The organism is Collinsella aerofaciens (assembly GCF_005845035.1).
GTDB classification, from domain to species: Bacteria; Actinomycetota; Coriobacteriia; order Coriobacteriales; family Coriobacteriaceae; genus Collinsella; species Collinsella aerofaciens_I.
Window position 1 is genome coordinate 1 of record NZ_SPFO01000008.1, and the last position, 57,671, is coordinate 57,671.

The 57,671-nt window shown below is 60.3% G+C and carries 41 protein-coding genes, 1 tRNA gene and 1 other RNA gene (1 of these 43 running past the window's edge); 28 read left to right on the forward strand and 15 right to left on the reverse strand.

Annotated features, from left to right (window positions below):
* Window positions 1-185 precede the first annotated feature (185 nt).
* Genes FGQ67_RS05275 through FGQ67_RS05285 form a run of 3 tightly spaced genes read left to right on the forward strand, consistent with a single transcriptional unit; the run spans window position 186 to window position 4,424 of the window.
* Complete coding sequence (locus FGQ67_RS05275; RefSeq protein WP_117648383.1) at window positions 186-686, forward strand: MarR family winged helix-turn-helix transcriptional regulator; 501 nt, start codon at window positions 186-188, stop codon at window positions 684-686.
* Window positions 686-2,410, forward strand: coding sequence for an ABC transporter ATP-binding protein (locus FGQ67_RS05280; RefSeq protein ID WP_138340472.1), 1,725 nt, complete (start codon window positions 686-688; stop codon window positions 2,408-2,410). The genes FGQ67_RS05275 and FGQ67_RS05280 overlap by 1 nt, the downstream gene beginning before the upstream one ends.
* Before the next feature lies 1 nt (window position 2,411).
* Window positions 2,412-4,424: an ABC transporter ATP-binding protein gene (locus FGQ67_RS05285; RefSeq protein WP_212746007.1), complete on the forward strand. Its 2,013-nt coding sequence runs from the start codon at window positions 2,412-2,414 to the stop codon at window positions 4,422-4,424.
* 112 nt (window positions 4,425-4,536) lie between these two features.
* Here FGQ67_RS05285 and cysE read toward each other — a convergent pair whose 3' ends face one another.
* Window positions 4,537-5,241: a serine O-acetyltransferase gene (gene cysE, locus FGQ67_RS05290; protein WP_138340473.1), complete on the reverse strand. Its 705-nt coding sequence runs from the start codon at window positions 5,239-5,241 to the stop codon at window positions 4,537-4,539.
* Between the two features lie 223 nt (window positions 5,242-5,464).
* On the opposite strand from cysE, the gene FGQ67_RS05295 reads away from it, so the two are divergent.
* On the forward strand, window positions 5,465-6,112 hold the full coding sequence (locus tag FGQ67_RS05295; RefSeq protein ID WP_138340474.1) for a DedA family protein: 648 nt from the start codon (window positions 5,465-5,467) through the stop codon (window positions 6,110-6,112).
* Between the two features lie 101 nt (window positions 6,113-6,213).
* On the opposite strand, the gene FGQ67_RS05300 is transcribed toward FGQ67_RS05295, so the two are convergent.
* A complete protein-coding gene (locus tag FGQ67_RS05300) occupies window positions 6,214-7,029 on the reverse strand; it encodes a DUF6591 domain-containing protein (RefSeq protein WP_138340475.1) in 816 nt (271 codons plus the stop codon).
* 168 nt (window positions 7,030-7,197) lie between these two features.
* Here FGQ67_RS05300 and FGQ67_RS05305 point away from each other — a divergent pair, with 168 nt between their 5' ends.
* Window positions 7,198-7,821 carry a hypothetical protein gene (locus FGQ67_RS05305; RefSeq protein ID WP_138340476.1) on the forward strand — a complete coding sequence of 208 codons (624 nt, stop codon included), beginning with the start codon at window positions 7,198-7,200 and terminating at the stop codon, window positions 7,819-7,821.
* 12 nt (window positions 7,822-7,833) lie between these two features.
* Window positions 7,834-9,030: an SPFH domain-containing protein gene (locus FGQ67_RS05310; protein WP_138340477.1), complete on the forward strand. Its 1,197-nt coding sequence runs from the start codon at window positions 7,834-7,836 to the stop codon at window positions 9,028-9,030.
* A 68-nt stretch (window positions 9,031-9,098) separates the two neighbouring features.
* On the opposite strand, the gene FGQ67_RS05315 is transcribed toward FGQ67_RS05310, so the two are convergent.
* Together FGQ67_RS05315 and FGQ67_RS05320 are read right to left on the reverse strand one after the other, a co-directional pair.
* Window positions 9,099-10,742 carry a serine/threonine-protein kinase gene (locus tag FGQ67_RS05315; protein WP_138340478.1) on the reverse strand — a complete coding sequence of 548 codons (1,644 nt, stop codon included), beginning with the start codon at window positions 10,740-10,742 and terminating at the stop codon, window positions 9,099-9,101.
* A gap of 132 nt (window positions 10,743-10,874) precedes the next feature.
* A complete protein-coding gene (locus tag FGQ67_RS05320) occupies window positions 10,875-11,327 on the reverse strand; it encodes a helix-turn-helix domain-containing protein (RefSeq protein WP_138340479.1) in 453 nt (150 codons plus the stop codon).
* 335 nt (window positions 11,328-11,662) lie between these two features.
* Here FGQ67_RS05320 and FGQ67_RS05325 point away from each other — a divergent pair, with 335 nt between their 5' ends.
* Window positions 11,663-12,715 carry a branched-chain amino acid aminotransferase gene (locus tag FGQ67_RS05325; protein ID WP_035138743.1) on the forward strand — a complete coding sequence of 351 codons (1,053 nt, stop codon included), beginning with the start codon at window positions 11,663-11,665 and terminating at the stop codon, window positions 12,713-12,715.
* Between the two features lie 479 nt (window positions 12,716-13,194).
* On the opposite strand, the gene FGQ67_RS05330 is transcribed toward FGQ67_RS05325, so the two are convergent.
* The gene (locus tag FGQ67_RS05330; protein WP_082421874.1) at window positions 13,195-13,746 is read right to left on the reverse strand and encodes a LemA family protein; all 552 of its coding nucleotides are present in this window, start codon (window positions 13,744-13,746) and stop codon (window positions 13,195-13,197) included.
* Window positions 13,747-13,957: 211 nt separating this feature from the next.
* Here FGQ67_RS05330 and FGQ67_RS05335 point away from each other — a divergent pair, with 211 nt between their 5' ends.
* Window positions 13,958-14,542 (forward strand): TetR/AcrR family transcriptional regulator, encoded by a 585-nt coding sequence (locus FGQ67_RS05335; RefSeq protein ID WP_158551589.1) that lies wholly within the window; start codon window positions 13,958-13,960, stop codon window positions 14,540-14,542.
* A 3-nt stretch (window positions 14,543-14,545) separates the two neighbouring features.
* Here FGQ67_RS05335 and FGQ67_RS05340 read toward each other — a convergent pair.
* A tRNA-Ser gene (locus FGQ67_RS05340) sits at window positions 14,546-14,635 on the reverse strand.
* A 51-nt stretch (window positions 14,636-14,686) separates the two neighbouring features.
* Here FGQ67_RS05340 and tadA point away from each other — a divergent pair.
* The 12 genes from tadA to FGQ67_RS05400 all read left to right on the forward strand — a co-directional run bounded on the left by tadA (window position 14,687) and on the right by FGQ67_RS05400 (window position 32,852).
* Window positions 14,687-16,468 (forward strand): tRNA adenosine(34) deaminase TadA, encoded by a 1,782-nt coding sequence (tadA, locus tag FGQ67_RS05345; RefSeq protein WP_138340481.1) that lies wholly within the window; start codon window positions 14,687-14,689, stop codon window positions 16,466-16,468.
* Between the two features lie 148 nt (window positions 16,469-16,616).
* Window positions 16,617-18,311, forward strand: coding sequence for a vWA domain-containing protein (locus FGQ67_RS05350; protein ID WP_212746008.1), 1,695 nt, complete (start codon window positions 16,617-16,619; stop codon window positions 18,309-18,311).
* 203 nt (window positions 18,312-18,514) lie between these two features.
* An RNA gene (gene ffs, locus FGQ67_RS05355) (signal recognition particle sRNA small type) lies at window positions 18,515-18,610 on the forward strand.
* 353 nt (window positions 18,611-18,963) lie between these two features.
* Window positions 18,964-20,838, forward strand: coding sequence for an ABC transporter ATP-binding protein (locus tag FGQ67_RS05360; protein ID WP_138340482.1), 1,875 nt, complete (start codon window positions 18,964-18,966; stop codon window positions 20,836-20,838).
* On the forward strand, window positions 20,839-22,698 hold the full coding sequence (locus tag FGQ67_RS05365) for an ABC transporter ATP-binding protein (RefSeq protein ID WP_138340483.1): 1,860 nt from the start codon (window positions 20,839-20,841) through the stop codon (window positions 22,696-22,698).
* Between the two features lie 110 nt (window positions 22,699-22,808).
* A complete protein-coding gene (bilS, locus tag FGQ67_RS05370) occupies window positions 22,809-23,360 on the forward strand; it encodes a flavodoxin family protein BilS (RefSeq protein WP_138340484.1) in 552 nt (183 codons plus the stop codon).
* A gap of 619 nt (window positions 23,361-23,979) precedes the next feature.
* Window positions 23,980-24,537 (forward strand): signal peptidase I, encoded by a 558-nt coding sequence (locus tag FGQ67_RS05375; RefSeq protein WP_138340485.1) that lies wholly within the window; start codon window positions 23,980-23,982, stop codon window positions 24,535-24,537.
* A 70-nt stretch (window positions 24,538-24,607) separates the two neighbouring features.
* Window positions 24,608-25,366 carry a SipW-dependent-type signal peptide-containing protein gene (locus FGQ67_RS05380; RefSeq protein WP_171025210.1) on the forward strand — a complete coding sequence of 253 codons (759 nt, stop codon included), beginning with the start codon at window positions 24,608-24,610 and terminating at the stop codon, window positions 25,364-25,366.
* Window positions 25,367-25,454: 88 nt separating this feature from the next.
* The gene (locus FGQ67_RS05385; protein WP_138340487.1) at window positions 25,455-26,102 is read left to right on the forward strand and encodes a hypothetical protein; all 648 of its coding nucleotides are present in this window, start codon (window positions 25,455-25,457) and stop codon (window positions 26,100-26,102) included.
* Between the two features lie 3 nt (window positions 26,103-26,105).
* On the forward strand, window positions 26,106-31,568 hold the full coding sequence (locus FGQ67_RS05390; protein WP_138340488.1) for a hypothetical protein: 5,463 nt from the start codon (window positions 26,106-26,108) through the stop codon (window positions 31,566-31,568).
* Window position 31,569: 1 nt separating this feature from the next.
* A complete protein-coding gene (locus FGQ67_RS05395) occupies window positions 31,570-32,151 on the forward strand; it encodes a hypothetical protein (RefSeq protein ID WP_138340489.1) in 582 nt (193 codons plus the stop codon).
* Window positions 32,152-32,153: 2 nt separating this feature from the next.
* Complete coding sequence (locus tag FGQ67_RS05400; RefSeq protein ID WP_171025211.1) at window positions 32,154-32,852, forward strand: hypothetical protein; 699 nt, start codon at window positions 32,154-32,156, stop codon at window positions 32,850-32,852.
* Between the two features lie 702 nt (window positions 32,853-33,554).
* On the opposite strand, the gene FGQ67_RS05405 is transcribed toward FGQ67_RS05400, so the two are convergent.
* The gene (locus FGQ67_RS05405) at window positions 33,555-35,855 is read right to left on the reverse strand and encodes an LTA synthase family protein (protein ID WP_138340491.1); all 2,301 of its coding nucleotides are present in this window, start codon (window positions 35,853-35,855) and stop codon (window positions 33,555-33,557) included.
* Between the two features lie 213 nt (window positions 35,856-36,068).
* Here FGQ67_RS05405 and FGQ67_RS05410 point away from each other — a divergent pair, with 213 nt between their 5' ends.
* From FGQ67_RS05410 to FGQ67_RS05430, 5 genes are all read left to right on the forward strand, one after another.
* Window positions 36,069-36,917 carry a nitroreductase family protein gene (locus FGQ67_RS05410; protein ID WP_138340492.1) on the forward strand — a complete coding sequence of 283 codons (849 nt, stop codon included), beginning with the start codon at window positions 36,069-36,071 and terminating at the stop codon, window positions 36,915-36,917.
* Window positions 36,918-37,075: 158 nt separating this feature from the next.
* Entirely contained in the window at window positions 37,076-39,103 is a 2,028-nt protein-coding gene (locus tag FGQ67_RS05415) for a KUP/HAK/KT family potassium transporter (protein ID WP_138340493.1), read from the forward strand.
* 61 nt (window positions 39,104-39,164) lie between these two features.
* Window positions 39,165-39,359: a hypothetical protein gene (locus FGQ67_RS05420; RefSeq protein ID WP_171025212.1), complete on the forward strand. Its 195-nt coding sequence runs from the start codon at window positions 39,165-39,167 to the stop codon at window positions 39,357-39,359.
* 111 nt (window positions 39,360-39,470) lie between these two features.
* Window positions 39,471-41,096 carry a sensor histidine kinase gene (locus FGQ67_RS05425; RefSeq protein ID WP_138340495.1) on the forward strand — a complete coding sequence of 542 codons (1,626 nt, stop codon included), beginning with the start codon at window positions 39,471-39,473 and terminating at the stop codon, window positions 41,094-41,096.
* A 4-nt stretch (window positions 41,097-41,100) separates the two neighbouring features.
* Window positions 41,101-41,814: a response regulator gene (locus tag FGQ67_RS05430; protein ID WP_138340496.1), complete on the forward strand. Its 714-nt coding sequence runs from the start codon at window positions 41,101-41,103 to the stop codon at window positions 41,812-41,814.
* Window positions 41,815-41,908: 94 nt separating this feature from the next.
* On the opposite strand, the gene rlmKL is transcribed toward FGQ67_RS05430, so the two are convergent.
* Window positions 41,909-44,467 carry a bifunctional 23S rRNA (guanine(2069)-N(7))-methyltransferase RlmK/23S rRNA (guanine(2445)-N(2))-methyltransferase RlmL gene (rlmKL, locus tag FGQ67_RS05435; protein ID WP_138340497.1) on the reverse strand — a complete coding sequence of 853 codons (2,559 nt, stop codon included), beginning with the start codon at window positions 44,465-44,467 and terminating at the stop codon, window positions 41,909-41,911.
* Between the two features lie 75 nt (window positions 44,468-44,542).
* Here rlmKL and FGQ67_RS05440 point away from each other — a divergent pair, with 75 nt between their 5' ends.
* On the forward strand, window positions 44,543-45,370 hold the full coding sequence (locus tag FGQ67_RS05440) for an HAD-IIB family hydrolase (RefSeq protein WP_171025213.1): 828 nt from the start codon (window positions 44,543-44,545) through the stop codon (window positions 45,368-45,370).
* 211 nt (window positions 45,371-45,581) lie between these two features.
* On the forward strand, window positions 45,582-46,286 hold the full coding sequence (locus FGQ67_RS05445) for a transaldolase (RefSeq protein ID WP_233543052.1): 705 nt from the start codon (window positions 45,582-45,584) through the stop codon (window positions 46,284-46,286).
* Window positions 46,287-46,511: 225 nt separating this feature from the next.
* On the opposite strand, the gene FGQ67_RS05450 is transcribed toward FGQ67_RS05445, so the two are convergent.
* The 4 genes from FGQ67_RS05450 to FGQ67_RS05465 all read right to left on the reverse strand — a co-directional run bounded on the left by FGQ67_RS05450 (window position 46,512) and on the right by FGQ67_RS05465 (window position 52,382).
* Window positions 46,512-48,659, reverse strand: a complete 2,148-nt coding sequence (locus FGQ67_RS05450) for a Tex family protein (protein WP_138340500.1) — start codon at window positions 48,657-48,659, stop codon at window positions 46,512-46,514.
* A gap of 409 nt (window positions 48,660-49,068) precedes the next feature.
* On the reverse strand, window positions 49,069-50,109 hold the full coding sequence (locus tag FGQ67_RS05455; RefSeq protein ID WP_138340501.1) for a Gfo/Idh/MocA family protein: 1,041 nt from the start codon (window positions 50,107-50,109) through the stop codon (window positions 49,069-49,071).
* A gap of 69 nt (window positions 50,110-50,178) precedes the next feature.
* Window positions 50,179-51,435 (reverse strand): MFS transporter, encoded by a 1,257-nt coding sequence (locus FGQ67_RS05460; RefSeq protein ID WP_117803937.1) that lies wholly within the window; start codon window positions 51,433-51,435, stop codon window positions 50,179-50,181.
* 65 nt (window positions 51,436-51,500) lie between these two features.
* The gene (locus FGQ67_RS05465; protein ID WP_138340502.1) at window positions 51,501-52,382 is read right to left on the reverse strand and encodes an SDR family NAD(P)-dependent oxidoreductase; all 882 of its coding nucleotides are present in this window, start codon (window positions 52,380-52,382) and stop codon (window positions 51,501-51,503) included.
* Between the two features lie 232 nt (window positions 52,383-52,614).
* Here FGQ67_RS05465 and FGQ67_RS05470 point away from each other — a divergent pair, with 232 nt between their 5' ends.
* Window positions 52,615-53,493, forward strand: a complete 879-nt coding sequence (locus FGQ67_RS05470; RefSeq protein WP_249934395.1) for a LysR family transcriptional regulator — start codon at window positions 52,615-52,617, stop codon at window positions 53,491-53,493.
* A gap of 43 nt (window positions 53,494-53,536) precedes the next feature.
* On the opposite strand, the gene FGQ67_RS05475 is transcribed toward FGQ67_RS05470, so the two are convergent.
* The 3 genes from FGQ67_RS05475 to FGQ67_RS05485 form a co-directional block, all read right to left on the reverse strand.
* Complete coding sequence (locus FGQ67_RS05475) at window positions 53,537-54,628, reverse strand: GGDEF domain-containing protein (RefSeq protein ID WP_212746009.1); 1,092 nt, start codon at window positions 54,626-54,628, stop codon at window positions 53,537-53,539.
* Window positions 54,629-55,161: 533 nt separating this feature from the next.
* A complete protein-coding gene (locus FGQ67_RS05480) occupies window positions 55,162-57,081 on the reverse strand; it encodes an ABC transporter ATP-binding protein (RefSeq protein WP_138340504.1) in 1,920 nt (639 codons plus the stop codon).
* A protein-coding gene (locus tag FGQ67_RS05485; protein WP_138340505.1) for an ABC transporter ATP-binding protein crosses the window boundary here: on the reverse strand, window positions 57,074-57,671 show its 3' end. 1,217 nt of this gene lie beyond the right edge of the window; 598 of the gene's 1,815 nt are visible here — the last part of the coding sequence; the start codon falls outside the window, past its right edge — the gene reads right to left on this strand; its stop codon occupies window positions 57,074-57,076. The genes FGQ67_RS05480 and FGQ67_RS05485 overlap by 8 nt, the downstream gene beginning before the upstream one ends.

Sequence of the window (57,671 nt, forward strand, 5' to 3'; positions counted from 1 at the left end):
TTGCCTACCCGGATTCGCGCCTCAGGACTCAGCGCAACGCGTTGCGCTGAGTCCTGAGGCTGTTGCAATGAAAATGATAATCAAGGTGCACGCGTTTGCGGAGAGCCTGTTGACGATAGTCAAAACTCGGACTAATCTAGAGATATAAAATTGGTCAAAAATCGGACAATCGAATGGTGGGATAGATGAATAGTGCGGTTACGCTGGTCGACTTCGACCGGTTGCTCAATGGACTCGACCATATCTATTCGGAGTTCTCGCGCGCCTGCGGCCTTTCGGACTGCGCTTACTGGATGCTCGTCGATACCAGCACGGCGGGCGGCAGTATTGCCGTAAGCCGTCTGACAAGCGAATGGTTCTACAGCAAGCAGACCATCAACTCGGCCATTAAAACCTTGACGGCGCGGGGCTTCGCAACGTTGGAGTTTGCCGAAGGCAGTCGTAAGAACAAGGTTGTGAGCCTGACTGAAGAGGGCAGGCGATTTGCCGAGCGTTATGCGCTGCCGGCACTCAAGGCCGAGCAGCGAGCCTTTGGCGCGCTTGAGCCGTGTGAGCAGCGCGAGATTATGCGCTTGATCGGAAAATTCTCTCAGGTGCTCGGTGAGGAGTGCGAGGCATTTAAGCAGCATATCGCTGCCGAGAGCCAAGCCGAGAATCAAGGTGAGGGGGAGTCGTGCGACTGTTAATGAGGTTTCTGAAGCCCTATCGAGGGCTTATCGCAGTGACGCTGCTGGTGCTGCTGGTTGATAACGTCGGCACGCTGTTGGTTCCCACGATGCTGGCGAACATGGTCAACACCGGTATCACCACGGGTGATGTCGACTACATTTTGCGCAATGGCCTCTACATGCTTATCGCGACCGGCATGGCCAGCGGCGGCGCGGTGCTGGGCTGCTATCTTTCGGCGCGCTTGGCCGCCAACGTGGCCCGCGATATCCGCAATGCCGTGTACGACAAGTCGCTCGAGCTCGCGGCCAGCGACTTTGAGCGCTTTGGCACCGGATCGATGATCACGCGCTCGCTCAACGACATCAACGTGATTCAGCAGGCGATTCTGCAGACGATTCAGCTGGTGCTGCCCGTGCCGTTTTTGGCTGTGGCGGGCATCATCTTCGCCTGGTTTATCGATCCTGCCATGGGCACGCTTCTGGGCGTCGTGGTTGCGATTGTGCTGGTGGCGGCGGTCTTTACGGTTGCCAACGCGGCTCCGATCTTTATGCGCTTGCAGAGCTTTATCGACCGCATGAACGTGGTGCTGCGCGAAAACATCGTGGGCGTGCGCGTCATCCGTGCGTTTAACAAGGAGCGTCACGAGGAGCGGCGCCTGGACGAGGTGTTCAGCGACTACGCCGCCAACGCCATCAAAGTCAACCACCTGTTTGTGGGCCTCGACAGCTCAAGCTTCTTTTTGATGAACATCGCCGAGGTGGCGGTGCTGTGGGTTGGCGGCAACCGCGTGGGCGCCCACGCCATGCAGATCGCGAGCATCTCGGCGGTGCTGGAGTACGCGCTTCTGATCCTGTTCTTTGTGATGATGGCGCAGATGGTGGTGCTAACGCTGCCACGCGCCGCGGCATGTCTAAGCCGTGCACAGCAAGTGCTGGAGATTGAGCCGAGCATCGTCGATGGCCAGCGTACGCTTGATGCGGCCGCGTCCGACTCAAAGGACGGGGCTGATGCGGTTGCCGTGTTCGATCATATGTCGTTTCGCTTTGACGACGCCGATGAGGACACCCTGTGCGACCTGAGCTTTGCCTGTCGTCGCGGTCAGACGACCGCGATTGTGGGCTCGACGGGCTCGGGCAAGTCGACGGTGGCAAAGCTTCTGCTGCGTTTTCACGATGCCACCAAGGGTGCCATTCGCCTGGACGGCGTCGACCTGCGCGAGCTTTCGCAAGACGAGATTCGCGGGCGCATTGCCTACGTCCCGCAGAAGGCATGGCTGTTCTCGGGCACCGTGGCAAGCAATTTGCGCTTTGGCAACGAAGACGCGACCGAGGCCGATATGCTCCACGCGCTCCAGGTTGCCCAGAGCACCTTTGTGCTCGATCAGCCGCAGGGGCTCGATACCCCGGTGGCGCAGGGTGGCACGAACTTTTCGGGCGGTCAGCGCCAGCGCCTGGCCATTGTCCGCGCCCTCATGAAGCATGCCGATCTGTATATCTTCGATGACAGTTTTTCGGCCTTGGACTTTAAGACCGATGCGGCGCTGCGCCATGCGCTGCAGGAGGAGACGCGCGACGCTGCGGTGCTCATCATCGCGCAGCGCATCTCGACGATCTTGCATGCCGACCAGATCGTGGTGCTCAAGGACGGCGAGGTCGTGGGCCTGGGCACGCACGACGAGCTCATGGAAACCTGCGAGGTGTACCGCGCTATCGCGGAATCGCAGATGAAGGGAGGTGAGTAGCATGACCGAGGAGCTCAAGAAGTGCAGCGATGCTATCGATTCGAACGATTCGGACGCCGCTGAGAAAACGGTCGACCAGGCTGCCGCGGTGCTCGAGCTGGATGACGCCATCAAGGCGGCCGAGCGCGAGGCTCGTCGCCAGGCGCTGTACGAGGAAAACGAGCGTGCCGAGGACGAACGTGCCCGTGCCGAGGCAGAACGTATGCGCGACGTGGACGACGAAGACGAGGACGAGACGCCCCGGGATACCTGGGCGACGGTGCGCCGCTTGTGGGGCGAGGCCGCCGGCGACCATTGGCGCTTTTACATCGTGTTTGCGAGCATCGTGTTCTACGTCATCTTTAACACCGCCGCGCCGGCGTACAGCGCTCACGTCATCGACGAGCTGTGGGGGCATATGCAGGTGGCGTTTGCCAACGGAACCACCTTCAACATCACCTGGGAGAACTGCGGCAAGACCATCTTCGTCTACTTTATGATCTGGACTGCCGCTGCCTCGTTCTATGCGCTCCAGAGCTTTTTGATGTCGAGCGTGGCCGAACGCCTCAACCTGCGTCTACGCAACCGCATCGCACAAAAGCTCAATCGTCTGCCGCTTGCCTTCTTTGACGCGCATCGTCCCGGTGAGGTCGTCAGCCGTGCGACCAACGACTTGGACAAGATGTCCGAGAGCATGCAGCGCGGATTGCTGCAGCTGCTTGTGTCGATCGGCACCGTGACGGGTGCCATCATCATGATGTTCGTCTATAGCGTTAAGCTCACGCTCGTCTTTTTGGGCTTCACGGCCCTGTCGCTGCTGGTGACCAAAGTGGTTTCGCGCCGCACGCATGATGTAACGGGCGAACGCCAGGAGTGGGTGTCCAAGATTACGAGCGCGGTCGAGGAGGGCTACTCGGGCCGTCTGGTGATTCGCGCGTTTAACCGCGAGCGTCAGAGTTCTGCCGAAGTGCATGAGGCCTCGAGGGAGCTAGCGCGCGTGAGTACCAAGGCCGACTTTATGATCAATGCCGTCGGCCCCGCGGTGCGCTTTATCGGCCGCTTGGCGCAGATCGTGATCGCGCTGGTGGGCTGTAGCATGCTGGTCGCCGGTCACATGACCGTCGGCGTGTTCCAGGCGTTCTTCCAGTTTATCTACGAGGCCTCCGAACCCATGACGCAGCTGTCGTTTACCTTCAACTCGCTGCAGAGCGCGCTGGCGAGTGCAGAGCGCGTGTTCGACCTGCTCGACGAGCCCGAGATGGAGGCCGACCCGCTGCCGGACGAGGCTGCCAAGCTTCCGGGTCGCGTTGAGGGCCGTGTCGCTTTTGAGCACGTGCGCTTTGGCTATTCGCCTGACAAGCCGCTTATGCGCGACGTGTCGTTTACCGCCGAGCCGGGTCAGAAGATTGCGGTGGTGGGAACCACGGGTGCGGGTAAGACCACGCTCATCAACCTGCTCATGCGCTTTTACGAAATCGACGGCGGCCGCATTACGCTCGACGGCGTGGACACGAGCCGTATGGACCGCGGCGAGCTGCGCCAGCAGTTTGGCATGGTGCTGCAGGACGCCTGGCTGTTCGATGGCACGATTGCCGAAAACATCGCCTATGGCTGTCCCGAGGCGACGCGCGATGAGATCGTGGCGGCCGCACGCGCCGCGCAGGTCGACTTCTTTGTGCGCACCATGCCGCAGGGTTATGACACGCGGGTGGCCAACGATGCCGAGAGCATTAGCCAGGGCCAGCGCCAGCTGCTGACCATTGCGCGCGTGCTGCTCAACAACCCGGCGATTCTCATCCTGGACGAGGCGACCTCAAGCGTGGACACGCGCACTGAGCTTGCCATCGGCCGCGCCATGGACGCGCTCATGCGCGGGCGCACGAGCTTTGTGATCGCGCACCGCCTGTCGACGATCGTGGATGCCGACCTGATCTTGGTCATGGATCATGGCAACATTATCGAGCAGGGCACGCATAAGGAACTATTGGCTGCCGAGGGCGCTTATGCCGACCTCTACCTAAGCCAGTTCGCATAAGGTGGCAAAGGGACAGTCCCGCATGTCACATCGAAAAGAAGGCGCGCCGGGAGCGGATTCCCTGGCGCGCCTTTTGCGTCGGTGCCGATGTTGTTTTGTGCCGCTCGCGTTCCTAGCGTTCGTCCACAAGTTTGGCAACGAGGGCCTTAAGCTCGGCCACCTCTTTCTCGAGCTCTTTGACGCGGCGGGCGTTCTCGGTGATGCCTTGACGGTTGAGCGCAGACTGCTCGGCGGCATCGTCGGGCATGTACTCGCGATGCTGCTTGGCGTCGAAGCTCTCCTCGAACACGCGGCAGCCGTTGCGCTTGATGATGCGGCCTGGCACGCCCACGACGGTGCAGTTGTCGGGCACGTCCTTGACGACAACCGAGTTGCCGCCGATCTTGACGTTGTTGCCGATGCGAATGTTGCCGAGCACCTTGGCGCCCGTGCCTACAGTGACGTTATTGCCCAGGGTGGGGTGGCGCTTGCCGGTCTCGTTGCCGGTGCCGCCGAGCGTGACGCCCTGGTAGAGCACGCAGTTGTCGCCCACGATGGTGGTTTCGCCGATGACGACGCCCATGGCGTGGTCGATAAAGAAATGTTTGCCGATCTGTGCAGCGGGGTGAATCTCGACGCCGGTGATATGGCGAGTGATTTGCGAGAGCACACGGGCGAGCGAGCGATGACCGTGCTCCCACAGCCAGTGCTCGGGCACGTGGTTCCACTTGGCGTGCAGGCCGGGATAGGAAAGGAAGATGACTAGACCGTTTTGCGCGGCGGGGTCCTGCGCCTGGACGGTCTTGATGTCCTCGCGAATGGTATTGATAAAGCTCACCGGCCGCCCTCCCTTAGCGCCATGGCAATGCGGTTCAATAAAGTATAGCGATTCGCTAGGGATTAGGAAGGACAATCTTGATGGCATTGCGCAACAGGTGTCAGTTATGCAAACTTGCTGGTAATGGAGTCATGCTTTTGTGGGGTTGCGCACGAGGGGGCGCCGCAACCGTATACTGGTCAACTTGGACGTATCCGCGCCCACAACTGAGAGGTTTTACTTCATGGGTTTCATCAATTTTATCGCCGAGCTGCTCAAAGACCCGCGCACCGCGATTGCCAGCTGGATCGCCGCCGGCCCGCTTATGGCCTACGGCTGCGTGTTCCTCATTATCTTCATTGAGACAGGCGTGGTGTTCTTCCCGTTTCTCCCTGGCGATTCACTACTGTTTGCTTCGGGCTTCTTTGCCCACAACGGTGGCTTTAACATCGTGGCGCTTCTGGCCACCGCATGGGCGGCTGCCATTTTGGGTGATCAGTGCAACTTTATGATCGGTCACTTCTTTGGCAAAAAGATCATCGCTTCGGGCAAGGTCAAGGCCATGACGCCCGAGCGCATTAAAAAGTCCGAGGATTTCTTGGACAAGTGGGGTCACCTGGCCATCTTCCTGGGCCGCTTCTTCCCGTTTATTCGCACCTTTGTGCCCTTTATCGCCGGTATGGGCGGCATGCACTGGCGTAACTTCGTTATCTTTAACGTGCTGGGCGGCATTACCTGGTCGACGCTCTTTACGCTGCTGGGCTACTTCTTTGGCGGTATCCCCTTTGTGCAGGAGCACTTTGAGCTACTGATCGTCGGCATCGTTGCCGTATCGATCATCCCGACCGTGGTCGGTTTGGTCAAGGCCAAGCTCGGGAAGAAGAGCGCCTAAGCGTTTGAAAAAACCGATTGCAACGAAAAAAGGGCCCGTCACCGCTTACGGTGACGGGCCCTTTTTTCGTTTATAGCTGGCGTGCGACGTGTTGCTTGTGCTTACTGGACTTCGCTCAGCTTCTGCAGCACGCGCCCTTGGACCTCAAGGTAGTAGGCCTGGTCCTCGGCGGACAGCGAGCTTTCGTCAACGCTGTCGAACTTTTGCGACCATTCGCTGTACTGCTGCATCATCGATCCGTAGTCGGCAAGCATCGAAGCGGTGTCGTCTGAATTCTCGTACTTCTTCATGAACTCGACGTAGCTGTTCATAAACTGCTCGTAGCCGTCCATCATGGCACGGAAGTCAGAAGAGGACGTGGCCGGGGCATCGACGGGAGTGTCGGTAGAGTCATCGGCGGAGTTTTCACTGTCCGTATTTACGGACTCATCAGCCGATGCCTGAGCCTTGTTCAGTGTGATTTCGAGGGTTTTATCCTCGCCGTCAAACGAGAGGCTAAGCCCAGCGCCGCTCGGAGCTTTGGCTTTAAAGTAATCGGTGCCTTCGCCGGAGAAATCTGTATAGCCTGCATCCTTGCACGATTGGATGTAGTCGTCGTAATCAGAGTGCGTTATCTCCTGCAGCGTTGCATAGAAATAGGTGTCGCTGTTGTTGCTGATCTCACCCTTGTTTGTCTTGGGCTTGGGCAGTTCGGTCGCGAGGCCGCTGCTGGGCCAGGTGAACGTGCCGACGGTCTTTGAGGGGCTCGAAGAGTCGCAGCCGCTCACGCACGAGCTGATGCGTGCCAAGATAATCAGGATAACAAACACCGCCAGAACGATCGGCCATTTCTTCTTGCCTTTGGGCGGCTTGCCGTCGGGTGTCGACACCGTTTGGGGGACGCCATTATCCCCGCTGCCTGAAGCTTCCCAATCCATAGTTGTTCCTTCCCTCGATATGGATGACACTGCTTCGAATTGTGGCTGTGGGCTGCGGGGATTTCATCAGCTGTCAACTGAATCCGGTGAGAAATTCAGTTGGCAGCTGATGAAATTATTTGCCCGGTGTTTAGGATGAGAGGAAAACGTTGGACGGGGGATGACGGCGTGGACGAGTACAATCTGGCGCCCGGCGAACTCATCATCATGCAGGCCTCAAATGTGCGCTTGGGCGTTGGCTCTGGTAGCGAGGCTCTCGATGAGATCGTGCTTACAAATATGAATCTAATCTTGGTCGTAACGGTCTCCGAGGGGCTGTTTAAAACTCGACGCTACCTCAAGCGCTGCCCGCTCGATTCGATTCTGTGCTCGGCGGACGTTCCCCAGGCTATCGCCGCGCGCGTGAATAGTACGCCGGTGCTGCGAGTCGCATTTTCGGAGGAGACCGTTACAGTGAGCTTTACCGAAGGCGGCAAGCGCCTTGCCGACCGTTGGGCCGAAAGCGTGCGCCGCGCGGCGGCGGGCAACATCGATGCCATCGATACTTCGGAGCTTCCCTCGGGCACTGCGGCAGAGATTGCCGATTTTGTTGACGGTGCCATGGGCGTTGTCGGGGCAGTTGGCGACTCCATTGGCAGTGCCCTGGGCGCTACCCTGAAGGTGCAAAAGCCTCACGCCGAGAAAATGGCCGAAAAGGCGACGGCAAAGTGTCCCGGATGCCATGCACCCGTCGCGGGACGTAAAGGTCAAGGCGTTGTTTGTTCGTACTGCGATACCAAGTTTGTGCTGTAGGGTGAGGTAGCTGTGGGTATTGTGAATGTTGCCATCGACTCGCTCGGTGGCGTGCTCGCCGATCAATGGAAAGATATTGTCACGGCTGGTCATTTTGACGAGCATGTCGTGGTTGCTCCGGGGGTGCGTAAGGTCGGGCAAAACGGGCGCGGCGGAAACTACGGATCGAATGACGTTCTGTCCAATGGGTCGCTCATTTTTGTTCCCGAGAACACCGCGGCGTTTATCTTTAGCCAGGCGGGCATCGAGCAGATAATAACGGAGCCGGGCGGTTTTGAGTATCGCGACGGCGAGGCTTCGGTTTTTGATGACCGTGACCGCGAGGAGCAGGGCGTTCTCAAAATGGTCTTGGGGCAGGCGGCCCGTCGTGTCGGCTATGCGGGCATGTCGCCGTCACAGAAGCGTGTAGCGTTTGTCAATCTGCGTGAAATCCGCGGTATTAAGTTTGGTACGCGTGGGCCGCTCGCGTATAACGACTTGTTTTACGGTGCGGATCTTGAGGTCTTCGCGTATGGTCAGCTGTCGCTGCAAGTAGTGGATGCCGAGCGCTTTATCAGGAATTTTCTTCCTGCGAACACCTATAGCTATTCGTTTGACGATCCGCGCGCACGAAGCATGCTGATTGCAGAGTTCCTGGCTTCGCTCATTGTGGCCACGAACGCCTTGTCGTCCGAGGTCCGGATTTCGCAGCTGCCTTCACACGTCAACGAAATTCGTCACATGGTCCTGGATGAGGGCGACAACGCGGGGACATGGCAAGGCCGCTTTGGCATCAAGCTTGCGCAGGTCGCCATCGAAAATATCGAATTCTCCGATGACTCGCGCGAGCTTATCAAGAGCTATGCGAAAAAGAAGCTGGATGTTAGTGCTTACGAGGGGGTTTCTAAGCAGGCGGCCGATGTGGCGGCTCAGCAGATGATTGCTGAGGGCGTGCGCGAGAACGGGTTTGGTGCTGCGGGTGGCATGGTGCTCGGCATGGGGCTGGCGGGAATGCTCAACCCCCGTAACGCTTCTGTAAAAGGCGGCGCGGGCGCGGTCTGTGCGCCGGATACGACGGAACCCAAGGAGGCACCGGAGGACGGTGTCGAGGCTGCTCAAACGCTTGAGGGTCAAATAGAGGCCGTAAAGAAATTTAAAGAGCTTCTCGATGCCGGGATTTTGACGCAAGAGGAGTTTGATGCCAAGAAGCGCGAGATTCTCGGGCTGTAGAAGTGTGGAAGGGCCAGCGTGATGCTGGCCCTTCTTTGTGTCATGGAATCATTCGAGGTGCCCCGGCCCTACCACTGGGCGGCGTAGATATCGCAGCTTGCGTGCGCGGGCGGATTGTTGACGTCGATCGAAACGGGAACCGTGGAGCCGACGGCGGGGCAGTCGCAGAAATTGTTATAGCCGGCAACGATATTGCCCTGCTTGTCGCGCAGGATGGCCGATAGGAACACCTGAGTCTTATCAAAGCCGCTCGGGGCGCTTTGGAGTTTGAGCTTTGCCGAGAACGAATACATGCCGTCCGCCTCGGCGGATTCGGCGCTATCGAACAGCTCGTATGTCGGTGCTTCGGTGGCGGTGGCAAGTGCGACGCCGCTGGGTGTGACGGCTTTGAACTCAACGTGTGCGGGAGCGGTGCCGTTACCCGTCTGATCGCCAAAGTAGACGGTCTGGCCGGGCTCGATGGCGCTGAAGGTTTTCTCATCCGTAAAGATCAGATTGTCATCCGCATCGTATCCGTAGATCGTAATGGTGGGAAATGCGATGGCGGCAGAGCCGTCGGAGTTTTTAAGACCGATGCCAAAGTGGACGTATCCGTGCTCACCAACCGACCAACCGGACTCCACGATTGAGAGCTCGGCGGACAGGCGGCTGGTGCCGCTTGCCGTATTTGCCTTTTCGGGAGAGGAGGCGCCGCCGGACTGGCCGGCCTGCGACGAGGATGAGCGCTCGTCGCTGTTTTCCCGAGCGGCGTTAAAGGACGAAATGGCAATCGCGCCGCCAGCTAACAAACAGGCGAGCACTGTGGCGATGAGTATCAGTTTAAGAAGAAGGCTGCCGAGGACCTGAACCCCGGTTTTCTCCGGATTATGCTTCGGGTCGTGCGTCCTTGTCGCCGTTTTGACCTTGTCGGCTTGCTGGTTTGCGCCAGAAGATGCCCCATCGTCTTTTGGTTGGGACGAGCCGGCGAGCACTCCTGCCATCTCGGTCGCAGACTGGAACCGCGCGCTTGGCTCAAACGAGCAGGCACGTGTGATGGCGTGGACAAGCTTCGCGGGTGCATGTTCAAGAATTAACTTAAGCGCTTGCTCGTAAGCCTCGTCGTCAGGTCGGACGCCCGTAAGCGCAAAGCCAAGAACGCGTCCGATGGAGTAGACATCACTTCGCGCATCGGTTTGGGCAAAGCCGTATTGTTCGGGCGAGGCGAACCCCCAAGTTCCGAGGGAGGTCGTGTCCTTGCTTGCCCCTTCGACGCGCATGCGGGCAATACCAAGGTCGATGAGGTGTGCGCCGTTCGCGGCAACCACGATATTGTTGGGGGAAATGTCACGGTGGACGATACCGTGTCTGTGGAGCTCCTCGGCTGCCTCGCAAAGCTCGATGCCAAGCGATGTTGCCTCTTCCGGCGTCAACGGCCCATCGGTTTCGATAACTTTGGAAAGCGACCGACCCGGCACAAAGTCGTAGACGACAACAAAGTGCTCGGGTAGTTCGTAGGTCGCCTCGACGCGGGGAAGGCGGGGCGAGCTGCATTCGGTGAGTGCCGACCATACATTGCGGCGGGCAAGCTCCTGTCGAATCTTCTTTCGCACGAAGGGACCGGCTCCGTCAATCGTAACGAGTTCGGTAATGCCGCCTTCGCCGCGCGCGAGCACCTGTTCGACGCGATAGGTGTCGTCAAGGCTCATGGCATGCATGAGCTGGTTGTCGTTCAAGCCGTCCTCCCTTCATGGTAGCTGGGCAAATGCCCCAAGAATGATATGACAACGATTGTTCTGTTTGTTCAGTTGGCAACTGAATCGCGTATGGAGAGGATGGCGTTACGGGGCTCGCACAGACGTGGGCGTTTATTTGAGTGGGTTGGTTCCCAGAAGCGTTTTTTCGCCCAAGCGGTAGAGCTCGTCATCGGTGCAAGCGCGGCTCATGCCGCGTTCGATGCACCAGATGACGATGGCGTCGCGGCGATCCTTGCACCAAAGCTCGGCGACGCTGTCGAGTCTCAGAAGGCGCTGCGTCTCTCGAAGCGTGCAGCCGATGCCGAGTGCCAACATGATGGCGTGGTCGCGGCCGGGGCGGCTTTTGCCGGCAAAGATGTCGTACACAACGGTCGGGTTAAGGCCCGAGTTGCGTGCGACGTCCGAGCGCTTGATGCGGCGCTCGTCGATGAGGCAGCGCAAGTACGAGGGAAGCGTTTGGTCGACGGTTTCGCCTTCGTCAAGATAGGCGTCGATGCTCGAACTGGCCAACAGCCGCTTGAGCAGGTCTTCCGTCAAGTGTTCGCGTTTGTTCTGAGTTGCCAAGGGGGGCTCCAATCATCGTCTCGACTTTAGAGTATATCGATAGGGCGGTCGCGGGGCGCATGGGGTGAGTGGGCGCCGCGGCTTGGAGGATGCCTATTTACCCCGGTAAATTCCGAAGCAAATGAAAATACTTTACTTAGTTAAAGAAAAGCGTTTTATCAGACGCGTACGGGGAGTACAATCTCGTGCATGCGAATCGACGTGCCATGGGCTTTGGCGTTGCCCGCGTGTCCCGTCCGGCTCTACGCTCCGGGCGTGCGACGTTGCGACGCGGTCGGCCTCGGTCCTTGCATGCGAGTTCGCGAGTATGCAACTGTGTATGTAAGGAGCGACACATGACTGTCGAGAAGAAAGATATCGATTGGGGTAGCCTCGGCTTTGGCTACATGAAGACCGATTACAGCTATGAGGCCCATTGGAAGGACGGCGAGTGGGACGAGGGTGGCCTGACCACCGACCACACCCTGCACGTCTCCGAGTGCGGCGGCATCTTCCATTACTGCCAGGAGGTCTTTGAGGGCCTGAAGGCCTACACCGCCGAGGACGGCAGCATCGTCTGCTTCCGTCCCGACATGAACGCCGAGCGCATGTACAACTCCGCCCAGCGTCTCGAGATGCCCCCGTTCCCCAAGGACAAGTTTGTCGAGGCCGTCAAGCAGGTCGTTTCTGCCAACGCCGCCTGGGTTCCGCCTTTCGGCTCCGGTGCGACCCTGTACGTGCGTCCGTTTATGATCGGCTCCGGTGACGTGATCGGCGTGGCTCCCGCTCCTGAGTACACGTTCCGCATTCTCGTGACCCCGGTCGGTCCGTACTTTAAGGGCGGTCTTAAGCCCGTTAAGCTGCGCGTTTCCGAGTACGACCGCGCTGCACCGCATGGCACCGGTAACATCAAGGCTGGCCTGAACTACGCCATGTCCCTCAAGCCCACGATGGAGGCCCATCGCGAGGGCTATGCCGAGAACCTGTATCTCGACTCCGAGTCCCGCACCTATGTCGAGGAGACCGGTGGCGCCAACGTCCTGTTCGTGAAAGAGGATGGCACGCTCGTCGTTCCGCAGTCGCACACCGACTCCATCCTGCCCTCCATCACCCGTCGTTCGCTCGTTCAGGTCGCTCAGGACCTGGGTATGACCGTCGATCAGCGCCCCGTCGAGTGGGCCGAGGTCAAGGCCGGCACCTTTGTGGAGTGCGGCCTGTGCGGCACCGCTGCCGTCATCTCCCCGGTGGGCGAGATTGACAACAAGGTCTATGGCGCCGACGAGACCGTGACCTTCCCGGCTGGCTACACCGAGATCGGTCCCGTGATGAAGAAGCTCCGCGAGACTCTGACCGGCATCCAGTCTGGTGCTGTCGAGGACAAGCACAACTGGGTTTACACCGTCGCGTAAGCTGTCTTAGCTGTCCGGCCCGAGCGCGGCCTTCCTTTCCGGCGCGACCTCGGACATGAAAGAACCTCCGCTGCGCACTTCGTGCGGCGGAGGTTCTTTCGTCCTGCGGAGTGCGCCGGAAAGGAAGGCCGCGCTTTTGTTTTGGTTCGCGCCATGTGGGGGTGGCGGCGACGTGCATTTTTGCGAGTATTCTGCAATCGAAGGCCCCTGCATACCGACCTCGGGCAAAAAATCGGGATTTCTCGATGTTTTCTACGGATGATGGGCGGGGTTATGGGCTGACAGCGTTTGATTTGCAGGGACATTCGCGGTCTTTGGCATTTATCGTGGCGCCCGAAGCTCTTGGTTATGTTGAATACTCCTAAAAATGCACGGCGCTTAGAGGGGGACCTTCGCGAAAAAGGAAACCGCCCCGTCGAAGTATGCATTCGACGGGGCGGTTTATACATTTGGCCGATTAAGGATACGCTGTCAAACTACTAGAACTTGACGGTCGGGGCCTGGCGGGCTGCTTCGGCGGCCTCGAAGCCCTGGCGCTCCTTAAACTGGAAGATGCCGGCAAAGATGACAGCCGGGAACGTCTGAATGGCGTTGTTGTAGCTGAGCACGCAGTCGTTGTAGCTCTGGCGTGCATAGCTAATCTTGTTCTCGGTATCCTCGAGCGATGCCTGCAGCTGCGTAAAGTTGGTGTTTGCCTTAAGATCGGGATAGGCCTCGGCCACGGCAAAGAGCTGTCGCAGTGCGCCGGTCAGCACGTTGTCGGCTTCCATCTTGGCCTCGGGCGTGGTGGCCTTGACGGCGGTGTTACGCGCGCTGATCACGGCGGAGAGCGTCTCCTGCTCGTGCTTGGCGTAGCCCTTGACGGTCTCGACCAGGTTGGGGATCAGGTCGTTACGGCGCTGCAGCTGCGTATCGATGTTCTGCCAGGCGTTATCGATGCGGTTACGCTTGGTGACCATGTTGTTGTAGATGCCGGCGATGGCGCAGACAATCACAATGACAACAACGATGCCGATGATGACGGTAATCATGATGTCTCCGTTTCGAATGGCCGCGGCGGCATGCGCCAGCTGCCGTTGGTATAACGCTACTAGTATACCCGCAACGTTTTACCGTGCCGAACTTTCCGGTAAGCGTTGTGTTTTCGGCGGGGTTGGCACCGGGGCAAAGCGCGCGAGGTACAGGTGTAAGATATGCGACAGATTGACGAGTGTTGTCTTTGCCCTGAGGATGGCGATACCAGTGGACCTTCGCATCAAGAAAACCTACCGTGCCCTGTTCGATGCCTTTACCGAGCTTCTCGAGGAGCATCGTTTTGAGGACCTGACGGTTGCAATGCTGTGCGACCGCGCCATGATTCGCCGCACGACGTTCTACAAGCACTTTCGCGACAAGAACGATTACTTTGCCTTTTATATCGATGAGCTCATGTCGGGCTTGCCACAAAAACAGCCCGATGAGGCCGGCGCAGTGTCTGCCGAGGACGTGCGCGCGCTTCGGCACGCGATTTTGGACGATGCCATGGATTTGATTCTGGCGCACGAGCAGCTCATGGATAACATTTTGGCAAGCAGCATGTCGGGCATGTTGACCAACGTTATTTGCGACCGTATTGCCCGCTCCATCCGCGAGCGTGTGATGAACGTGCTTGCCGAGGATGCCCTGGCCCCCGTGTCACTCGAGACGACGTCTGAGTTTGTCGCCGGCGGTATTATTCGACTTTTCACGATATGGTGGGAATCGGGCCACGATCTTGAGCGTCGACCCGAGATGGCCGACGTGGTCGATGCGCTGTTTGAGCGGACCATGACGCCGGTGCATCACTAAAAGTGGCGGAGAGAGGGGGATTCGAACCCCCGGAACGCTCTCGCGCTCAACGGTTTTCAAGACCGCCGCATTCAACCGCTCTGCCATCTCTCCGTGAGTCGTAATGATAGCATCGTTTTGAATTTGCAACAGGGAAGGCGAACGATGACGATCACCGAAATCGACGAGAAGTTCATGCGCGAGGCACTGGCCGAGGCGCGCGCCGCCGCGGCGGTGGGCGAGGTGCCCATCGGAGCCGTAGTGGTGCGCGACGGTGAGATCGTCGCGCGGGCGCATAATCGTCGCGAACTCGACCAGGACCCTTCGGCTCATGCCGAGTTTGCGGCCGTGTGCGCCGCTGCCCAGGCGCTTGGCCGCTGGCGCCTTTCCGACTGTACGGTCTATGTGACGTTGGAACCCTGCTGCATGTGCGCAGGCCTTATGGTTAACGCGCGCGTGGGGCGCTGCGTGTATGGCGCGAGCGACGCCAAGGCGGGCGCGTTGGGATCCCTATACGATTTGAATGCCGACTCGCGCCTGAATCATCGGTTTAACGTGACGGCTGGGGTCCTGGCGGCTGAATGCCGCGAGCTGCTGAGTAGCTATTTTGGCGGTCTGCGCGGAGCGGGCGGCGCTGATTGCGGTTGTGGGGCCGATCTTGAAGCACACGCCGCTCACGCCGCAGCGCTTGCAGGTGCCGGTGAGGATGCTGGCACGGCGGTTGACTTTGGTCCTGCGTGCCGCCGACCCCGCCGTGTGCTGTTGGCGATCGACTCCTTTAAGGGCAGCGTTTCGAGCGCGCAGGCGGAGGCGGCGGTTGCCGAAGGCGTGCGCCGCGTTTGGCCCGATGCCGAGCTGAACGCTTTGCCGCTGGCAGATGGTGGCGAGGGAACGCTCGACGCCATCGCCGCGCGTGGTGGCGAGCTTGTGACCTGCGAGGTTGCAGGCCCCTTGGGCGACCTCGTGTCTGCCCGGATGCTGGTTGATGTCGAGCGCGAGTCCGCGGTCATCGAGATGGCCGAGGCGGCCGGCATTGGGTATTCGCCTTGCACGGAGTCGTCGGCGCAGGCTGCTACAACCTATGGCGTGGGCGAGCTTATGCTTCGCGCAGTTCGCACGGGCGCAAGGACACTCTATATTGGTCTGGGCGGCAGTGCCACCAACGACGGTGGCGCCGGCATGCTGCAGGCGCTGGGCGCGCGCGTGGTCGATGATCGGGGCTGCGATGTCGCCCCCGGTCTTGCCGGCCTTGAGCAGGTGGCGAGCGTTGATTTGGCGCCAGCGCTGCAGGCTTTGGGTGGCTCTCGTATCGTTGTGCTTTCGGATGTCGAGAATCCGCTCGTGGGGCGTCGAGGCGCACTGGCGGTGTTTGGCGGGCAGAAGGGCCTGCCGACGGATGATGCCGAGGCGCTGGGCAAGTACGACAGCTGGATGGTCGGCTACGGCCGCTTGCTCGACGCTGCGATTGCCGGAGCTCGAGCCCAGGGGTTGTTGCGCACACCCGAGGGCACACGGACGTTTGGCTCGGTGCTCGGCGTGCCCGGCGCGGGCGCTGCCGGTGGCTTGGGCGCGGCGTTACTGGCGCTCGGTGTGGAGCTACGCTCGGGCGTGGAGACGGTGCTCGATCTGATTGGGTTTGACGAACGCATGCGTGATGTCGACCTGGTCATAACGGGCGAGGGCAATATGGACGAGCAGTCCGCCGCCGGTAAGGCGCCGGTGGGCGTGGCGCGTCTCGCCAAGCGATATAGCAAGCCGGTAGCCGCTGTCGTGGGCGGTCGTGCGGACAACTTGGATGTAGTGTATGAGCAGGGTATTGACTTGGTTTTGCCGATCTGCCGCAAGCCCATGAGCCTTGAGGATGCGCTTGGCATGCAGGAGGCTGTAGCCAATTTGGCGTGCGCAGGCGAGGGGGCTGCCCGAGCATACGATCTTGGTCGCATATAGATATAAATATCCAATCTGATTTGCCTGTCCAGCTCGTTATTTGTAAATATACGTTAATGACGCTGGCATTTTGCGGTCTATACTATTGTCATATCACTGGTTTCGTATCCACCCGTCTGTAAACGGGAAGTGAATGAAAGGAGCTAGGATGCGCAGATTGGGAGGTGCGCTTAAGCGCGCGGCTACGGTTGGTGTGGTGTTGGCGCTGACGTTAGGCATGGCCACTCCGGCGACCATGTCATTCGCAGACGATGCCGCAGGGGACGCCGGACAATCGTCCACGTTGGAGCAGAATCAGAAGATGGCGACCGAGCTCGACGAGAATCTGGAGACGAAGGTCACGCTTTCGTTCCCGGGCAAGCGCGAGGCCGAGCCGTCCGACGTTGTGTTTGTGCTCGATAAGTCGGGCGCTTCCGCGCAGAAGGACATTTACAACCAAGCCAAGCAGTTCCTGGGCCAGATTAGCCAGAAGGCCAAGGATGATGGTCTGGACATCAAGGTCGGCGTAGTCCTCTTCAACAAGAAGGGCAACATCCAGCAGCAGTTGACCGACGTCGTCACGGGTTATGATGACATTCTTGCTGCAATGAATTCGAGCGTTCGCTCCGGCACCAACATGGACGCTGGCCTTCTTGCTGCCAAGAGCATTCTTGACGCGGACACTGCCGTTAAGGCCGAGAACAAGCACGTCATCCTGATCAGCGACGGTGCAACCTACCTTTACTGCAAGAATGGCGATTACGCCACCCCGTATACGAGGTCGTTTGGAAAAGTTGAGGGTGGCAAGAACTTCATGGGTGGCATCTGGGAGTGGCAGTCCCGCGAGTACCATACCAATAACGCCTGGAAGCAGTTCTCTGACGGCTCGAACTTCATTTTTTCGCAGGCCATGAAGAGCCCCGAGAAGCTCGGTGAGTATCTCGCCTACTATCGCGATCAGTACCAGAATTCCGACAAAAACTGGGCTCAGTACGACTACGAGTACACCGCTGAGGCAGCCGATGCCGGAACCACGAATCCTATTCCCATCGATGTTACCGCTCCCTGCAACATCGATGTTGCCTTCTGGAGCACGGATGATACCTTCCAGTCGATGGTCAACGCCGGCTACGACATGAACGTTTACTACAAGAACGCCGCCGACTTTGATGGCCAGGTATTCCTGCAGTACCTCACCAGGAATTCCAACAATGGTCAGCTCGACACCGACTTTGCCGATATCAAGGCTAAGCTTGTTGACAAGATTGCCGCCGGCTCGACGGTCGAGGACTTTATTGGCGCTGACTTTGACTTTGTCAATGATCCCGCCAAGATCAGCCTGACCGCCAACGGCGAGAAGCTTGCCCCCGAGAAAATCGACGACGGTGCCTACGGCTTTGGCAAGCTCGCGAACGGCTCCTATAGGTTCACCTTGGACTACGTGAATGGCGATCAGGAGGTGCTCAAGCTTACGCTGAACGAGGCTGCATCTCCGAGCAAACCTGTCGTGCTCGAGTATAGCGAGCGCTTGGTTAACGTGCCTACCGAGCCCGGTACTCACACTCTTAAGGTCAACGAGAGCGCAATCCTGCAGCCCATTGACGGCAACGGCATGCGCGGCGATGCGTATGAGTTCCCGGTTCCGACGGTTACCTACACGGTTGCTGCTCCCGAGCCTAAGCCCGAGCCCGAGGTTAAACCCACTAAGCCGAGCGATAAGAAGCCCGTCAAGACGACGAAGGGCGAGAAGGGCACCATGCCGATGACGGGTGATACCTTCTCAATTCTGCCCGTCATTGGGCTGGTCGTAGCCGGTGCAGCCGTTTGTGTTGCCGGCATTATCCTTAAGCGCCGTAATCACTAACGGCGTTGACGCCGAACGACGTTTCGCTTCCCAGCGCTTACGCAACGCTTGAATGTTCCCTGCGAAGCAACTGATGGGGCGCGGTCGCATACTTGCGACCGCGCCTTTTTGCTGCCGTGCACTCATGTGGTTTTCCCTTTGACCGCGGGGCATCTTGCTCTGCTGGACGGGAGCAGGTAATATATATCGAGCGCCTAGCGCGTTCGATGGGTTCGGATGACGACATGTTCCGAATCTGGTCAGGTCCGGAAGGAAGCAGCCATAAGGAGCCTCTGTCGGGCATCCGAATCCATCGAGCGCACGGGCGTTTTTTGGTGCCGCGATGCGGTCCCGGTGCCGGCGGGCTGTTTGGTGTCTCGCTGGTCCTCGGCTTTGCCTGCGGGATCGCTCGACTACCAAACAGCCCGCCGGCACCGGGACCACTTCGTCCAAAAATCACCCGTAGAGGGCGCATTTATCTGAAGAATTGAATCTCGTGCTTTGCGGCGCTCGCTGGCTTTGCCAAAATAGCGGCGGATACATGCCTTGGGCACTGGTGGCCTTCGTGCTTGCTTCGCCTTAACATCTGTAACGAGTTGCTTACGCATCTCCAGGGCTCTCCGTACTATCATGAATCAGATTGAATAGAGATGATGATAGGGAGCGCCTATTTATGATTGAGCTGCTCAGGCGTTTTGGTGGTAAGTTTCGCCGGTATATGGTGATTGGTCCTGCGTGCAAGCTGATCGAAGTGATCTTTGACCTGCTGACGCCGCTGGTGATTGCCCAGATGATCGACAAGGGCATTGGGGCGCACGACGTGAACGCCGTTATCCACTACGGCATGGTGCTTGCCGCCATGGCCGTGATCGGCATCTCGTTTACGCTTGTCTGCCAAAAGATGGCGGCACTGACCTCGCAGGGCATGGGCACCGACATTCGCGGCGCGCTCTACGAGCACATCAACAAGCTGAGCTATGCCGAACTCGATCGCTTTGGCACGCCGTCGCTCATCACGCGCATCACCAACGACGTCAACCAAGTGCAGCTCGCTGTGGCACTGGGCGTGCGCATGCTCATCCGCTGGCCCTTCTTGGCGGTGGGCTCCATGTGCGCGGCCCTCGCCATCGACCTTAAGCTCGGCGTGATCTTCTTGATCTGTACGCCCGCCATCGGTTTGGTGTTTTGGTTTGTCATGGCGCGCTGCATTCCGTACTACAGGCAGCTGCAGGCAAAGCTCGACCGCATCGCGCTTATCTGCCGCGAGGGCCTTTCGGGCGCCCGCGTGGTTCGCGCCTTTGTACGCGAAGGTCATGAGCGCGAGCGCTTTGCCCAAGCCGCCGACGACCAGGCTCATACCGCCATCGCGGTGGGCAAGCTCTCGTCAATCCTTAATCCCGTCACGTTTTTGGTGATGAACCTGGGCGTGTGCGCCATCCTGTGGGTGGGCGGCGTTCAGGTCAACGTGGGCGAGCTTACGCAGGGCCAGGTCATGGCGTTTGTGAACTACATGACGCAGACCCTCACCTCCATCGTGTACGTCGCCAACCTGGTCGTGGTCTTTACCAAGGCGAGCGCCAGTGCGTCGCGTATCAACGAGGTGCTCAATTGCGTGCCGAGCATCACCGACGAGGACAACCAGCCGGTCGCGCTTCCCGAGCCGAGCGAACTGGCGGGTGGCAATGTTCCGGTCCCTGCGCTGAGCTTTGACCATGCGAGCTTTTCGTTTGGCGCCGGCGCTGCCAACGCCGTCAACGATGTGACCCTGGAGCTCCCGCTGGGCAAGACACTCGGCATTATCGGCGGTACAGGCAGCGGTAAGTCCACGCTCGTCTCGCTTATCCCGCGCCTGTACGATGTGGGCGCGGGCGGCGTGTACGTGATGGGTGCCGACGTGCGCGCTTGGCCGCTCGACCAGCTGCGCCATGTGGTTGCGACTGTTCCGCAGCGTGCGTCGCTGGTGAGCGGCACGATCCGTAGCAACCTGACCTGGCGCGACGAGGCGGCAACCGACGAGGAGCTTTGGGCGGCGCTCGATATGGCGCAGGCCAGCGAGTTCGTGCGCAACAAGCCCCAGGGGCTCGACGCCCCGGTCGAGGCGGGCGGTAAGAACTTCAGCGGTGGCCAGCGTCAGCGCCTGACCATTGCGCGTGCCCTGGTGGGTGCGCCGCAGATCCTGATTATGGATGACTCCGCCTCGGCGCTCGATTTTAAGACCGACGCGGCGCTTCGCCATGCCATTCGCGAGCGCAGCGTGCGCGGTGCCGCCGAGGGCGGGCTGCCGCTGACGACCGTCATCGTGAGCCAGCGCGTCTCGACCGTGCGCGACGCCGACATGATCTGCGTACTCGACCACGGTTCGGTTGCGGGCCTGGGTACGCACGACGAGCTGTACACAAACTGCCAACTCTATCGCGAGATTTGCCAGTCGCAGCTTCGTCGCGAGGAGCTCGAGGGTCAGCAGGGGAGCGCGACGCCCGCGTCCGTCCCAAGCCCCGCGTTAGCCCCGGCTGCCCCGGCGTCCACTTGCGCAAAGGAGGGCTGCTAAATGAATCCGTATACTTCTTCCGGTTCGGTCGCCACGATGACGGCCAACGTGTCCGGCAACGATAGCCTCAGCGACTTGGGTGACGGCCCGCGTCAGCCCGGCGACCCCGAGCGCTATCCCGTGGGCGCGGTAACTCGCCGCCTGCTAGGCTATGTTCGCCCGCATCGCATTTCGTTTACGGCGTCGTTTGTGAGCGCCGCCATCTCGGTGATCTTGCAGCTCTACACACCTATTCTCATCGGCGAGGGCATCGACCTCATCGTTGCCGCCGGGCATGTGGACTTTGACGCGCTGCTGCCGCTTGTTACCAAGCTCGCGATTGTCGTGGTGGGCGCGGCGGCCTTTCAGTGGCTGCAGGGCTACTGCGTCAACCGTCTGTCCTACGAGACGGTGCGCGACATGCGCGTGGAGGCGAGCGACAAGCTCGGCCGCATGCCGCTCAGCTTTATCGACAGCCATGCCCACGGCGACCTCATGAGCCGCGTGGTCAATGACGTCGATCAGGTGGGTGACGGCCTGCTGCAGGGCTTTACGCAGCTCTTTACCGGCGTCATCACCATCGTGGGCACGCTCGCGTTTATGCTCTCCATCAACCTGACCATGACGCTTGTGGTGGTGCTCGTCACGCCGCTTTCCATCTTTGCGGCCGGTGCCATCGCCAAGCTTTCCAATAAGAGCTTTACTGCTCAACAGCGCATCCAGGGCCAACTCGGCGGTCATATCGAGGAGTATGTGGGTGAGCAAAAGCTCGTGGACGCCTTCGCCTACGGCCCGCACGCCCAAGCGCGCTTTGATGCCCTCAACGCCGAGCTCTATACGGCGGGCGAGCGCGCGCAGTTTATGGGTTCACTCTCCAACCCCGGTACGCGCTTTATCAACAACATCATCTACGCCGTGGTCGCCGTGATCGGCTGTGCGGGCGTGATCACGGGCATGCCCGCAGCGCTCACGGTGGGCGGCGTGCAGATCTTCCTGTCCTACGCCAACCAGTACACTAAGCCGTTCAACGAGGTTACCAACGTCATTACGCAGATCCAGACCGCGTACGCCTCGGCGCGCCGCATGTTCGCGTTGCTCGATGCGCGCGAGCAGGAGCCCGACGCTGTGGATGCCATTGAGCTCACCGCACCGAAGGGCGAGGTTTCGTTTGAGCATGTGGACTTTAGCTATATGCCCGACCGCAAACTGCTGCAGGATATCTGCATCGATGCCAAGCCCGGTATGCGCTATGCCCTCGTCGGTCCCACGGGCTGTGGCAAGACGACGCTCATCAACCTGCTGCTGCGCTTTTACGATATCGATGCTGGGCGCATCGCGGTCGATGGTCGCTCCTCGCGTGACTACACGCGTGCGAGCCTGCGCCGCGCCTTTGGCATGGTGCTGCAGGACACCTGGCTGTTCGAGGGCACGGTGGCGGACAACATCGCTTACGGTTGCCCGGGAGCCACGCGCGAGCAGGTTATTGAAGCCGCCAAGCGCGCTCATGCGCACAAGTTTATCGTGCAGCTGCCAGGCGGCTACGATACGGTGATCGGCGAGGACGGCGGCACGTTTAGCCAGGGTCAAAAACAGCTGCTGTGCATCGCGCGCGTCATGCTTACCGATCCGGCTATCTTGCTGCTGGACGAGGCAACGTCGAGCATCGATACGCGTACCGAGCTGCAGGTGCAGGCGGCATTCGACGAGCTCATGGCTGGTCGCACGAGCTTTGTCGTGGCACACCGCCTGTCGACGATTCGCAACGCCGATTGCATCCTAGTAATGCGCGATGGCGAGATTATCGAGCGCGGCACGCACGATGAACTGCTCGCGGCAGGCGGCTTTTACGCCGAGCTCTACCGCAGCCAATTCGCCCAGTAAGGGTGCCGATCAACGGCGGGTGGTTTACATCTGCGGCGTTAGTACTAAGATATGCTTCTAACAAATTGCATTAAAGGCTCGAGTTTCGGGGGAAACGAGGCAACGTGACTATGACGTGCTCTATGGTGGTCAACAGCAAGAGCGGTAATACCAGGATGGTTTCGGGGGCGATTAAGCGCGCCCTGCAGGCCGCGGGCGCTGAATTTGTCCACGCCGCCGCACTGAGCGATGACGCAGATCCGGAGCAGGTTGCGCTCGAGGCTCAAGGCGCCTGCACTGCCGACACGGTGCTCGTGGGCTTTTGGTGCGACAAGGGTACATGCTCGTCTTCGGTGGCGGCGTTGCTCTCCGCCCTGCACGGCAAGCGCGTCTTCTTGTTTGGCACCTGCGGCTTTGGTGCCAGCGAGGACTACTATAGGCAAATCATCGATCGCGTGTCTTCTAATTTGGCCGGAGATGCCGAGCTTGTGGGCTGGGCCATGTGCCAGGGCAAGATGGGTCCCGCGGTTAAGCAGCGCTACGAGGCGATGCTTGAGCAAGAGCCCGAAAACGCGCGCTATAAGATGCTGCTCGACAACTGGTTTACCGCAAAGGATCATCCCACCAAGGAGGATCTCGACAATATGGCCAAGGCTGCCAAAAAAGCCGTGCTGGGCGAATAGCCCTGTCGTTTTCCCAAAATGAATATGTGAGTGAAAGCCTCGAAAGTATCGAGGCTTTTTTCTTGACGGTGCACGCGGCGTGGCAAGCGACGGATGCGTCATGCCTGGCAACACATTCTCGACCAGCCCTGTGTGGTGCTCAAGCGGGATCCGCATGTGCGGGCAGATGCCTTTCCAGAGCAATTTACATCCGAGCAATTTGCCGAGGTGGCGTTGCGGTCTGGGCTGAGAGCTGCATGAGACTGCCATAGGGCTCCAATAGGGGGTCAAAAATAAATGATACTCAAAGTAGTTTAAATTTAATGTGGGGGGGGGGGGGTACGATATTCTTGATAATGCAATATATCGAACCCTCTATGGCGAACTTGCGTAGGGGGTTAGTCATAGGCATTGGATAAAGCAGACTAATTTGACTACAAATGACCGTCTACGCCAGAATTGGTGCCGCTTGTCGTCAAAGTATTGATAAAATGTAGAAAATCGCTATGGTATTTTTATGAAAAGACATCAAATTGGCTTTTTCGAACTCACTTTTCAAGTGGCTTCCGGTGTCTGGGGAAAGTGGTTAACCCCTCCCGGAGGGATCGAATAAGGCCTCGATGGGGATGAATTAATCAATATGGCGGCGCGTGGACTTAAACGATTTATTGCATTTCTGAGTAGCCTAGCACTCGTGTTCGTCATAGCCCTTGCCGTCGTTTCTTTTGTTCCTCGCGCATTTGGATGCATGCCCTTTGCTGTGCTCTCGGGTTCTATGGAACCTGAGCTTCCCGTCGGCTCCATGGTGTTTGTTCGCCAGGTTGAGCCGGCGGATATTGCCGTGGGCGACACTGCAACCTTTTACCGATCAGACGGCGCCGTGGTGACGCACCAGGTGTACGAGCTCGACCCTGTGGCGCAGGTGATCGGCACGCAGGGAATTGCCAACAAAAATGCAGACGGAAGCATCATGCACGATGCCGAGCAGACGCCTTTTTCACGCGTGATCGGCGTAGTTTCTTTTTGTGTCCCTTACCTGGGCTTCGTTAACGCATATTGCACGACGATGCCCGGTTTGCTCGTTGTGGTGGCCGTTCTGGCGCTGCTGGTCGCGGCGTCAATAGTGCTCGATCGGATGGTTTCTGACGAGCCTGCGGGCAGTCATGCCCGCGCGCATGCGAGGGAGCGGCGTTCATAACGGCAGGGAGAAGTGTCGGCGGCAGTTGGGGTTGCCGTCGGGGAAGACGATTCTGGAAAGGAAGAGAACTATGGAAAACAAGAAGAAAAAGCGCTACGGCATCGTTGCCGCCTTGCTGCTGCTGGTGCTGGCCGCCGGCGTGGGCACCTACGCCTGGCTGACGGCTACGCAGTCGCTGGAGAACGTGTTTACGGTGGGTAGCTTTGGCCCTACGGACAAAAAGCCCGATCCGACCGATCCCGAGAAGCCCGGCTCCGAAGAGAATAACGGTGCTTACCTGTTCGAGACCAAGTGGGTCGAAAACTCCAAGATCGTTCCCGGCGCCACTGTGGCCAAGAACCCCAATGTCGGCATCAAGGCTGGCTCTGATGATGCATACGTATTCATTTACGTAAAGAATGCCATCGTCAAGCCTGGCACCAGCCTTGAAAAGACCCCGTACTTTACGCTCAAAAATACGAATTGGAAGCCCGTTGAGGGTCAAGTCAAGACCAACCAATCTGACAACTCTGGCAACCAGTACGTGAGCGGTCTGTTTATGTACTCCAAGAACTCTGCCGCAGAGAACCTGCCTGCAAAGCTCGAAGCCAACAAAGCAGCGCAGGACGTTTATACCGATGAGCTTTTCACTGCCGTGACGATTCCCTCTGCCATGAACAACACCGATGTTGTCGAGACTACTACTGACCCGAAACAGGCTCCCACGATGACGGTCTCTGCCTACATCTTTGGCGCGGGCCAGAATGGCACCGAGCAGGGTGAAAATGCTGACGCGCAGAATGCCCTTAAGCAGGCCAAGGAATGGGCTAAGACTCAGGCTCAGGCTTAAAATCCCCCCACTGAGATCTCGGCCCGCCCCCACCCCTATATTCGGGCCGGGATCTCGGTCCCCCTTTTATCGACGATTGGCGAACGTAATGCTCAACAATCTTTCCGACAATCAGAAACGCACCTTGGCGCTTGCCGCGATGGCGCTGTTGGCCCTGGCGTGCCTGTGCGGCACGCTGGCTTTTACCGTTGATATGGTTCCGGCGAACAACGTCCTATCGTTTGGCAGCGTGAAGGTACGAGTCTGCGAATACACCCTCAACGAGCAAGGCGAAGAGATTCCGTTTGAGGCCGACGAGCACGGGGACTATCCCGACACCAAGGCCAGTGGCTCTGACATCAGCCGCATTGTGCGCGTGGAGAACGCCGGCGCGCAGCCTGAGTACGTTCGCGCTCGTCTACGCATGACGTCAATGGCACCCGACGGTTCGAGTGCGGATGCCTCGGGCAGCGTTGCGTTTCATGTGAACGCGGACGAGGGGTCCCCGTGGATCGACGGCGGCGATGGGTGGTACTACTACCGTGGATTGGCCGGGCGTGGCGGCATGCTCGACCCCGGCGCCATGACGGAAAGCCTCATGGACTCGCTGCGCTTTGTGGGCGACTACCACGATGCCGCGCGCGGCGGCTCATTCAGGCTCGATATCGATGTTCAGGCCGTGCAGGCCAAAAACCAGCAGGCAAGCGATACCGTCCTCGACGTGCTTGACGTCGCGGGCTGGCCGGAGGCGAACTAGCCTATGAAGATCAAGAATATGAACCGGGGTATGCTTAGCAGGCTGGTTGCCGTCGCAGCGATTGCCCTTTGCTGCGTTATGGCGCTGCCAACGGTGGTGCATGCCGAGGATGTGCCCGAGGCCAAAATCGAATTCCACATCAAAAACGAGGCTGACTTTTTGTCGTGTGTGGCGCTGTCGCGCGAGCGCGATACGTCCGGCTGGCACGTTTATCTCGATAACGACATTGAGCTCGACAGCGACGACATGAAAACCATCGTTGCAGACACCGTTAAGCATCTGTCGTTTGGCAACAAGGAGCATCCGTTTAAGGGCGTGTTCGATGGTCAAAACCACGCCGTTGAGGGCCTGAACTACGATAAAGACGCTTTTGACCCCGAGCGCGATACGGGATTTTTTGCCGAGACCAACGGCGCCACCATCAAAAACTTCCTGGTCAAGGACGCCAACGTGTGGGCGGACTTCCGCGGTGGCATTATCGTGGGCAAGGCCGTCAAAACGCGTTTCGAAAACGTTATGGTCATGGAGAGCACGCTGCACGTGACCTGCGCCAACAATGCTCTCAACCTCATTACCAACGCAGGCTTTGAGGGCGGTCTCATCGCCGGCGAGCTCGACGGCTGTACCCTCTATAACTGCGAGGTACGTGGTGGCCGCGCCGTTAACAACACGACCTCGGGCGTGCAGGCGCTCGGCGGTGAGGGTCTGTATATGGCGGCGTTTGCCGGCTACGTTACAAATTCGACGATTGAGTACTGCCGCGTTACGCCTACGCGCAAAGACGATGGCTCGATTGGCATGACCGACGTCACCAATAAGTACGACGTGGCCATTGGCGCCCTGGGCGGCAACAACGTGTACGCCTCGGGTTTTGTGGGCTGCATGGCGGGCGAGGCCAAGATTATCGACTGCTTCTCGACGGCGCAGTGCTACAGCTATGCCGCGTCATATGTGGGCGTCGTCGCCGTGACGCGTGCGTGGACGGGTGGCTTGGCGGGTCGTATTCTAACCGAAAAGGGCAACGAGCTCGTTCGAAGCCATTTTGCGGGTGACTTGAGCTCGCGTCAGTACAATCCCATCGCCGTGATTCCCATCATTCAAAACGATGTGAACCTGGGCGGTATTGCCGCGCGTGCCAACAAGGATGATGCCACGGTCACCGAGTGCTACTTTAAGCCGAGCGTGAGCCTAAAAGGCAGCAGCCAGGGTACCGCGGCTAAGAAAAAGATCCCCTCTTTTGGCGGCGACGGTACCACCAAGGGCGACAGCTATGGTCCATGGGACGACGAGCGCTACACCACGCGTGAGCTGTGGGAGGAGCACGACTACGATTTTTGTGCCGGCACCATGCGCTCGACCGACAACGACGATGCCCTGGGTGGCCAGCACACCAATGAGTGGGCGATGGATTACAAGCTGAAGATTCCCGTGCATGGCCAGAGCGTTAAGGCGACGATCGATTTTCCCGGTGCGGGTACCGCGACCATCGAGGCAACCAAACTTGGTATTGATCAGGCGACCTCGGACCCGTATGCCTTTGCCGTGAGCGCCGTGCTGGCGGGAATGGCTCAGGGCTTGGCCCAGGGCGATACATCGGTGACGTTTAGGCAGGATACCTCCGCAAAGCCCAAGGGCTTGACCGATGCCAACGGCGGTTATCGCTTCATGGGCTGGTTCCGTGAGCCCGATGTGCGTGTGAATCGAATTGGACAAGACAACAGCTGGTTTGACGGCAAGACCGATGCTGCTGCTGTCGCTGCTGACAAGCAGGTCCAGAAGAATGAAGTGCACGAGAAGACGTCGACCTATACCGCCGATAACGCGAAGGGGGCCGAGGCCTTTAAGGGCAACGACCTGTTTATTGCTTCGTACGAGGCACAGGTGCTGTTCTATAACGTCAAGGGCGAGACACTCGCGTGGCAGAGCGGCGCTGCGCATGACAAGTCGACGGATTGGTATCGCTATGGTGTCGGTCTAACGCCGGCTGCTCCTGTGGACCGCGGCGCTCTATCTGCCAGCGCCACCTTTATTGGTTGGACGACGAAGCCGAGCGGCGAGGAAGGGATGCATGACGGCTATGCGGCCATTACCTCGCCTGAGCTTGCCGAGCTAAAAAACGCCGGTGCGTTCTATCCTGCCGGCACCGAGATCACTGTGCTTGGCCCTACCGATTTTTATCCGGTGTACACCGACTATGTGTCGAACATCATGACGGTGTTTGAGGGCAATGAGCAGGATGCAACCGACGATCAGACTCGGCGCGACGGTGTGGGCAAAACTGACGTTAAGGTTGAGACTGCAGAAGATGGCACAAGCGCGTATACCGTACAGGTGCTCGACGTATCCGGTAAAGCTATATCCGAGGAGGGCCAGCTGCCCGACGGCTATCGTTTCCTGGGTTGGTATGAAAACAAGGGAACCGAGGATGCCCCGCTCGAGGTGCGCGTAAGCCGCGACCCCAGCTATACGCTCCCCGCCGATGTCGATTTAACCGCGCCGCATACCTACATCGCCCGCTTTGAGTACCGAGTGGATTATTACGTTCGGGCTTATACCAACCATGAGTTTACGGACAGCAAGCTACTTTGTTCCGTTTGGAATCGCTATCAAACGCCCTTTGAGGAAAACGTCGGTAGTACCTTCGTGCGTGAAAACGTCGTCCACTGGGGCCCGGAGCATGTTGACCACGGTATAAAGGATAGTTATGAAACGTGTGGCACGCGCTTCACGAAGGAAACCCTTGTCGTGAGTCCCCTTAACGCGTACTCGCACAACGTTAAAAACGATACGGGAGCCGATACTCTAAAAAACCTCTATGCCGATACCGATTTTCCAGGCGCTGCAACGCTAAGCGATACTTGGACTTCGGCTTCGCTGAACGTAACGGTCAAACCGGTGAATGATCGCTATCGCCTGAATTTCTGGACGCTTGAGCGCGATGGTGAATATTGGACATATGTGAAAAATCCCATCGAGAGCATGGTGCGTACAGATAAGAAGTACTACGTTCGCGCGATGATTACCACGGACGTTAATTTCTACAACAAGGGCGATAATGTCGTGAGGACTGCCACGCGGCGCTATGAGAGTAACTTGCTGCAGACCAAGGTGAACGGGGCGGATCCGACGTTCACGTATTACTACCCGCATGTTAATAAGTCGGTTAAAGTGGCCGAAAAGCCAGAAGATGGTGAGAAGGGATCGTATGAGAGCCCCCTGACCCTCGAAGCTTCCCCGACCGATGCCGACATGGCCGTGCCGGGCTATAAGTTCCTGGGCTGGATTTCGACCGCCGAGGTTCAGAAGGATTCTGACGTCTGGAAGTATATCTACGACGTCGCCGGCGACTCCTATGTGACGAGTGATCCGGATAAGGCAGAGCCGTATCTGGCGACCGACGAGTCCAAGGTCACCCAGTGGCAGGATGCCTATCCCGTCTACGCAAAGTACGACGTCAGCTACACCACCAACCTGCATCGCGCAGGTTTTGAGGGTACGGACAAGGTCAATGTGCCTAGCTACAACATCGCTCCCGTTATCAACGCGGACACCAATCCTGCTACGGCAACGGTGACCCCTGACGTTACGACGCCGGTTTATAAAGCAGGCGGTGAGCTGTATAAGTTGCAGAAGGTTGAGATCGAGCTTCCGAACGGCGAGATCAAGACGCTTCCCTACGATGTGGAGCATGGTACTTGCTCTTATCCGGTGGAACCTGGCGGAGCCTATACATTCGTGGCGTACTATTCGCCGTTGGCGGTTGTGTACCACCTCAATGCCACGGATGTGGACGGCAAAGTTGCTCAGCAAGACGATATGCTCGGCAACCTTAATGGCGGCATCCCGAAGCCTACTTATGACGTCAGCACTATCGATGCGGATACAGGCAAGTTCAACGTCTTCGTGGGCTGGACGGAAGCCGAGCCGGCACCTGGCAAGGGCTATGTCGCTTGGTCAGAGGGCATCCGTATGGTGAGTGCTTCTACCGTGGTCAAGGCCCCCATGGAGCTGTACCCGGTCTACCGTCCCAGCCTGGTTACCGTTCAATCGAACATTGACTCTAAACTTGCGAATCCCGATCTTGTCCGTAGCCTCGGCCGCACTGATTCCGGCGACCAGATTTCTCTTGAGGTCAAGGCCGCCGAGGAGGTTGAGGGCACTGACGGCACCAAGTACGACTTTGTCGGCTGGTCGCGCGATTATGTCAATGACGGGCAGTACACCCTGATGACTGACGATGAGAAGTATCCCCTCGAGGGCAGCGAGCCCTTTGAGAGCGTGACCTACACTGCGGTGTACAAGAAGACGCCGCTTAAAGTGCGCTATCACGACACCGAAGGCAACGTCATCTACACCGCTACGGTAGACCCGAACGATACGAGTGTTCTGCGTGGCCAGGATGGCAATGCCGGCTTTGTTCAGACAGTTAAGGTGCCCAAGATGGACGAGAGCGGCAACCCGGTCTATGACGACAAGGGTGAACCCGTCATGGAGCCAAAGGAAGTGGCCTACGATCCCGAAGCCTACTCCGCAATCGTCGCATTCCTGGGCGAGCGAGCGGATAGCAGCTTGAAGGAGTTGTTCTTGGAGTGGCAGTGGGTTAATGGCGACAAAGCTGTGGCGTGGAGCGACTTCAAGGGTAAACCGGTTACAGCCAACATGGATTTGTATCCGGTGACGTATAAGGTCGTCGCTAACGACACATCGGACGATGCGAGCCCTAAGAATGTGACCGGGCAGCTCAAGTGGTTGCTTGATCCCAATGCCGCGAACACGATAGATGACAAGAGCGATAAGGCGCCGTTCAAGGCTTGCTTTGCAAAGCCCTTCATGGGCACGCAACTGACGGTGCACGTTGACCGCGTGGGCTATGGTCTTCCTGGCCAGACTCCTGCGCCTGTCAACGGGAAGTATGTCTCGCTTTACAGTTCGGGTTCAGGCGAGGGCTCGTTTGAGCTGACGAATCGTTTGGACTACAAGCTCACGGGCGACGGCACTCAGAGCGATGGCAATGCGGTGTTCGATTTCGCCGCTACGCATACGCTCAAGATCGTCAAGCAAACCCAGGATAGCTGGGCGAAGGGCAAGACGTTCCGCTTCAAGGTTTCCCGGGCCGGCATGGACGGCAACGCCTTGGAGGAGCGCACGGTTGAGGTAACGGTGTCATCGGATGCGCAGCTAAAGGACGGTTCCGCCTGGTACTCCGGCGCTATCGAGCTTGCGGTCCCGGCGGGTATCTACACCGTCGAGGAGGACTCAGCGTGGGCATGGCGCTACAGCAACCAAATCGGCGTCCCTGGCAAGCAGCCGGGCGATAAGGCGCAGGCGACTATCTCCGCTGCATCGAGCGCGAACGATGCCACGTTCACCTGCACGAACACGCGTGTGAACGACAAATGGATCGACGGCAGCAATCGTGCCCATAACGTTTGGAGCAACGGCAACGTAGCAAAGAAGGAGGATTAGCATGTCCAAGCGCAAGCGCATCATCGCCTTGCTGGTGGGGGTTATCCTCCTGGCCGGTACGGCAGGCACGTTGGCCTGGCTTTCGGTTACGGGCGTGCTGGTCAACCAGTTCGGCATCGGGTCGGTGACGCCATCGGTTCAGGAAACGCTCAACGGCAAAGTGAAAAGCGATGTCAAGGCGAAGAACACGGGTACTGCGCCCGCCTATATTCGTGCTGCAGTGGATATCTACTGGCAGGACCAGGATGGCGCACGCCTGTGGGATGAGCCGAAGGAGGAGCCGAAGGGTGAGGCGGATTACGAGATTGCGTGGAGCGTGGCTGATGCCTCGGGCGCGAACTCGGCTTATAACTGGGTTAAGGCGAGCGACGGGTTCTATTACTGGACGTCGCCCGTCGCTCCCGGCGCGGAAACCGGCGTGCTCATTAATAGGGTTACCGAGCTCAAGGCAACCGAAGGTCGCAATCTTGTCGTGGATATCTCCACTCAGGCGGTCCAGGCGACGCCCGATGAGGCCGTGCGCGACGCATGGGGTTGCTCGGTCGAGAATGACGTGCTGGTGCCGCCGCATGGAGGTGCGTAAGTATGGCGTTCCCGATTCGTAAAGGTGTTGCGCGCTCCTTGCGTTGCATGGTCGCGGCCATTTTCTGCGTGGTCGCGCTCGCTGTTCCCGCCCGTGCGTTTGCCGATACTCCCGCGATTGCCTATGACGGAAATGCGCGTCAGCTGACGGTCTCGGGGGCGACGGACTCCTCGGGGGAGCCCGATCTGTTTTTGGCCTTTAAAGATCTGATGCCTGGCGATGTGCGTGATCAGCAGATAGAGATTCGTGCCACGGGCGTAAAGTCCCAGGTGCGCGTGTTTGTGCGTGCCGTTGTCGATCACGAGACGGCACGCCTGCTGTCGCCCATTACTCTAACGGCGTCGGCGGGCGATGCGTCTGCCGGTTGGCTCCAGACGGGAACGCCGGGCAGTGTGTTCGCCTATCCCACGCAGGTCGCAACGTTTACGAACGATGGCAGCACGGTGCTCAATTTGCAACTAAGTGTCCCGACGTCGGTGGGCAACGAGGTTGCCGACGCAAACAAGACCATTCGCTGGGAAATCACCGCCGAGGACGATGGCGAGAAGATCCCCGTACAACCTGCTGGCAGCAAGAAGCCCGGCTTGCTTGGTCTGGCGGCAACAGGCGACAACACGCTCACGTTGCTTTTGGTGTTGCTGACACTTGCAATCATCGCATTTATAGCCGCACTTCTTTTGTCCCGGAGGGATAAGCGCTAGGTTCATCTTCTAAACGCAACGCCCTCCCGGGCGGCGGGCACGAAGTTCCCTGCTCTACAGTCCTGCGCAAGACGAAGGCCACATTAAGTGGCCTTCTTTGCGTGCGGAACTCGCGATGAACTTCGAGCCCGCCGCTCGGGAGGGCGCCCCTTTATTGACGGAAGGCCTAATAAGCGGATATTCCATGCCCGGATGTATTCAGAGCGGGACGGGCTTTCCGGATGGGCGGGGTTTCGGAAAGTGTGTCCCAGAATCGGCGATCAGAGTGGTCCCCACTTTCCGGTTGATGTCTTGTCCGGAAACTATGTCCCGGAATTAAGGCTTGGAATGGGATGCACTTTCCGGTTGAGAGCCTTAGCGGAAAGTGCGACCCGGAATTTACTCTTGAAGTGGGATGCGCTTTCCCAACAGGCCCTCAAGCGGAAACTGCGTCCCATTCCGAAGGCAGATTCCGGGACACACTTTCCGAATACAAAGAAGGCCACTTAATGTGGCCTTCAATTTATATATGTTGCGGGTGCCCCCATGACAAGCCGCGTTTCAACACCGAGGCGTCTGCCCGGCGACGCGGAATGTAAGGTTCATCGCGAGTTCCGCACGAGCCGGAGAGCACTTAATGTGCTCTCCGTGCGAGCAGGACTGTCCGAGCAGGGAACCTTACATTCCGCGCCGCCGGGCAGACGAACCAGTTAAGACGCGCCGCTACTTGATCTTGGTCGTGCCCGGCGCCAGGTTGGGGTCGGTCTCGTTGGCCTCGGTCTGGAAGTGCTCGGTGTACACGTTCTTGCCGTCGCGGAACATCTCGTAGTATTGCATCTTGGCGTAATCCTCGCGCGCCTTGGTTGCGGCAGCGGCGGCGGCGTCGTCACCGGTGACGTTGGAGGAGAGCGCCCAGCGCAGGCTGGCGTCCTCGTAGCCCACCGAGTTGATGGCGGGCAGCGACTTACGCAGCGTCATGTGCGCTTTCTGGTAGTCGGAGAGAGGAGCGCCGATCAGCTGCATCAGCTGGGTGGACAGGTAGTTGGTGGACAGGTCGTCGACCTCGCTCGTCTGGTCGCAGCCGGCAACGTCGTAGTTGGCCCAGATGATGTAGTCGGTCTGCCACAGGCGCTCCTGATGCGTAGCGTCGTCCTCGCCGGTAAACCACTTATCGTTGAACTTGGACGGGAAGAACGGCTGATGGTCGCCCCAGAACACCACGACCACCTTGCGATCGAGCTTGCTCAAGGCATTGAGGAAGTAGCGCAGCGCCTGGTCGGACTGCTCGATGCACGAGACGTACTCGTCGACATCGGACAGCGTGCCGTCCTCGATGGTCTTGGCGTCCAGATCGGTCGTGTCGATGTTGAGGTGCATCTGCTTATCTGCCGGCAGCAGGCCCGTATCGTAGCCCGAGTGGTTCTGCATGGTCACGTCGAAGATAAACTGCGGATCGGCGTTCTGATCGAGCAGCTCAAGAATCTTGTCGTAGGTAGCCTGGTCGGTCACCATGTCGCGCAGGGTGTCGGCTCCCTGGAAGTCGTTGATGGACAGGAACTGGTCAAAGCCAAAGTCCTTGTAGACGTTCTCGCGGTTCCAGTTGGTCGCGTGGTTGGGGTGCATGGCCGTGGTGGAATAGCCGAGCGATTTGAACTGCTCTGCCAGATTACCGGTCGTTTCCATGTTGTAGATGGTGTAGGGGTACACGCCCGAGCCCAGGTTGGCCATGGAGTTGCCGGTCATAAACTCAAACTCGGTATTGGCGGTACCGCCGCCGTAGGCGCTCACGTAGAGCTTGCCGCGGCTGAGGCAGTTGGACAGGCTCTTAAAGTACTGCGGGCCCTCGTAGCCGGCGCGCATGTTCTGGTAGATCGACAGATCCGAGAAGGTCTCGTTCATGATGGCGATGACCGTGGGCTTCTCGCTGTCGAACTGCTCCTTTGCGGCGGCGCGCTCGTCGCTCTTGGCCGCGTCGGACTTGTCGTAGGCCTTGGCGTACTTTTTGAGCGTGGCCTTGGCATCGTCGACGGAGTAGTCGGCGGGTTTGGGCGGCTTGATAGACTGCGCCGCACTAATAAAGGCAGGCAGGTAGCCCTCGCGCCAGTAGCTCTCGAGCGGGCGCCAGGTGTAGACGGTGATGCCGAGGGTGTTGTAGTAGTCGATGAGGGTGACATGCGCGGTCACGCCGCCCAGGCACAGTACGGCGACGAGCAGGTTGGTGAGCAGCATGCGCTTGGCGTTGGCGGCACCCTTCTGACGGTGCGGCGCCACCAGGCCGGCGTACTCGCATAGCAGCATGGCGATGGCGGTAAAGCCCATGGACAGCACACAGAACAGCGAGATCGAGAAGGTATAGCCGTTGCCGGCGACCGCGGCGGCGGTGGAGATGGCCGAAAGGTCGCCCGGCTGGATGGGCATGGATTTAAACGTGATAACGAAGAACTCGGCAATGCCCAGGACAAAGAGGGCAAAGGCCAGGACCGCGGGAGCTGCGCCGTGGCGCTGGAATAGGAAGAACAAGCCGGTCATGAGCACGGTGATGATGGCCCACTCGAGCAGGATGCACAGGGGGTAGACCCAGGTAAAGTCGTGGTTGGACGAGACCTCCATGCCCAACAGCGCAAAGACGCCGGCGAGCAGCAGGCACAGCACGGCGGCGACGAGTGGCTTGCCCACAAAGGCGCCGCGCAGACGGGCGAGCTTGCCGGTGGGGGCGGGGGCGTCGGGCGCGGCGAACGCAAAGACGCGCGGGGCGATGCGGTCGCGTGCGATGCTGGCCCAAGCGCAACCGGTGAGGATGGCGTTGGTCAGGATGAGCATCACAAAGGCGAGCGGCTCGTTTTGAGCGACGAGGCCCACGGCGCCCCAAATAGTCAAAAAGACCTGGAACAGGCCGAAGACGACGCTCCACCCAAGAGCGCTTTTGGCAACGGTGCCCGACTGAGCGCGAATGGCCTTGGCCTCGCGCAAGACAAGGTAGACGGTCGCCGCAAGACCGACGAGCGAGATGGCGGCAGCGAACATGCTGAGACTCCTCACAAACTAAAACCTACGAAAGTGGGGGTTTACCCGATTGTTACCTAAATATGCGCTGCATTTGAGGGCTGCGCACAACAACCAGCCATAATAACGCGCGGGTGTGACAGTGTGGCGCAATGTAGTGGCGGCCTGCGCGATAATGGACGGGAATTACACGGAAACGTAAAGGCTTCTTAAAGAATTAGCGAGGATGAGGCGATGGACGAGCAGGTTTGCACCAAGGCTGTGGATACGTGTGGCTATCCGGTCGAGACGACAGGCAATGCGGTGCTGGACACGTTGGAACACCGCTCGTCCACGCGTGCTTTCGCGCGCGATGACAGCGACCGTCCCGTAGCGGTGACCGACGAGCAGCGGGCGGCGATCTTGCATGCGGCGAGCCGCGCACCGTCGGCGGGCGCCATGATGATGTATTCCATCGTGAGCATTCGCGAGCAGGCTACGCTGGACCGTCTGGCCGACCTGTGCGACCACCAGCCTATGATCGCCAAGGCGCCCTGGGCACTAATATTTGTGGTCGACTATGCCAAGTGGATCGATCTGTTTGAGCACGTGGGCTGCTTTGAGCCCGAGTTTGTCGAGCGCACGGGCAAGTCGCCCCGCCGCGCACCGGGTCTGGGCGACTTTGCCATCGCGGCGCAGGATGCCGTGATCGCTGCGCAAAACGCCGTGGTTGCCGCCGAGGCTCTGGGCCTGGGGAGCTGCTACATTGGCGACATCGTGGAGAACGCCGAGGAAGTTGCCGCGCTGCTCGATCTGCCGCCCTATACCATGCCGCTGTCGATGCTCATCATCGGTACGCCCCGTAAGGAGCGCCCGGCCATTGCACATCCCGTGGTGAACCTGGTGCACGAGGAGCGCTACTGCCGTGCGGACGACGCGACTATGGATGCGCAGGTGGCCGAGATGGATGCGATGTATCGCCCGCACGCCCGCGAGGTGGGCGAGCGCGTGGTGGATATCTACACCCGCAAGCACACGAGCCCCTTTATGGCCGAGATGAGCCGCTCCATGGAGTGGTGGTTCAAAAACTGGCTCGGAAAATGACGAATGTGACAAGGGGATAGTCCCTTTGTCACATTTCATATCGCCGCGGTAGCCTAAAGACTGTATAAATCTTTATCTAGCTGGGAAAACAGTGCATTAAAACATGGGCCGATTACCTATAATCCCTTCGAACATTAAAGTTGGGAGGAAACCGGCTTATGGAACAAAAGGCCAAGGAGGCAGCCTCGCACGCTGCGATTCCTGTGAGCATCTCGGCGATGCTCGTCACGCTGGGCGTGGTGTACGGCGATATCGGCACCAGCCCCATGTATGTAACCAAGGCGCTCGTTGCCGGCAACGGCGGCATCGGAAGCGTCACGGAGGAGTTCGTGCTCGGCGCGCTCTCCCTTGTCGTGTGGACGGTCACGTTGCTGACCACCATCAAGTATGTGCTCATCTCGCTGCGCGCCGATAACCATGGTGAGGGCGGCATCTTTGCCCTGTACAGCCTGGTCAAGCGCTGCGGCAAGTGGCTTATCATCCCCGCCATGCTGGGTGGCGCCGCGCTGCTCGCCGACGGCATCCTGACGCCGGCCGTTACCGTTACCACGGCCATCGAGGGCCTGCGCACCATCCCGGCGGTCCATGCCGTGCTGGGCGATGACCAGGGTCGCGTCGTCGCCATTACGCTCGCCATCATCATCGTGCTCTTCTTGGTGCAGCGCATCGGTACGGCCAAGATCGGTCACGCCTTTGGCCCCATCATGACGCTGTGGTTCCTGTTCTTGGGCGGTACGGGTCTGTTCTTTGTCCTCCAGCACCCCGCCGTGCTGCTGTGCCTCAACCCGGTGCGCGGCATCGCCTTTTTGCTGAGCCCCAACAACCATGCGGGCATCATGATTCTGGGCAGCTGCTTCCTCGCCACCACCGGTGCCGAGGCGCTCTACTCCGACATGGGCCACGTCGGCCGCGGCAACATCTACGCTACCTGGCCGTTCGTTAAGTGCTGCCTGCTGCTTTCCTATATGGGCCAGGGCGCTTGGCTTATGAACAACGCTGCCAACCCCGAGCTCATGGGCATTGCCGACCTCAACCCGTTCTACCAGATGCTCGCCCCGGGCCTGCGTCCGTTTGCCGTCGGCCTTTCCACCGTCGCGGCCATCATTGCCTCGCAGGCGCTCATTACCGGCGCGTTTTCGCTGGTGTCCGAGGCCAGCCGTCTGGACCTCATGCCGCACATGCAGGTCTTCTACCCTGCCGAGACCAAAGGCCAGCTCTACATCCCCATGGTCAACAACGTCATGCTCGTGGGCTGCGTCATCGTGGTGCTGCTGTTCCAGAACTCGGCGCATATGGAAGCCGCCTACGGCCTTGCCATTACGCTGACCATGATGTGCACCACGCTGCTGCTCTTCTTCTACCTGCACGAGGAGCGCAAGCTCAAGGTCGCGCCGTGGATCTTCGCGGCCTTCTTCCTTTTGCTCGAAGGCTTCTTCTTCGTGAGCTCGCTCACCAAGTTCTTCCACGGCGGCTATTTCACCATCCTCATGGCCGCGCTCATCATGGGTATCATGGTGTGCTGGTACAACGGTACGGCTGTTGAGCAGCGCCAGTTTACGCTGCTGCCGCTGCGCAGCTACCTGCCGCAGCTCAAGCGCCTGCGCGACGACGATCGCTATGAGCGCCTGAGCGACAACATCGTGTACCTGACCAAGGACACCCATACCGACTACATCGACCGCGACATCGTCTACTCGATTCTGGACAAGCATCCCAAGCGCGCTCGCGCCTGGTGGTTTGTGAATGTCGAGACCATGGACGAACCGCACACCTTTGCCTATTCGGTCGAGACGTTCGGCACCGACTACGTGTTCCGCGTGCATCTGTACCTGGGCTACAAGATCAACCAGCGCGTCAATGCCTATCTGCGTCAGGTCGTTCAGGACCTGGCTGCCACCGGCGAGCTGCCGCCGCAGACGCATGACTACTCGGTCTACAAGGACCCGGGCAACATCGGTACGTTCAAGTTCGTCCTGATCCGTAAGCTTCTGGCGCCCGAAAGCGATGTGGAGCCGAGCGAGCGTACGGCCATCACGCTCAAGTACATCATTCGTCGCGCCGCCGGCACGCCTGCACGCTGGTACGGCCTGGAGAACTCCAACGTGAGCTTTGAGTACGTGCCGCTGTTCACCAAGTTCAAGGCCGTGAACAAGATGCAGCGCCTGGCCCCCAACGAGCGGCCGTAGGCGCCGACGGGTTGCACGGAGTTGGTTTTCGATGGACAAGATTGAGACCGGGGAGGCAAACATGGATGCAAAGATGCTTGATGGCCGCGAGGTGGTTGCCGAGCTGGTACGCGAGGCACGTGTCGACGCCGCCGAAGATCGGTTTTTGACGAACCGCGCCAACATGGATATGGCCGACCGCGTGATCTCGATCGTGGCACTGGTATTTGGAGCGGTGTGCGTGTGTGCCCTGCTCGCGCACGTGCTGTTTGTCTAGCGACCGCCGGCTGCAAAGGCTATACACTTGGAACCACCACAAGGGAAACCACCACAAAGGTGCCTGTCCCTTTGTGGTGGTTTTTATTTTTGAGGGAGGGGTGCGGTGTCGATGGACGTCCATGCGGACGGCGATATTGCCGAAAACTTCTGGTGGCGGCGCACGACGTCGACGCGTCGCGGCCCCCTGTACGACATCTGCGTGGCGGCGGGGCTGCTGTTAGCGGCGACGATTGTGGGCGTGCTGCTCGACCGCCCCGGTCTCGCTCCCAGCATCATGATCGTCTACGTGTTTGCCGTGCAGCTGTGCGCCTTTTTCACCTGGAGCCGCCTGTATTGCCTGTTGAGCTCGGCTGCCGCCGTGGCGCTCTACAGCTTCTTGTTTGTCGATCCGCGCTACTCGCTGTCGTTTATCGACCGCGTCTATCCCGGCATGTTCTTCATCATGTTTGTGGTCTCGCTTGTGTCGAGCTCGATTGCGTTGGCCCTGCGCCGCGCCCTGGCACAGGCTGCCGCCAGCGACCGCCGTACGCATATGGTGCTCGAGACCAACCGTATGCTGCAGCGGTGCGCCGATCAGCAGCAGATTGTCCATGCCATGGCAACGCAGCTGGCGCGTCTTTCGGGCTGTCCGGTCGTGTGGTACAGCGCCGACGCCGAGGGCGATGACCTGCTGCCGCGTGCGACGTACACGGCCGTGGGTGACGCCGCGCCGGTGCATGAACTGGCGCCGCAGATGCCGCCGCGGCTCTCGGCGTCCGCCTATGTGGGAACGCCGCTCGATGCCACCTATGGCGGCTCGGCGTTTTATGGCATCTACCTGACGGTTCGCACAGGCGACGGCTTCGTGCACTCGGGCGACCCCGCCTCGGTGGTGGGCGTGCTGGCTATCGTTGCCGCGCCCGACGTGCTGACGCACGAGGAGCGGATGCTGGCCGATGCCATCGTGAGCGAAGGCGAGCTGGCGCTCGATCGCGCCCGCGCCATGGAGGCGCGCGAGGAGGCGGCGGTGCTTGCCAAAAATGAGCAGCTGCGCGCCAACCTGCTGCGCTCCATCTCGCATGATCTGCGCACGCCGCTCACCAGTATTTCGGGCAATGCCGATGTGCTGCTCGACCAGGGCTCGACCGGCACCGCCGTGCTCGACGCCCAGACGCGCCGCGGCCTGCTCCTGTCCATTCGCTCGGATGCGCAATGGCTCAACGCTACCGTCGAGAACCTACTCGCCATCACCAAGCTCGAGGGCGGTGGCATGCGCCTGTCGACCACGCTTGAGCTCATGGACGATATCGTCGAAGAAGCGCTGCGCCACGTGAATCCGGCCGTGCGCGAGCACGACCTTAAGGTGGTGCCGTGTGACGAGCCGGCGCTCGTCAACGTCGATGCGCGCCTGATGGTGCAGCTGGTGGTGAACCTGGTGAACAATGCCATCACCTATACACCCGCAGGCTCGCATATCGTGATCTCGATTAGCGTCGACGATGGGCACGTGACGTGCTCGGTGGCCGATGACGGCCCGGGCATCGCGCCCGAGGATCGCGAGCGGATTTTTGAGTCGTTCTACACCGCCAACCACGGTCTTGCCGACAGCCATCGCAGTGTGGGCTTGGGTCTTTCGCTCTGCCGCTCCATTGCGTTGGCGCATGGCGGTAGCATAGAGGTTGCCGCGGCGGACCCGCACGGCTCGGTCTTTACGATTGATCTTCCCGCCGCCGACGTTTCGTTTGATAAGGAGTAGCGCTGTGTCGAACTCTGCCGTAAAACCGCTTATCTTGGTCGTTGAGGACGACCCCGCCGTTCGCAACCTTATCGTTGCCGCGCTCGAGGCGCACGGCTTGCGCCATATGGCCGTGGAGACCGCCCATGCCGCTATCGCCGCCGCCTCGTCGCAGGCGCCGAGCATTGTGCTGCTCGATCTGGGCCTGCCCGACATGGACGGTGTCAAGGTGGTGGAGTCGGTGCGCACGTGGTCGGGTATGCCGATTATCGTGGTATCGGCGCGTAGCGAGGATGCGGACAAAATCCGCGCACTCGATGCCGGTGCCGACGACTACCTGACCAAGCCGTTTTCGGTCGAGGAGCTGCTCGCGCGCATTCGCACGACGCTCAGGCGCCTTTCGTATGCGCAGGTTGGCATGGGTGCGTCCGAGGGCACGTTCGATACCGGCGAGTTGCATATCGACTTTGACGCCGGCATCGCTACGATGGACGGCGAGGAGCTGCACCTGACGCCGATCGAGTACAAGTTGCTCTGCTTGCTGGCGCACAACGCCGACAAGGTGCTGACGCACCAGTTTATCCTGCACGAGATTTGGGGCACGGCGACTAAGAGTGACCTGGCGAGCCTGCGCGTCTTTATGGGTACGCTGCGCAAAAAGATCGAGTCCGACCCCGCGCATCCGCGCTATATCCAAACGCACGTGGGTATCGGTTATCGCCTGGTCACCCAAGGCTAGATCGCCAACCACCATCCCAATATGAGTTGCGGTGAAATACGGTCTAAATTTGCCTAATTCCAGGCAAAACAGTCCGTATTCCACCGCAACTTTGTTATTTGCCTTTGGGCTTGCTGGCGTAGAACTTCTTCTTTTTGGACTTGCCGGCAGGGGAAGGTTTGCCGGCAAAGTTGGACTTGCCGTTGCCGGTCTGCGCGTGCGCGGGCACTGCCGCACGGGGTTTGCGGGCCTCGGGGTTGCGCAGCTCCTCGGTTCGCTCGGCAATCTCCTCGGCGCTAAAGCCGACCTCGGCCATGGCGTCCTCGATGGGCAGTCGGCGCACGATGTAGCAGTGGTGCACCTTCTGGTTGCGCGCGAAATCCTCGGGGATGGTCTGTGAGGTGATGTCCTCCAGCACGACGCCCGCGCGCGCGAGCTTGCGCGTCTCGGGGCGGAAGCCGCGCAGGTTGCAGCTAAAGATGGCATGGCTGCCCTGTGTGAGCAGGCGCGACACACCGGCCAGCAGTTCAACGTGGTCGCGCTGGACATCCCAGGTGCGACGGCCCATCTTGGACGAGTTGGAGAACGTGGGCGGGTCGACAAAGATTAGGTCCCAGCGGTTGCGCGTCTGGCGCTGGTCGCGAATCCAGGCGAGCACATCGTCACGCACAAAATGATGCTGCGGGCCCACAAAGCCGTTCTGGCGCATGTTGCGCTCGGCCCAGTCCAGGTAGGTGTTGGAAAGATCGACCGTCACCGTCTCCTCAACGTCGCCGTCGGCCGCATAGCAGGTGGCGGTGCCGGTGTAGGCAAACAGGTTGAGAAAACGGCGCGCCTGCTTGGCGTGCTCGCGGACCAGGTTGCGGGTGACGCGGTGGTCCAGGAAGATTCCCACGTCCAGGTAGTCGTCAAAGTTGACGGCAAAGGTGAGACCGCCCTCCTCGATGAGCGGCAGGCGGCGGCGCGCGATGTTGGCACGCTCGCCCGAGCCGCCCTTGCCGGCGCCCTGCTTGCCGTACTGCGAGCCGCCGCGCGAACGCATGCGGGCCTTGGCGTGCACGTGCTCGGCGGGGACATCCAGGATGCGCGGCGCGATGGCCAAAATGTCGAGCATGCGGGCCTGGGCAAGCGTGGGGTCGATGGTCTTGGGCGCGGCGTATTCGGCGATGACGAGCCAGCGGCCCGGCGTCTGCGGGCAGCCCTCGTACAGGTCGATGGCGGCGGAGTAGTCGGGCAGGTCGGCATCGTAGACGCGGTAGCAGCTCACGCCCTCGCGCTTGGCCCACTTGCGGCGCAGACGGGCATTCTTGCGCAGGCGGTTGGCGAACTGCTCGGACTCCGGGATGAGCACGGGCAGCGGCTTGCCGTCGCCCAAGTCGAGCGTGGCGGCAGGTTCGGACATGGGGGTGTTGGCGGCTTCGTCTTCGGCGTCCGCGGTCTGCTCCTCGGTGTTTGCGCTGGTCGCAGCCTCAAACGCTGCGGCGGCGTGGTCGAGCGAGGACCAGACTTCGACGGTTGCCTCCTCGTTGTTGGGCATGATGGCGATCGAACGCTCGGGCTCGGCGTGGAGCACGCGGGCCAGCAATCCGTCGCGGGTGAGCGCGGCGACCGGTGCCGAAGCGAGCTCGGGCGCGCGGCGCAGCTCACCGATGAGAGTCATGGCGTCGTGCATGAGCGAAAGCGGGGTCTCGGTGGTATCCGCGACGATGGCGGCGCCGGCGACGGCGCCCACATGGTCCAGCACGGTGGCAGGCTTAGCGGCGCAAAAATCGACAAAGCGCTTGTAGCCGGCGCACTTGACCATGCGCTCGGCGGTCTTGCGGGCGGCGGGGTCAACGTCTACGGCCACGATACGCGCCTGGCGCTCGCGGGCTGCGGCCTCGCGCTCGCGCACTTCGGCAACCAGCTGCTCCCACAGAGCGGCATCGTGCAGCTGCCAGCCCTCAAAGCCCCAGCGCTCGCGAGCAGCACCCGGGGCGCGGTCGGTCAGGATGCTCGCGGCCTCAAGCAGTAGGCCGCCGCCGGCGCACGAAGCGTCGATCAGCGTGGGCAGGGCCTCGTTTTCGTAATCATCGGCCGTCAGCTCGCGCTCGCACAGTGCAGTCCAGCCGACCTGCGAAAGTACCAGTGCGGAATAGTCGGGGCGCAGCACGTGCGTGCCCTCGCCGGCACGGGTTGCGGCGGGCGGCAGGCGCTTAAACAGCGGATCGCCCGAAAGGTCCAGGCTCATGCTCGCGCGGCGCTGACGCAGCGAAAGCAGCAGGTGCACATCGGGGTCGGCGGCGTCGACGTCGGCGCGACGGCCCGTGGTTTCGGCCAGACGGTCGCACAGGGCGTCCTTGGCGCGCAGGGCCGAGAAGCGCGTGTTGCGCAGCTGCTCGGTCACGCCACGAGCGGTGATGGCGATGGTGGCACCGGGGCGGATGATGCTTTCCCAGGCAATGTCGTACACACTGTCGTACAGCTCGTCGGCATCCTGCGCCTCAAAGCGCGCAAGCACCACAAACACACGGCTTGCCAGGCGCGACCACAGGCATGCGCGATAGCCCTCTTCGAGCTCGCCCTCAAACGTGGCGCGGCCCTTGAGGCGGCGAACATGCGAAAGCCCGAGCCGTTTAAGCTCGTCGGCGAGTGCGGACTCAAAGCCCTCGGGGCAGCTTGCGTAAAATTCCATGGGTGACCTCTCTGGTTGCGTCGCTCCATTATATGATGGATGCTTCGTTTGCTCTTGTCCTCGAAAGGAACTCATATGATCGATGCGTGCCCCGATTCCGCTGTGCTGTTTTTTGACGTGGATGGCACGCTGACGTCGTTCGATCCCGATAACCTGACTGACAAGGATCTCACGGCAATTCGCCCTTCGCGTGCGGTGATTGATTCGTTTCACAAGCTGCGCGATGCGGGCCACAAGGCGTTTATCTGCACGGGTCGCCCTTTGTGGCTCATCGCTGACGGCCTGCGCGCACTGGACCCTGAAGGCATCGTCGCCATGGGCGGGGCCACGCTCGAGATCGAGGGTCGTGTGGTGCACGAAGATTGCATTGACGAGGACGTAGTTGGGGAGCTCGCACGTCGCATGGCAGCTGCCGGCGCCGAGGGTATGTTCGAGACCAATGTCACGACTTTTGCGTTGGAGCCTGCGGGCGTTGAGCAGTCGTATTTGACTGGCGCCCCCGTGGTGCACGATGCCGATCAGATGTGCATCGATGGCCGCCTGCGCGTGGGCAAGGTGTGCTTGTTTGCGCAGGATCTGGCACGCATTGCCAATGACGACGGTTTTATCGATCGAAACTTTGAACTGTGCAACACCGGTGGCAAGAATCGCGAGCTGACCCCCAAGGGCATCAATAAGGGCGTGGGCGTGGCCCGCGCGCTGGAATACCTGGGTCGCGCGGGCAATGCGCGCACCTTTGGCTTTGGCGATTCGGGCAACGACCTGGGTATGCTCGCCGCCGTGGAGACGGCTGTGGCCATGGGCAATGCCATGCCCGAGGTTAAGGCCGTCGCCGACTACGTGACCGACGACGTCGAGCACGACGGCACCGTCACGGCTATGAAGCATTTCGGTTTGATTTAAGTGAGCCATCCGGCTACCGTTCGCCCGCGTCGGGCGGCTCGGCCTGGCCCACACTGCAAAATCGTTTTGCCGCTGGAGGGGTGTGCTCAAAAACGCTAAAGTGTTTATACCGTTCACCGACAAGGTAAAAATCCGCAGCTCACGCCTTGATAAACGTAGGTAAAGTGTTTACCAGCTCAATGGCCTTATGCAAGCGAAAGGAATCAGGCAGATGGCAATCAAGGTGTTCGCTGACGGCGCAAATCTCGAGGGCATGCTCGACATGTACGAGAACGGCAACGTTCAGGGTTTCACGACCAACCCGTCCCTTATGAAGAAGGGCGGCGTGACGGATTACCGCGCGTTTGCCAAGGAGGTTCTGGCCCACATCACCGATGTATCCGTCTCGTTTGAGGTCTTTGCCGACGACGTCGAGACCATGGAGGTCGAGGCCCGCGAGATCGCTACCTGGGCCGAGAACGTCTACGTCAAGATTCCGTGCGTGACCACCAAGGGCGAGTCCACCGCCGAGCTGGTCCGCAAGCTTTCCGCCGACGGCATCAAGGTCAACGTCACCACCATCTTTACGCCTACGCAGGTCGATGAGATGGTCGAGGCCGTTGACGCCGAGACGCCGTCCATCATCTCGCTCTTTGCCGGCCGCATCGCCGACACCGGCGTCGACCCCATTCCGTTTATGACGGAGTCGGTTAAGAAGGCCGCCGCCAAGCCCAACTGTGAGGTCCTGTGGGCGTCCACGCGCGAGCTCATCAACATTTACCAGGCCGAGGCCTGCGGTTGCCAGATCATTACGGTGCCCAACAGCATCCTGGCCAAGCGGAAGAACATCGGTCGCGACCCGTACGAGGTCTCGCTCGACACCGTCCGCGGCTTTGCCAAGGATATCGCCTCGCTCGGCTTTCATATTCTGCCGTAAGCAAGGGTACCCCCTGTAGCGACGTGCAAAATCGCGAGTATTCAGCAAGGTAAAGGTCTTTATCAGTTAACCGAAGCATGGAACGGCCCCCGTTCTGGCTCTAATGTCGCTAAAACGGGGGCTGTTTTTGACGTTATTGTCTCTGTGGGGCGTTCGGAACGGCGGAAATTGCAGAATACTCGCGATTTTGCACGTCGCTGCAGGGGGTACCTTTGCTTTGGCGGTTTACTTGCCCTGCACCATGGTGAGGGAGATCTTCTTGCGGTCGCGATCGACCTTTTCAATCCACACCTTGACCGTGTCACCGACGCGCACCACGTCGCTCGGGTGCTTGACAAAGCGGTTGGCCAGTTTGGAGATGTGCACGAGGCCGTCCTGGTGCACGCCCACGTCGACGAACGCGCCAAAGTCGACGACGTTGCGCACCGTGCCCTTGAGTTCCATGCCGGGCTCCAGGTCATCGATGGAAAGTGCTGAGCGGCTAAAGACCACCTCGGGCGCGTCGTCGCGCGGGTCGCGACCGGGCTTCTTGAGCTCGTTGACAATGTCGATGAGCGTCAGGGTACCGCAGTCTAGGTCGCTGGCCAGCGCCGAGATGCTGCCCAGACGGCGCTCGATGTCGGGCACGCCGCCGCGGCTGAGCTCGCTTGCCGCAACGCCGGCGCGCTCCAGGACGGCCGTTGCCACCTCGTAGCTCTCGGGGTGGACGCTTGTCGCGTCGAGCGGGTTCTTGCCACCGCTGATGCGCAGGAAGCCCGCGGCGTTGAGATATGCCTTGGGTCCCAGTTTGGGGACCTTCTTAAGCTGGCGGCGATCGGTAAAGGCACCGTTTTCCTCGCGGTAGGCCACGATATTCTTGGCCACGCTCGGCGTGATGCCCGATACGTATCCCAGCAGGCTCGCGCTTGCGGTGTTGACGTCGACGCCCACGCGGTTGACGACGTCCTCCACCACGTGGCCCAGGGTGCGCGAAAGCTCGGCCTGGTCAAGGTCGTGCTGGTACTGGCCAACGCCGATGGACTGGGGCGGAATCTTGACGAGCTCTGCCAGCGGGTCTTGCAGGCGGCGGCCCAGGCTCATGGCGCCGCGCACGGTGACGTCCAGGTCGGGGTATTCCTGACTGGCGAGCTCGGAGGCGGAGTATACCGATGCGCCGGCCTCGTTGACGATGGTGTATCGCAGTCCAGGCGCCTGCTCGGCGATGAATTCGGAGACGACTTCCTCGGTCTCACGGCTAGCGGTGCCGTTGCCAATGACGATGGTGTTGACGCCGTCCTTCTTGACGAGGCGGGCGAGCTCGTGCTTGGTGCCGGCGACGTCGTGGCGCGGCTTGGTGGGATAGACCACGCCGTGGTCGAGCAGCTTGCCGGTCTCGTCCATGACGGCGACCTTGCAGCCGGTGCGGTAGCCCGGATCGAGCGCGAGCACGCGGGCGCCGCGCACGGGGCGTGCCGAGAGCAGGCCCTCGAGATTCTTGGCAAAGACGTTGATGGCCTCGGTCTGGGCGCGAACGGTGAGTTTGGCGCGGGCCTCGCGCTCCAGCGAGGGGGCCATGAGGCGCTTGTAGCCGTCGGCGATGGCGGCATCGAAGACGGGCGCGAATACGCCCTGGCGTCGGGGCCAACGGCTGCCGAGGCGTGCCGTGGCGGCGGCGCCGTCGACGTTCACGCGCACGCGGAGCTTGCCCTCGCGCTCGCCGCGGTCGATAGCCAGCACGCGGTGGTTGGGTATACGGCGCAGCGGCTCGTCAAAGTTGTAGTAGGGCTCGTAGGGGGTCTTCTCGGCGGGGTCTGTGGCTTCGACGACGATATCGGCGGTGTTCTGCGTAAAGGCGCGCAGGTCGGCGACGTTCTCGGGGTCCTCGGCCACCGTCTCGGCCACGATGTCCGCCGCCCCGGCGAGCGCCTTTTCGGGCGTGTTGAAGCCGGCGTCCTCGTTGACGTAGGCCGCGGCGGCATCGAGCGCGCTGCCCTTGGCCGAGGCCTGCATGATGATCATGTTGGCAAGCGGCTCCAGGCCGGCCTCGCGGGCCTTCTGCGCGCGGGTCATACGCTTTTTGCGGTAGGGCTTGTAGAGGTCCTCGACACGCTGGAGCTGCGTGGCCTCGCGAATTTGCTGCTCAAGCTCTGGCGTGAGTTTGCCCTGGGCGTCGATGAGCAGAATGACGTCCTCTTTGCGCTGCTCAAGATTGCGCAGGTAAGACAGACGCTCGTCGAGTGCGCGCAGGGCGACGTCGTCCATGCCGCCCGTGGCTTCCTTGCGGTAGCGCGAGATAAAGGGGATGGTGTTGCCCTCGTCGATGAGTTTGACGGCCGCCTCGATGTTGGCGGCCTTAAGGTTGAGCTCGCGGGCGAGCTGGGCGATAAGATCCATGGGACTCCTTGCGTTTAAGGTGCGTTTGCAACACAGGGCTACCAAGGATACCACCCGTCCCAAAAGGCTGTTTTGGGGCCGCGCCACGAAAACGGCCTATCTACTACGTTTTACCCGTAGGGGCTGACCATACCTGGGTTTTCCGAAAGTCGGCAAGCCGTTTACCTGCGGTTTTTATCTCGCGAAATTCGGCATGCTTGAGGGTGATCGGTTAAACGTAGTAGATAGGCCCATTTCGTGACGAACGAACCAAGCTGAGGCGCAAAATAGCCTCGCTCCAGAATAATCGTCGGCAAGGTAGCAAAATGCCCCGCGGGCAGGAGGCTGCTCGCGGGGCAAAGAAGAGGGGCTTGTTGGCGGCGGGCCAAGGCGCTCGGCGGGGAGTTTGCCGCGACCCGCTCTTAAGGCATTACAGCTCGACGAGCTGGCCGGTCTCGGCGGCCTCCTTGATGGCGTTGAGAAGCGTGAGCGTCTTGACGTTATCGGCGGGGGTCACGACGGGCTCGACCTCGCGGCGGACGACCTTCACAAAGTGCTTGAGCTGCATCTTGTGCGGCAGCGCCGGGTCCACGGCCGGAATCTCCATCTGCAGCGGCTTGTGCCAGTTGGAGGCGCCGTCGTAGGAGAACTGGTGCAGGCGGGGCAGCGACAGGGCGCCCTTGGTGCCACCGATAAAGTAGGCGTCGGCGTCGAAGGGACGGTACTGCGGGTCCTCGCGGGCGGTGGCCTCCCAGTTCCAGGGGCTGGCGGTGGCGTCGGAGATGGTCATGCTTGCGAGCGCGCCATCGGCAAAACGGACGTTGACCACGGCGGAGTCCTCGGTCTCAAAACCGCGGGCGGCGCTGGACTGCATACCCTGGACGGCAACGGGCTCGCCCAGCAGGTAGCGGAGCAGGTCGACGTCGTGCACCAGGTTGACCAGGATCGGGCCGGCACCCTTCTTGCGGCGCCACTCGACATCGAAATACTCGTCATTCTTATAGATCATGTAGTGGAAGCTCGACACGGTGAACTTGCCCAGCTCGCCGGACTCGATGATCTCCTTGGCCTTGTTGACGAAGGGGTTGTGGCGACGGTGCTGGCCCACGAGTACGGGCACGCCGGCGGTCTCGGCCTCGGCGGCGAAGGCCTGGGCATCTTCCAGGTCGTTGGAGATCGGCTTTTCGACCAGCGGAACGATGTTGCGCTTTACGGCCTCGCGGGCAACGCCCAGGTGCAGGTCGTTGGGGGTGGCGATAATGACGGCCTCGGGCTTGACCTCGTCCATCATCTGGGCGGGATCGGTGTAAAACGGCACGCCGGCGGCCTCGGCCGTGGCGCGGGCGCCCTCAAAGGCGTCGGCGATGGCGACGAGCTCGGCCTCGGGCTCTTCGGTGACAAAGCGGATGTGGTTGCGGCCCATGGCGCCGGCGCCGATAACGGCAATGCGGACGGGGTTGAGCTCAGACATTTCGACTCCTTAATACTGGTGACCGGTGGAATGCGACAAAGGGGCTGTCCCTTTGTCGCATCGGTAAAACTAGGCGGACTTCTTCTTGCTGTCGGAGACCATCATGTAGACGGTGAGTACGACGGCGATGGCGGCGATCACAATGGCGCCGTAGAAGGACTGCTGGTAGGCGGCGCTGCCGGCCTCGGCGTGATACAGCACGGCGGTGATGGGCTGGCTGATCCAGGTGGAAGCGGCGTAGCCCAAAAACATGATGCCGTAGTTGACGCCGATGTTGCTGGTGCCAAAGGCGCCACCGGTGAGCGGCGGGTAGATGACGAGCAGGGCGCCAAAGCTAAAGCCGAGCAGGGCGAGCGCCACAAAGAACATGCTCTGCGTAAAGCTCATCGACATGATGACGAGTGCGACGATAGTGACGACAAGGCTGATGAGCAGCGACTTATAGGCGCCGAGCTTGTCGATGATCTGGCCAAAGGACAGGCGGCCAACCAAGTTGGCGCAGGTGTTGACGGAGACCACCACACCGCCGAGGGCGACGGCCGCGGCGCTCGTGGGGTCGGCGAAGAGCTGGACGGCGGCGATGGAGGCAACCTTGCCCACGAGCAGGGTGCCCGCGGTGGCGGCAAAGGCAAAGGTGACAATGAGGACCCAGAAGCGCGGGGTCTTGACCATCTCGCCCGGGGTGAGGTCGCCGAAGGTGCCGGCGTGCGCGCCGCCCTTGGGGGCCTCGAAGCCCTCGGGCAGCCAACCGGCCTCGGGGGCCTTCAGGAACAGGGCGGAGGCGGCGATCATCACAAAGAAGATGACGCCGAGCGCCTTAAGGGCGCCAAAGATGCCTAGGCTCGGGATGAGCAGCGAGGCGAGCACCGGGGACAGCACGGCGGGGCCGGCGGTCGAAGCGGCCAGGGTGATGCCGGAGGCGAGACCCTTCTTGTCGATGAACCACTTTTGGCCGGTGGTGAGCGCGGGGTTGTAGCCCAGGCCGTTGCCGATGGCGGCGACGAGCGAGAACCACAGGTAGAACTGCCACGGCTCGGTGACGGTGCCGGACATGAACCAGCCCAGGCCGTAGCACACGGCGGCGGCGATCACGACGTTGCGCGGGCCGATCTTATCGGAGATGCGGCCGGCGAAGATGCCCGTCACGGCCATGATGGTCTGAAAGACCGGGAAGGCCCAGGTAAGAGCGCTGGACCACTCGGGGTAGACGGCGAGCAGGTTTTTGCTCACGACGGAATACAGCGCGATGGAGCTGATGAAGAACATGGTGACGCATGCGGCGGAAAGCACGACGGCGCGACCCTTGTTGGAGTTGGTGGAAGCCATTGGACTCTTTCTGATCGATACGGGGGAGGAGCGGGCGTATTCGCGGACCTCCCTGTTAGGTTGGCTTACTGGTCAGTCGGCTTGGCGACGCCGGACTCATCGGACCAAAGCTCGACACCCTTGTTCTTAAGGTAGTTGTCGGCATAGGCGCGACGGCCGCCGGGCTTGGCGGTGAGGTCGCCCATCATGTTGGAGAAGCCGCCATCGACCTTGATGGCGTCGCCGGTGGTAAAGTCCGAGCGCTTGGACGCCAGGAACATGACGGCGTTGGCGATATCGCTGACCTCGCCGATGCGGCGCGTGGCGATGAGGCGGCTGCGGCTCTTTTCGACCTCGGGGTCGGCGTAGAAATTGGCCGACATCGGGGTCTTAACGAAGCAAGGCTCGACGCAGTTGGAGCGGACGCCGTAGGGGCCCCATTCGGCGGCGAGCATCTTGGACATCATGTTGACGCCGGCCTTGGTGGAGCTGTACACGCCCGAGAACGTCTCGGGGGAGTGGCTGGCAACGGTCGAGATGTGCACCAGGCGACCCTGGCCGGCCTTGATCATTTCGCGACCAAAGCGCTGCGAGGTGATGAAGTAGCCGGTGAGGTTGACGTTGAGCACCTGCTCCCAGTCGCTCAGCGGCAGGTCCTCCATGGCGGCGAAGCGCAGGATGCCGGCGGTGTTGACGAGAACGTCGACGCGGCCGAAGTCGGCGATGGTGGCGTCGACGGCAGCCTGAACCTCGGCCTCGTCGGTGGCGTTCATCTTGTAACCCTCGGCGTGGATGCCAAACTCAGCGGCGAGGTCGGCGGCAGCGGCCTTGACCTTTTCCTCGTCCAGGTCGAGCAGGACGACGTTGGCGCCGTTATGGGCGAACTCGCGGCAAATCTCGACGCCCATACCGCCGAGCGCGCCAGTCACGGCGCAGACATCGCCCTCGAGCTTAAGCCAATTGCTCATAGGAACTTCCCTTCTTGTGCCTCCCGGTGGGTCGCTCCCATTAACCGACCCACGTGGTTTTCGCTGGTTATCGTATGCTTTGCATTTGCGCAGGTGAATTGCATATTTGTTAGAATGGCGTTAACCGTAGGTTTACACCGTGCGATGCAGTTTTTCTCAATTGAGCGCGTGACCTGCGAAAACAACCCCCTGTGGCACCATGTGGCCACAGACACGAAAACGGGAGATTGACGTGTACGATCGACGACTTGAGGCCATATCGGCCGCCGCGGAGCTGGGAAGCTTCTCGCGTGCGGCGGCAAAATTGCGCGTGTCGACCCCGGCGCTCGTCAAGCAGGTGTCGGGATTTGAGGCCGAGTTTGGCATCACGTTGTTCGAGCGCTCGCATTCTGGTGTTAAGGTGACGCCGGCAGGTGCCCTGCTGGTGGACGATGCGCGTTCGATCATGCGGCAGTCCGAGGACGCGCTACGCCGTGACCGACGCGCGGCAGGCGATGGCGGGGCCGTGCGTCTGGGCGTGTCGATGATGTGTCCGGGGCGCCAGACGCTGTCGATGTGGACGGGCGTACACGAGCTGGAGCCATCGTTGCGCTTCGAGATCGTGCCGGTGAGCGACCTCTACGACGAACGCGAATCCGTCATGCGCAGCTTGGGCCGCGAGATCGATGTGGTGCAGTCGAGTTTTTCGACCCCGCGCTGGGGTGACGCCTGCCAAAAGCTCCGCATTGTTAACGTGCCGTTTTATATCGACCTGCCGCGCACGAGCCCGCTGGCGCGCAAGAATCGCATTACGGTCGCCGACTTGGAGGGTATGCGTCTGCGCGTGCTCCGCCACGGCAACGACGCTATGGACAGCCTGCGCATCGATCTTTTGGCAGACGGCGGCGTTGACGTGATCGATGTGGACAGCTTCGACTTTGCGCTCTTTAACGAGGCGGAGGAAAAGGGCGACGCGGTGCTCACCTGCGGAGCGTGGTCGGGGGTGCACCCAGCCTTTGTGGGCGTGCCGTTCCTGTGCGGTCGCGAGGTGCCGGTCTTTCTGCACTACCCGCTCGAGCCCACCCTCCAAGTCCAAAAATTTGTCAACGCCATGGCACAACTTCTCAAATAGCCAAAAGAGTCCCGTCCCAAATTAGCTACCCTTTGCTACGGGTTTAGCGGTCCTCGCGTTGCGGCCCGGCTGTCTCGACTGCCTTTACGCGGTTCTTATCGACGTACATGTTCTTGTCGGCCTGGGAAAAGAGCTCGCGCATCGTAGGCGGTTCATCAAAATCACTGGAAAGCGCATAGCCCACCGCATAGCTGATAGGCATGTCGGGATGAGTCTCGGAATACTCGTTCAAGTTCGCACGAACCCGAGCGAGACAGGACTCCACGGCAGCTCGATCGGTATCTCGCAGCACCGCGATAAACTCATCGCCGCCGTCGCGGCCCACAAAGCAGGTCTCCGACGCCACGCGCCCCAGCTGTTGGGCAAAAGAGCGAATGTATTCATCGCCCTTCTCATGGCCGAAGTTGTTATTGACCACATGCAGATTGTTAAGGTCGAAGACGCACACCGCAACGGGCTCCTCCGCGGAGACAGGCTGCTCCTGCCCCAAGATCTCCTCGCACTTGTTCTTGTTGGGCAGTCCCGTGGCTTCGTCGAGATAGACTTTGCTCTGCAGTTCGCGATTGAGCGCGGCGGTGCGCACCGCGCGAACAAGTTCGACCGCAAAGGTCGCCACCAAGCCCACGATGTCGATGATCACCAAGCCCTCGAGATAGTTGAGCGCCGACGCCTTCTCCTGAGAGTAGTCCTCTGCGAGTCGCGTAGCATCGTCGCAAATGCCAAAGAATTCCTCGCTCATGGAGATGATGTCGGTGTTCTCGTAGCCGACTTCGCGCACACGGATGATCTCGACGCAAAGCTCATCAAAATAATTTGCAAGCTCGGTCATCTTTGCCTGATACTCGTCGTCGTCGAGACGGACGAGGTTGAGGTCGTCACTTCCGTAACGCAAACCGTTGATGTATGAATCCACGGCTTTAAGCAGGTCATCTTGAGGCTGGCCCGCGTCCTCGAGCTTAACGATTCGCTGCGTGGTACCGCGAACCAGACCGGCGTAGTTGACCACGCGCGCCGTGCCCTGGATATCGGAGACGAGCAGCATAACATTGATGAAGAAGAAGATGAGAACTGCCGTGAGCACCATCATGAGCAGGCGCACCGCCTGGCCGGCCTTCTTGGCGACAGAAGTATTCACAAGTTCACTCCCCTAAATGACAAAAGAACAGGTAGCACGCAGTGTGCTGAAATTCATGGGTGGTTAACTCTACCATATGGGCCAGCAGCCTCAAACTGCAGCAGACGCTCGTCCAAATTGGCGTGACGCTTGCCTTGTTGTTCTTGACCTGGCCGCGCTATCGGACATGCTTCTGGTCTTGGATCACCATGGGAAAGCTCATCCCGTTTTGTGCGTACAGAGTGGGATGCGGCTTCCCAAAGGTGCCGTTAGGGGAAACCACATCCCGGTTTATGCCCTTGAAATGGGATGCCGTTTCCCGGAGGGGGCCCAGCGGGAAACGGCATCCCATTCTGAGCCCGAAAAGTGGGATACGGTTTCCGGCTGGCATGAAAAAAGCCCCCACAGCTCATATGAACTGCGGGGGCTTATGCGTTGCGGCGCATTGTGTTTGGGTCGTTGAGATGAGTCGATTTGCCCCGAAAGAGGAGGGCATTGACCTTAGGGTCATGCCCGACGAATGAGCGGCAAATCGGCCATCTCGGCGGGCCGAACTACTCCAGCTCAAACGCTCCGGTGTAGAGCTGGTAGTAATACCCGCGCTTGGCGATCAGCTCATCGTGGTTGCCGCGCTCGATAATGCGGCCGTGGTCCAGACAGATGATCGCGTCGGAGTTGCGCACGGTGGACAGGCGGTGCGCGATGACAAACGTCGTGCGGCCTTCCATGAGCTTATCCATGCCCGCCTGCACGATGGCCTCGGTGCGGGTGTCGATGCTCGACGTGGCCTCGTCCAGAATCATTGCCGGCGGATCGGCGACGGCGGCGCGTGCGATCGAGATCAGCTGGCGCTGGCCCTGCGACAGCTGCGCGCCGTTGCCGGTGAGCATGGTGTCGTAGCCGTCGGGCAGGCGGGTGATAAAGTCGTCCGCGCCCGCGAGCTTGGCCGCCGCGATGCACTCCTCGTCGGTAGCGTCCAGGTTGCCGTAGCGGATGTTATCCATCACAGTGCCGGTGAACAGGTTCACGTCCTGTAGCACGACGCCCAGCGAGCGGCGCAGGTCGGCCTTGCGGATCTTGTTGACGTTGATGCCGTCGTAGCGGATCTTGCCGTCGGCGATGTCGTAGAAGCGGTTGATGAGGTTGGTGATGGTCGTCTTACCGGCACCGGTGGCGCCGACAAACGCGACCTTCTGGCCCGGCTTGGCAAACACGGACACGCCGTGCAACACCTCGTGGTCGGGCGTGTAGCCAAAGTCGACGTTGTCCATGACCAGGTCGCCGCGCAGCGGCACGTACTCGATCTCGCCGGTTGCGCGGTGCGGATGTTTCCACGCCCACATGCCGGTGTGGTGGTCGGCCTCCTCGAGCTGCCAGGTGTCGGGGTTCACCTGAGCGTTGACGAGCGTCACATAGCCTTCGTCGGCTTCGGGCTCCTCGTCGATGAGCTCAAAGATACGGTCGGCGCCGGCGAGGCCCATGACCACGGCGTTGATCTGCTGCGAGATCTGGCCGATCTGTCCGCAGAACTGCTTGGTCATGTTGAGGAACGGCACCACGACGGCGATGGACAGTGCCATGCCCGAGATGCTCAGGTTGGGCACGCCCAGCGCCAGGAAAATGCCGCCTGCCAGTGCGACCAGCACGTAGAGCAGGTTTCCCAGGTTCATAAGGATGGGCATGAGGATGTTGGCGTACATGTTGGCCTTCTGCGAGACCTCGAAGAGCTTTTCGTTGCGCTCGTCAAAATCGGCTTCGGCGGCAGACTCATGGCAGAATGCCTTGACGACCTTCTGGCCGTTCATGACTTCCTCGATGTGGCCCTCGACCACGCCGAGCTCGGCCTGCTGCGCAATAAAGAAGCGCGCGGAGTTGGAGCCGAGCAGCTTGGTCATAAAGGTCATAAAGGCGACGCCTGCCACAATGACCAGGCACATCCAAACGCTGTAGTACAGCATGATAAAGAACACCGTGACGATGACGATGGTCGTCATGAGCAGGTTGGGCAGCGACTGGCTGATCATCTGGCGCAGCGTGTCGATGTCGTTGGTGTAGTGGCTCATGATGTCGCCGCGCTGGTGCGTGTCGAAGTAGCGAATCGGCAGGTCCTGCATGCGGTTGAACATCTTCTCGCGCAGCTTCTCAAGCGAGCCCTGCGTGACGATGGCCATGGCGCGGTTCCAGAACAGCGAGGACAGGATGCCGACGCCGTAGATGCAGGCGAGGGTGGTCACGAGCTGTGCGATCTTGGGCTGTGCAGCTTCCCAATCGCCCGACTGCCACGATTCGCTAATAATCTGCAGGGCGCTCTGAAGGAAGGTCGCGCCGATGGAGTTGATGATGGCGCAGAGCACCACGCCGACGACGACGAGGGGCAAAAGCACGGGGTAGAAGCCAAAGAGCGTCTTGATGAGGCGCGACATGGTGCCACCCTTGCGGTTGAGCGCACGCTCGGCGGTCGTTGCCTTACTCATGTGCCTCGCCTCCTTCCTGGGTCTGAGCTTGTGTTGCGGATGCCTCGGTGTCGGCTTCGACGGCCTCTTCGCCCTCGGCAGACATCTTGTTCTGCGAGGTAAAGGTCTCGCGGTAGATCTCGCTCGTCTTGAGCAGCTCATCGTGGTTGCCGATCTGCGCGATGCGGCCGCCCTCCATGACGATGATGCGGTCTGCATCCTGCACGGAGCTAATGCGCTGGGCGATGATGAGCTTGGTCGTGTTGGGCAGATAGCTTGCCAGCCCTGCGCGAATCTTGGCGTCGGTCTTGGTGTCGACGGCGCTGGTGGAGTCGTCCAGGATCAAGATCTTGGGGCGACGCAGCAGGGCACGCGCAATGCACAGGCGCTGCTTCTGACCGCCCGAGACATTGGAGCCGCCCTGCTCGATCCAGGTGTCATAGCCCTTGGGGAAGCCGTCGACAAACTCATCGGCGCAGGCCAGATGTGCCGCCTCGCGGACCTCTTCGTCGGTGGCGTTCGGGTCGCCCCAACGCAGGTTCTCGGCAATCGTGCCGCTAAACAGCACGTTTTTCTGCAATACCATGGCCACTTGGTGGCGCAGGGCGTCC

Coding starts and splice junctions, on each gene's coding strand:
- FGQ67_RS05275 (WP_117648383.1), top strand. CDS start 186: ATGAATAGTGCGGTTACGCTGGTCGACTTCGACCGGTTGCTCAATGGA.
- FGQ67_RS05280 (WP_138340472.1), top strand. CDS start 686: ATGAGGTTTCTGAAGCCCTATCGAGGGCTTATCGCAGTGACGCTGCTG.
- FGQ67_RS05285 (WP_212746007.1), top strand. CDS start 2,412: ATGACCGAGGAGCTCAAGAAGTGCAGCGATGCTATCGATTCGAACGAT.
- FGQ67_RS05295 (WP_138340474.1), top strand. CDS start 5,465: ATGGGTTTCATCAATTTTATCGCCGAGCTGCTCAAAGACCCGCGCACC.
- FGQ67_RS05300 (WP_138340475.1), bottom strand. CDS start 7,029: ATGGATTGGGAAGCTTCAGGCAGCGGGGATAATGGCGTCCCCCAAACG.
- FGQ67_RS05325 (WP_035138743.1), top strand. CDS start 11,663: ATGACTGTCGAGAAGAAAGATATCGATTGGGGTAGCCTCGGCTTTGGC.
- FGQ67_RS05330 (WP_082421874.1), bottom strand. CDS start 13,746: ATGATTACCGTCATCATCGGCATCGTTGTTGTCATTGTGATTGTCTGC.
- tadA (WP_138340481.1), top strand. CDS start 14,687: ATGACGATCACCGAAATCGACGAGAAGTTCATGCGCGAGGCACTGGCC.
- FGQ67_RS05350 (WP_212746008.1), top strand. CDS start 16,617: ATGCGCAGATTGGGAGGTGCGCTTAAGCGCGCGGCTACGGTTGGTGTG.
- FGQ67_RS05360 (WP_138340482.1), top strand. CDS start 18,964: ATGATTGAGCTGCTCAGGCGTTTTGGTGGTAAGTTTCGCCGGTATATG.
- FGQ67_RS05365 (WP_138340483.1), top strand. CDS start 20,839: ATGAATCCGTATACTTCTTCCGGTTCGGTCGCCACGATGACGGCCAAC.
- bilS (WP_138340484.1), top strand. CDS start 22,809: ATGACGTGCTCTATGGTGGTCAACAGCAAGAGCGGTAATACCAGGATG.
- FGQ67_RS05375 (WP_138340485.1), top strand. CDS start 23,980: ATGGCGGCGCGTGGACTTAAACGATTTATTGCATTTCTGAGTAGCCTA.
- FGQ67_RS05380 (WP_171025210.1), top strand. CDS start 24,608: ATGGAAAACAAGAAGAAAAAGCGCTACGGCATCGTTGCCGCCTTGCTG.
- FGQ67_RS05385 (WP_138340487.1), top strand. CDS start 25,455: ATGCTCAACAATCTTTCCGACAATCAGAAACGCACCTTGGCGCTTGCC.
- FGQ67_RS05390 (WP_138340488.1), top strand. CDS start 26,106: ATGAAGATCAAGAATATGAACCGGGGTATGCTTAGCAGGCTGGTTGCC.
- FGQ67_RS05395 (WP_138340489.1), top strand. CDS start 31,570: ATGTCCAAGCGCAAGCGCATCATCGCCTTGCTGGTGGGGGTTATCCTC.
- FGQ67_RS05400 (WP_171025211.1), top strand. CDS start 32,154: ATGGCGTTCCCGATTCGTAAAGGTGTTGCGCGCTCCTTGCGTTGCATG.
- FGQ67_RS05405 (WP_138340491.1), bottom strand. CDS start 35,855: ATGTTCGCTGCCGCCATCTCGCTCGTCGGTCTTGCGGCGACCGTCTAC.
- FGQ67_RS05410 (WP_138340492.1), top strand. CDS start 36,069: ATGGACGAGCAGGTTTGCACCAAGGCTGTGGATACGTGTGGCTATCCG.
- FGQ67_RS05415 (WP_138340493.1), top strand. CDS start 37,076: ATGGAACAAAAGGCCAAGGAGGCAGCCTCGCACGCTGCGATTCCTGTG.
- FGQ67_RS05420 (WP_171025212.1), top strand. CDS start 39,165: ATGGATGCAAAGATGCTTGATGGCCGCGAGGTGGTTGCCGAGCTGGTA.
- FGQ67_RS05425 (WP_138340495.1), top strand. CDS start 39,471: ATGGACGTCCATGCGGACGGCGATATTGCCGAAAACTTCTGGTGGCGG.
- rlmKL (WP_138340497.1), bottom strand. CDS start 44,467: ATGGAATTTTACGCAAGCTGCCCCGAGGGCTTTGAGTCCGCACTCGCC.
- FGQ67_RS05440 (WP_171025213.1), top strand. CDS start 44,543: ATGATCGATGCGTGCCCCGATTCCGCTGTGCTGTTTTTTGACGTGGAT.
- FGQ67_RS05445 (WP_233543052.1), top strand. CDS start 45,582: ATGGCAATCAAGGTGTTCGCTGACGGCGCAAATCTCGAGGGCATGCTC.
- FGQ67_RS05450 (WP_138340500.1), bottom strand. CDS start 48,659: ATGGATCTTATCGCCCAGCTCGCCCGCGAGCTCAACCTTAAGGCCGCC.
- FGQ67_RS05455 (WP_138340501.1), bottom strand. CDS start 50,109: ATGTCTGAGCTCAACCCCGTCCGCATTGCCGTTATCGGCGCCGGCGCC.
- FGQ67_RS05460 (WP_117803937.1), bottom strand. CDS start 51,435: ATGGCTTCCACCAACTCCAACAAGGGTCGCGCCGTCGTGCTTTCCGCC.
- FGQ67_RS05465 (WP_138340502.1), bottom strand. CDS start 52,382: ATGAGCAATTGGCTTAAGCTCGAGGGCGATGTCTGCGCCGTGACTGGC.
- FGQ67_RS05480 (WP_138340504.1), bottom strand. CDS start 57,081: ATGAGTAAGGCAACGACCGCCGAGCGTGCGCTCAACCGCAAGGGTGGC.